61 protein-coding genes (1 of these 61 cut by a window edge) are annotated in these 56,976 nt (G+C 52.5%); 29 read left to right on the top strand and 32 right to left on the bottom strand.

The annotated features are described in order from the left end of the window. Positions 1-99 precede the first annotated feature (99 nt). Entirely contained in the window at positions 100-1,329 is a 1,230-nt protein-coding gene (gene pepT / locus B5E84_RS00785) for a peptidase T (protein ID WP_087217781.1), read from the top strand. A gap of 219 nt (positions 1,330-1,548) precedes the next feature. Here pepT and B5E84_RS00780 read toward each other — a convergent pair whose 3' ends face one another. Together B5E84_RS00780 and B5E84_RS00775 are read right to left on the bottom strand one after the other, a co-directional pair. After that, entirely contained in the window at positions 1,549-2,265 is a 717-nt protein-coding gene (locus B5E84_RS00780; protein WP_087217779.1) for a type I phosphoribosyltransferase, read from the bottom strand. A gap of 107 nt (positions 2,266-2,372) precedes the next feature. After that, positions 2,373-3,035, bottom strand: coding sequence for a Crp/Fnr family transcriptional regulator (locus tag B5E84_RS00775; RefSeq protein ID WP_087217777.1), 663 nt, complete (start codon positions 3,033-3,035; stop codon positions 2,373-2,375). A gap of 254 nt (positions 3,036-3,289) precedes the next feature. Here B5E84_RS00775 and B5E84_RS00770 point away from each other — a divergent pair, with 254 nt between their 5' ends. The 14 genes from B5E84_RS00770 (at position 3,290) to glpK (ending at position 20,612) form a co-directional block, all read left to right on the top strand. Beyond that, on the top strand, positions 3,290-4,765 hold the full coding sequence (locus B5E84_RS00770) for an SLC13 family permease (RefSeq protein WP_242963199.1): 1,476 nt from the start codon (positions 3,290-3,292) through the stop codon (positions 4,763-4,765). A 33-nt stretch (positions 4,766-4,798) separates the two neighbouring features. Beyond that, positions 4,799-5,725, top strand: coding sequence for an NAD(P)/FAD-dependent oxidoreductase (locus B5E84_RS00765; RefSeq protein WP_087217775.1), 927 nt, complete (start codon positions 4,799-4,801; stop codon positions 5,723-5,725). 52 nt (positions 5,726-5,777) lie between these two features. Continuing rightward, entirely contained in the window at positions 5,778-6,089 is a 312-nt protein-coding gene (locus tag B5E84_RS00760; RefSeq protein WP_087217773.1) for a thioredoxin family protein, read from the top strand. A 30-nt stretch (positions 6,090-6,119) separates the two neighbouring features. Then, complete coding sequence (locus B5E84_RS00755) at positions 6,120-7,991, top strand: aryl-sulfate sulfotransferase (protein WP_330374140.1); 1,872 nt, start codon at positions 6,120-6,122, stop codon at positions 7,989-7,991. Between the two features lie 147 nt (positions 7,992-8,138). After that, positions 8,139-10,022 (top strand): aryl-sulfate sulfotransferase, encoded by a 1,884-nt coding sequence (locus B5E84_RS00750; protein ID WP_087217769.1) that lies wholly within the window; start codon positions 8,139-8,141, stop codon positions 10,020-10,022. 60 nt (positions 10,023-10,082) lie between these two features. Next, positions 10,083-11,117: an anaerobic sulfite reductase subunit AsrA gene (gene asrA / locus B5E84_RS00745; RefSeq protein ID WP_087217767.1), complete on the top strand. Its 1,035-nt coding sequence runs from the start codon at positions 10,083-10,085 to the stop codon at positions 11,115-11,117. 18 nt (positions 11,118-11,135) lie between these two features. Then, positions 11,136-11,927 (top strand): anaerobic sulfite reductase subunit AsrB, encoded by a 792-nt coding sequence (gene asrB / locus B5E84_RS00740; RefSeq protein ID WP_087217765.1) that lies wholly within the window; start codon positions 11,136-11,138, stop codon positions 11,925-11,927. 17 nt (positions 11,928-11,944) lie between these two features. Further along, positions 11,945-13,012 carry a sulfite reductase subunit C gene (asrC, locus tag B5E84_RS00735; protein ID WP_087217763.1) on the top strand — a complete coding sequence of 356 codons (1,068 nt, stop codon included), beginning with the start codon at positions 11,945-11,947 and terminating at the stop codon, positions 13,010-13,012. 138 nt (positions 13,013-13,150) lie between these two features. Next, positions 13,151-14,317: a glutamyl-tRNA reductase gene (hemA, locus tag B5E84_RS00730; RefSeq protein ID WP_087217761.1), complete on the top strand. Its 1,167-nt coding sequence runs from the start codon at positions 13,151-13,153 to the stop codon at positions 14,315-14,317. A gap of 3 nt (positions 14,318-14,320) precedes the next feature. Beyond that, positions 14,321-14,968 carry a precorrin-2 dehydrogenase/sirohydrochlorin ferrochelatase family protein gene (locus B5E84_RS00725; RefSeq protein ID WP_087217759.1) on the top strand — a complete coding sequence of 216 codons (648 nt, stop codon included), beginning with the start codon at positions 14,321-14,323 and terminating at the stop codon, positions 14,966-14,968. Further along, positions 14,968-15,885, top strand: a complete 918-nt coding sequence (gene hemC / locus B5E84_RS00720; protein ID WP_087218212.1) for a hydroxymethylbilane synthase — start codon at positions 14,968-14,970, stop codon at positions 15,883-15,885. The genes B5E84_RS00725 and hemC overlap by 1 nt, the downstream gene beginning before the upstream one ends. 520 nt (positions 15,886-16,405) lie before the next feature. Further along, positions 16,406-17,926, top strand: coding sequence for a uroporphyrinogen-III C-methyltransferase (cobA, locus tag B5E84_RS00715; RefSeq protein WP_087217757.1), 1,521 nt, complete (start codon positions 16,406-16,408; stop codon positions 17,924-17,926). A gap of 172 nt (positions 17,927-18,098) precedes the next feature. Then, positions 18,099-19,082, top strand: coding sequence for a porphobilinogen synthase (hemB, locus tag B5E84_RS00710; protein WP_204248517.1), 984 nt, complete (start codon positions 18,099-18,101; stop codon positions 19,080-19,082). A 36-nt stretch (positions 19,083-19,118) separates the two neighbouring features. Continuing rightward, entirely contained in the window at positions 19,119-20,612 is a 1,494-nt protein-coding gene (gene glpK / locus B5E84_RS00705) for a glycerol kinase GlpK (protein ID WP_087217755.1), read from the top strand. Positions 20,613-20,816: 204 nt separating this feature from the next. Here glpK and B5E84_RS00700 read toward each other — a convergent pair whose 3' ends face one another. Both B5E84_RS00700 and B5E84_RS00695 read right to left on the bottom strand, forming a co-directional pair. Then, complete coding sequence (locus B5E84_RS00700; protein ID WP_087217753.1) at positions 20,817-21,614, bottom strand: class I SAM-dependent methyltransferase; 798 nt, start codon at positions 21,612-21,614, stop codon at positions 20,817-20,819. A gap of 71 nt (positions 21,615-21,685) precedes the next feature. Then, the gene (locus B5E84_RS00695) at positions 21,686-22,327 is read right to left on the bottom strand and encodes a TetR/AcrR family transcriptional regulator (protein ID WP_162612781.1); all 642 of its coding nucleotides are present in this window, start codon (positions 22,325-22,327) and stop codon (positions 21,686-21,688) included. Between the two features lie 656 nt (positions 22,328-22,983). Between B5E84_RS00695 and B5E84_RS00690 the strand changes: the two genes are divergently transcribed. The 11 genes from B5E84_RS00690 (at position 22,984) to rsfS (ending at position 31,230) form a co-directional block, all read left to right on the top strand. After that, complete coding sequence (locus B5E84_RS00690) at positions 22,984-24,852, top strand: TIGR03960 family B12-binding radical SAM protein (protein WP_087217749.1); 1,869 nt, start codon at positions 22,984-22,986, stop codon at positions 24,850-24,852. Then, positions 24,836-25,537, top strand: coding sequence for a TIGR03936 family radical SAM-associated protein (locus B5E84_RS00685; RefSeq protein WP_087217748.1), 702 nt, complete (start codon positions 24,836-24,838; stop codon positions 25,535-25,537). Before B5E84_RS00690 ends, B5E84_RS00685 begins: the two co-directional genes overlap by 17 nt. Further along, positions 25,530-26,723, top strand: a complete 1,194-nt coding sequence (locus B5E84_RS00680; RefSeq protein ID WP_087217746.1) for a ribonuclease E/G — start codon at positions 25,530-25,532, stop codon at positions 26,721-26,723. The genes B5E84_RS00685 and B5E84_RS00680 overlap by 8 nt, the downstream gene beginning before the upstream one ends. 280 nt (positions 26,724-27,003) lie before the next feature. Continuing rightward, positions 27,004-27,312, top strand: a complete 309-nt coding sequence (rplU, locus tag B5E84_RS00675) for a 50S ribosomal protein L21 (protein ID WP_087217745.1) — start codon at positions 27,004-27,006, stop codon at positions 27,310-27,312. 8 nt (positions 27,313-27,320) lie between these two features. Further along, positions 27,321-27,650 (top strand): ribosomal-processing cysteine protease Prp, encoded by a 330-nt coding sequence (locus B5E84_RS00670; protein WP_087217743.1) that lies wholly within the window; start codon positions 27,321-27,323, stop codon positions 27,648-27,650. A gap of 3 nt (positions 27,651-27,653) precedes the next feature. Beyond that, a complete protein-coding gene (rpmA, locus tag B5E84_RS00665) occupies positions 27,654-27,944 on the top strand; it encodes a 50S ribosomal protein L27 (protein ID WP_087217741.1) in 291 nt (96 codons plus the stop codon). 80 nt (positions 27,945-28,024) lie between these two features. Then, on the top strand, positions 28,025-29,311 hold the full coding sequence (gene obgE / locus B5E84_RS00660; protein ID WP_087217739.1) for a GTPase ObgE: 1,287 nt from the start codon (positions 28,025-28,027) through the stop codon (positions 29,309-29,311). 15 nt (positions 29,312-29,326) lie between these two features. Continuing rightward, positions 29,327-29,620: a ribosome assembly RNA-binding protein YhbY gene (gene yhbY / locus B5E84_RS00655; protein WP_087217737.1), complete on the top strand. Its 294-nt coding sequence runs from the start codon at positions 29,327-29,329 to the stop codon at positions 29,618-29,620. Between the two features lie 27 nt (positions 29,621-29,647). Beyond that, entirely contained in the window at positions 29,648-30,265 is a 618-nt protein-coding gene (gene nadD, locus B5E84_RS00650; protein WP_087217735.1) for a nicotinate-nucleotide adenylyltransferase, read from the top strand. A 6-nt stretch (positions 30,266-30,271) separates the two neighbouring features. Next, positions 30,272-30,856, top strand: a complete 585-nt coding sequence (gene yqeK / locus B5E84_RS00645; protein ID WP_087217733.1) for a bis(5'-nucleosyl)-tetraphosphatase (symmetrical) YqeK — start codon at positions 30,272-30,274, stop codon at positions 30,854-30,856. A gap of 20 nt (positions 30,857-30,876) precedes the next feature. After that, positions 30,877-31,230, top strand: coding sequence for a ribosome silencing factor (gene rsfS, locus B5E84_RS00640; protein ID WP_087217731.1), 354 nt, complete (start codon positions 30,877-30,879; stop codon positions 31,228-31,230). 435 nt (positions 31,231-31,665) lie between these two features. On the opposite strand, the gene lexA is transcribed toward rsfS, so the two are convergent. Next, positions 31,666-32,283: a transcriptional repressor LexA gene (gene lexA / locus B5E84_RS00635; protein WP_087217729.1), complete on the bottom strand. Its 618-nt coding sequence runs from the start codon at positions 32,281-32,283 to the stop codon at positions 31,666-31,668. Positions 32,284-32,469: 186 nt separating this feature from the next. Between lexA and B5E84_RS00630 the strand changes: the two genes are divergently transcribed. Continuing rightward, positions 32,470-32,763 carry a LysM peptidoglycan-binding domain-containing protein gene (locus tag B5E84_RS00630; protein WP_242963197.1) on the top strand — a complete coding sequence of 98 codons (294 nt, stop codon included), beginning with the start codon at positions 32,470-32,472 and terminating at the stop codon, positions 32,761-32,763. Between the two features lie 97 nt (positions 32,764-32,860). Next, the gene (locus B5E84_RS00625) at positions 32,861-34,801 is read left to right on the top strand and encodes a GTP-binding protein (RefSeq protein WP_087217727.1); all 1,941 of its coding nucleotides are present in this window, start codon (positions 32,861-32,863) and stop codon (positions 34,799-34,801) included. Between the two features lie 100 nt (positions 34,802-34,901). Here B5E84_RS00625 and B5E84_RS00620 read toward each other — a convergent pair whose 3' ends face one another. The 4 genes from B5E84_RS00620 to B5E84_RS00605 all read right to left on the bottom strand — a co-directional run bounded on the left by B5E84_RS00620 (position 34,902) and on the right by B5E84_RS00605 (position 38,800). Further along, positions 34,902-35,993 carry a tyrosine-type recombinase/integrase gene (locus B5E84_RS00620; RefSeq protein WP_087217724.1) on the bottom strand — a complete coding sequence of 364 codons (1,092 nt, stop codon included), beginning with the start codon at positions 35,991-35,993 and terminating at the stop codon, positions 34,902-34,904. 4 nt (positions 35,994-35,997) lie between these two features. Then, positions 35,998-36,723: a tRNA lysidine(34) synthetase gene (locus B5E84_RS00615; RefSeq protein ID WP_087217722.1), complete on the bottom strand. Its 726-nt coding sequence runs from the start codon at positions 36,721-36,723 to the stop codon at positions 35,998-36,000. Positions 36,724-37,024: 301 nt separating this feature from the next. Continuing rightward, a complete protein-coding gene (locus B5E84_RS00610; RefSeq protein ID WP_087217720.1) occupies positions 37,025-38,014 on the bottom strand; it encodes a replication protein in 990 nt (329 codons plus the stop codon). 537 nt (positions 38,015-38,551) lie between these two features. Then, positions 38,552-38,800, bottom strand: a complete 249-nt coding sequence (locus B5E84_RS00605; protein WP_087217718.1) for a hypothetical protein — start codon at positions 38,798-38,800, stop codon at positions 38,552-38,554. Between the two features lie 961 nt (positions 38,801-39,761). Between B5E84_RS00605 and B5E84_RS00600 the strand changes: the two genes are divergently transcribed. After that, entirely contained in the window at positions 39,762-39,983 is a 222-nt protein-coding gene (locus B5E84_RS00600) for a hypothetical protein (RefSeq protein ID WP_087217716.1), read from the top strand. Here B5E84_RS00600 and B5E84_RS00595 read toward each other — a convergent pair. The 23 genes from B5E84_RS00595 to B5E84_RS00500 all read right to left on the bottom strand — a co-directional run. Continuing rightward, on the bottom strand, positions 39,961-40,194 hold the full coding sequence (locus B5E84_RS00595; RefSeq protein WP_087217714.1) for a hypothetical protein: 234 nt from the start codon (positions 40,192-40,194) through the stop codon (positions 39,961-39,963). The genes B5E84_RS00600 and B5E84_RS00595 overlap by 23 nt on opposite strands. Positions 40,195-40,321: 127 nt before the next feature. Further along, positions 40,322-41,110, bottom strand: a complete 789-nt coding sequence (locus tag B5E84_RS00590) for an ATP-binding protein (RefSeq protein ID WP_242963196.1) — start codon at positions 41,108-41,110, stop codon at positions 40,322-40,324. Continuing rightward, entirely contained in the window at positions 41,098-41,262 is a 165-nt protein-coding gene (locus tag B5E84_RS20525) for a hypothetical protein (protein ID WP_162612780.1), read from the bottom strand. The genes B5E84_RS00590 and B5E84_RS20525 overlap by 13 nt, the downstream gene beginning before the upstream one ends. Before the next feature lie 62 nt (positions 41,263-41,324). Continuing rightward, positions 41,325-41,492 (bottom strand): hypothetical protein, encoded by a 168-nt coding sequence (locus tag B5E84_RS20520; protein WP_162612779.1) that lies wholly within the window; start codon positions 41,490-41,492, stop codon positions 41,325-41,327. 12 nt (positions 41,493-41,504) lie between these two features. Continuing rightward, positions 41,505-41,630: a hypothetical protein gene (locus B5E84_RS21195; protein ID WP_275533071.1), complete on the bottom strand. Its 126-nt coding sequence runs from the start codon at positions 41,628-41,630 to the stop codon at positions 41,505-41,507. A gap of 88 nt (positions 41,631-41,718) precedes the next feature. Then, complete coding sequence (locus B5E84_RS20770; RefSeq protein WP_204248516.1) at positions 41,719-41,877, bottom strand: hypothetical protein; 159 nt, start codon at positions 41,875-41,877, stop codon at positions 41,719-41,721. Further along, positions 41,878-42,027, bottom strand: coding sequence for a hypothetical protein (locus B5E84_RS20765; protein ID WP_204248515.1), 150 nt, complete (start codon positions 42,025-42,027; stop codon positions 41,878-41,880). Then, positions 42,000-42,746: a hypothetical protein gene (locus B5E84_RS00580; RefSeq protein ID WP_087217710.1), complete on the bottom strand. Its 747-nt coding sequence runs from the start codon at positions 42,744-42,746 to the stop codon at positions 42,000-42,002. Before B5E84_RS00580 ends, B5E84_RS20765 begins: the two co-directional genes overlap by 28 nt. 11 nt (positions 42,747-42,757) lie before the next feature. After that, a complete protein-coding gene (locus tag B5E84_RS00575) occupies positions 42,758-42,979 on the bottom strand; it encodes a hypothetical protein (RefSeq protein ID WP_087217708.1) in 222 nt (73 codons plus the stop codon). Between the two features lies 1 nt (position 42,980). Then, entirely contained in the window at positions 42,981-43,199 is a 219-nt protein-coding gene (locus B5E84_RS00570) for a hypothetical protein (RefSeq protein WP_087217706.1), read from the bottom strand. Further along, positions 43,200-44,450 (bottom strand): M14 family metallopeptidase, encoded by a 1,251-nt coding sequence (locus B5E84_RS20265; protein WP_143469150.1) that lies wholly within the window; start codon positions 44,448-44,450, stop codon positions 43,200-43,202. A 553-nt stretch (positions 44,451-45,003) separates the two neighbouring features. After that, complete coding sequence (locus B5E84_RS00560; protein WP_087217702.1) at positions 45,004-46,506, bottom strand: LCP family protein; 1,503 nt, start codon at positions 46,504-46,506, stop codon at positions 45,004-45,006. Between the two features lie 17 nt (positions 46,507-46,523). Continuing rightward, positions 46,524-48,641 carry a C40 family peptidase gene (locus tag B5E84_RS00555; protein WP_087217700.1) on the bottom strand — a complete coding sequence of 706 codons (2,118 nt, stop codon included), beginning with the start codon at positions 48,639-48,641 and terminating at the stop codon, positions 46,524-46,526. 469 nt (positions 48,642-49,110) lie between these two features. Beyond that, positions 49,111-49,746, bottom strand: a complete 636-nt coding sequence (locus B5E84_RS00545) for a cytidylate kinase-like family protein (RefSeq protein WP_087217696.1) — start codon at positions 49,744-49,746, stop codon at positions 49,111-49,113. 89 nt (positions 49,747-49,835) lie between these two features. Further along, positions 49,836-50,747: an RluA family pseudouridine synthase gene (locus tag B5E84_RS00540; protein ID WP_087217694.1), complete on the bottom strand. Its 912-nt coding sequence runs from the start codon at positions 50,745-50,747 to the stop codon at positions 49,836-49,838. After that, on the bottom strand, positions 50,744-51,265 hold the full coding sequence (lspA, locus tag B5E84_RS00535; protein WP_087217692.1) for a signal peptidase II: 522 nt from the start codon (positions 51,263-51,265) through the stop codon (positions 50,744-50,746). Before lspA ends, B5E84_RS00540 begins: the two co-directional genes overlap by 4 nt. A 16-nt stretch (positions 51,266-51,281) precedes the next feature. Continuing rightward, on the bottom strand, positions 51,282-52,367 hold the full coding sequence (gene aroB, locus B5E84_RS00530) for a 3-dehydroquinate synthase (protein WP_087217690.1): 1,086 nt from the start codon (positions 52,365-52,367) through the stop codon (positions 51,282-51,284). Between the two features lie 265 nt (positions 52,368-52,632). Next, entirely contained in the window at positions 52,633-53,385 is a 753-nt protein-coding gene (locus B5E84_RS00525; protein WP_087217688.1) for a YlmH family RNA-binding protein, read from the bottom strand. 23 nt (positions 53,386-53,408) lie between these two features. After that, positions 53,409-53,933, bottom strand: coding sequence for a cell division protein SepF (locus B5E84_RS00520; protein ID WP_087217686.1), 525 nt, complete (start codon positions 53,931-53,933; stop codon positions 53,409-53,411). 12 nt (positions 53,934-53,945) lie between these two features. After that, positions 53,946-54,626, bottom strand: a complete 681-nt coding sequence (locus B5E84_RS00515; protein ID WP_087217685.1) for a YggS family pyridoxal phosphate-dependent enzyme — start codon at positions 54,624-54,626, stop codon at positions 53,946-53,948. 38 nt (positions 54,627-54,664) lie between these two features. Then, on the bottom strand, positions 54,665-56,116 hold the full coding sequence (locus B5E84_RS00510) for a biotin/lipoyl attachment domain-containing protein (RefSeq protein WP_087217683.1): 1,452 nt from the start codon (positions 56,114-56,116) through the stop codon (positions 54,665-54,667). A 240-nt stretch (positions 56,117-56,356) separates the two neighbouring features. Next, a complete protein-coding gene (locus B5E84_RS00505) occupies positions 56,357-56,776 on the bottom strand; it encodes a twitching motility protein PilT (protein ID WP_087217681.1) in 420 nt (139 codons plus the stop codon). Positions 56,777-56,865: 89 nt separating this feature from the next. Next, a protein-coding gene (locus tag B5E84_RS00500; protein ID WP_442911382.1) for a D-alanyl-D-alanine carboxypeptidase family protein crosses the window boundary here: on the bottom strand, positions 56,866-56,976 show its 3' end. The gene runs 855 nt beyond the window's last position; only the last 111 of its 966 coding nucleotides appear in the window; its start codon lies off the right edge, out of view; it ends in the stop codon at positions 56,866-56,868.

Raw genomic sequence — 56,976 nt, 5'->3', positions numbered from 1 at the left:
CCAGTCGAAACGCGCCCCCGCGGGAGCCTTTGCGTCCCGGAAAACGAAACTCCGGGGTAGAAATAAAAGCCGGTGAACCGGCGAAAGGAGACAGATACCATGAACGCTACGGAAAAATTCCTGAAATATGTAACCATTGACACCCGCTCTGAGGAAGGACAGGAGCCCGTCCCCAGCACGAACGTGCAGTTTGACCTGGCAAACCTCCTGGTGGAGGAGATGAAGGCCATGGGCATATCCGATGCCCGGGTAGACGGTCACTGCTACGTTTACGGCACCATCCCCGCCACCACGGACAAGGCGGTGCCCACCCTGGGCTTTGTGGCCCATATGGACACGGCCCCTGTAGTCTCCGGAAAAGGGGTGAATCCCCGCATCGTGAGCTGCTACGACGGAGGCGACATCCTGTTAAACGAGGCGGCCGGCGTGGTTATGAGCCCGGTGGAGTTCCCCAGGCTGAAAAACTATCTGGGAGAAGATCTGATCGTCACCGACGGCACCACCCTGCTGGGAGCGGATGACAAGGCCGGCATTGCGGAGATCATGGCCATGGCGGAGCACCTGCTCACCCACCCGGAGATCCCCCACGGCACCATCCGTCTGGGCTTTACCCCTGACGAGGAGGTGGGCCGGGGCACCGACTTTTTCGACGTGGCCGGATTCGGGGCCGATGTGGCCTACACCGTGGACGGCGGCGCCCTGGGCGAGCTGGAGTACGAAAACTTCAACGCCGCCTCCGCCAAGGTCTATGTAAAAGGCTCCAGCATCCATCCCGGCTCTGCCAAGGGGAAATTAAAGAACGCCATCCTGCTGGCCTATGAGTTCCACTCCATGCTGCCCCCGGCGGAGCGGCCGGAGTACACGGAAGGGTACGAGGGCTTTTACCACTTAAATCACATGAGCGGAGAGGTGGAAGACGCCTTCTTGGACTACCTCGTGCGGGATCACGACAGGGAGAAATTTGAGGAGAAGAAGGCCTATCTGACCCGTGTAGCCGACTACTTAAACGCCAAATACGGCGCCGGCACCGTCCGCCTGGAATTGACAGACAGATATTATAATATGAAGGAGAAAATCCTTCCCCATATGTATCTCGTCGACCTGGCGAAAGAGGCCATGGAGGAGCTCTCCATCACGCCCCAGGTGATCCCCATCCGCGGCGGCACCGACGGCTGTCATCTCTCCTATATGGGACTTCCCTGCCCCAACCTCTGCACCGGGGGAGAAAACAGCCATGGGAAGTACGAATTTATCAGCGTCCGCTCCCTGGAGCAGACGGCGAACCTGCTGGTGCGCATCGTGGAGAAATTCGCGGCCATGGGAGAGTAGCGCGGTCCCAGACACCAGAAAACAGTCCCGGACATCAGAAAGTAAAAACGGACAGAGAAAAAGCCCTGCGGAATGGGATGAAACCAATTCCGCAGGGCTCGTTTTTTGCGTCATCGGAAACGGCGTTCCCTATGATGACACAAAAGCCTCCATCAGGATAGGCGCTGTAGCGCGCCCTATTTTTCTTTTCAGGAAACTTCGCTTTCCGGCTCAGCCCATTTAGTCAAGAGGCGTGTAGCCGTAGCTGTTGATGATGGCGTCCATCTTTACGTGGTTCTTGCAGTCCGGGCAGTCCTTCGGGTCGGAGAGACGGAAGTCCGGAATGTCCTCTACGCTGAACACCGCGTTTACCGGATGGCCCTCGATCTCGTTTACCACGCCGAAGATTACGGAGATGCCCTCCACGATTCCGCCGTAGGACTCGATGCAGCGAAGGCTCTTTTCAATGGTGTGGCCGGACATAGCCGTGGCCAGAACGACTAAAACGTGCTTGTCCTTTAACATGGGCTTGATGTTCTCCCGAACCACCATCTGGCCGGCAGAGTCAAACTCCGGGGTGATGATGTAGCTGGTCTTGTGGGCGTTGGTGGTGCTGAATCCCATGCTGGAGAGCTCCTGAGCCACGTAAGCGCCGATCACCTCGCAGCCATCCATGCAGATTACGGTATCAATGGTCCGTTTGGTAGCGAATGCCTTGGAGTACTGCAGCATTTCCTCGCTTACGCCGAAGGACTTGGAAAGCTCCACGCGGTTTACGTACTTTTTCACCATGGCCTTTGCCACAGCCACCGCGCTGGACTGGCGCATCTTGAGGGAGGACATATCAATGTAATAGTTTACGTGGAACCGGTCAGACGAGAAATGTCCCTTTGTCACCTTTAATGCCAGCTTGTCATTGTCCTTGGCATATATTTTGATTGCGTTTTCCATGCTCATAATTCATTTCCTCCTCTTTGTTTATCCGGCAAAAATCTGCCTACTTTTTTATAGTATAGTAGAAAATCAGCTAAAATACTATAACAAAGGTTAAGTTTTTTAATTTTTCAATAATTTAGTTCCTTGTCCCCCTTCAGAAACTCCCGCAGGGCCTCCGGCTGTTTTAAAATGATTCCCCGGTTGTCCTTGGCCATGTATCCCAGCTGTTTCATTTTTGCCATAATCCTGGATACGGTGACGGAGTGGGTGCCCAGATACTTGGCCAGCTCCGCGTAGGTGAAGAACCGGGGCACGATGAGAACCCCGTCTGACGGCTGGGCCACGTCCAGCAGCAGGCGGCACAGCCCCGCCACCGCCGATTCCTCCATCCTCCGGTGAAAGTGCACCAGGACTTCATAATAATTGTCCGCCAGCGTCTGCATGAGAAAGGACCCGAAACCGGGGGAGTTTCTCATCAGGTTCTGAAAGACGTCGTAGCTGAAACGGTGCAGGGTGCAGGGCGTCCTGGTGACGATGGAAAATTCCAGAGGGTGGTTCTGGGAACGGTCCATGAGCAGCTGGTTGAAACCGATCAGCCGCCGGGGATAGAAGTACAGATAGACCGTTTCCTCCCCTTTATTGGTGATGCTGGTGAGCGCGCAGATTCCCTCGTCCAGCAGATAAAAAAAACCGGGAGAGGAGGAGCTGTGCTTAATGTTCAGATAAAATCCCTTGTCCACGTGGATCTTTGCCCCGTAGGCGGACAGGGTCTCAAGAAATGGTTCGTTCATGCAGATACCTCTTGACTTTTGTATTCCTCCAAAGGGCTGTGTGCCCTTTGGACTTCCTATATTATTTATACCACAGACTTGTGAAAAAAACCACAAAAAAAGTACAAAGAAATAACTTATGTTATATTTTTCTTACCAGATTTATGGTATTATTGACGTATATGAGCTGGTCGGAATTTTTCTGGTTAGTACATATTATTACCTCATTTGTTATTAAATTAACAAAAATATGCCTAATAAGGGGGAGAAGTAACGTGTCTAAATCAACAACAGACAAAAAAAGCAGAATGACAGTGATTCATTCCATCATCGGCGTAGCGATTATGCTCTTTTTCCGCTATTTGCCGCTCAATCTTCCGGAAGTGACTCCGGTTGGTATGCAAGTGGTAGGTATCTTTATCGGTACCCTGTATCTCTGGACGTTTGTGGATCCCGCGTGGGGGAGCCTGATGTCCGTAGCCATGCTTGGCTTTTCTGACTATATGCCCATGTCCGGCGTCATCAAGGAAGCCTTCGGTTCTGCAGTTACGCAGCAGGTATTCTTCCTGATGATCATGTCCGGTTCTCTCGTTTATTACAAGATTACCCTTTACATAGGAAGATTCTTCCTCACCAGAAAATTCACCAACGGCAAGCCCTGGCTCCTGGTATTCGTAGTATGCCTGGGCGCTTACCTGATTGCCGGTTTCATCAACTGCTTTACGGCTATTTTCCTGTTCTGGCCGATCCTCTACGATATTTTTGATGAGCTTGGATATAAGAAAGGGGACGCTTTCCCAAGGGTATTCCTGACTCTGGTAGTGGTATCCGCCCTGATCGGATTCCCCATGGCTCCCTATATGCAGAACGGCCTGGCCCTTCTGTCCAACTTCGCTACCATCACCGCGAACCTGCCGGATGGTCCCGTAGTTGTAAACAATGCCTCTTACATGGCAGTAGCCATTATCCTTGGTATGATCCTGCTGACCGCGAATGTGATGTACGCGAAGTTTGTGATCCGTCCGGATGTGGCGAAGTTAAAGAACTACGATGTGGAAATCTTAAATAAGAACCCGTTGCCGCCCATGGATGCGCGTCAGAAGGTGATCGCCACTGGATTCTTCCTGCTGGTGCTCTGCCTGATGTTCCCCAGCCTGGTTCCGTCCCTTCCGGGAATGGCCTTCCTGGCTGACAACAGCTACGGTCTCTGTATCTTCGCAGTAGCGACCCTGGCCGCCATCCAGATCGACGGAAAGCCGGCTCTGGAGCTGCCGAAGGTTGTGGCTTCCAACGTAAACTGGGGCGCTTACTTCATCATCCTGGCCGCCATCCTGTTAGGAAACGTGCTGACCAGCGACGCGACGGGCGTGACCGCGTTCCTGAACACCGTACTTTCTCCGCTCTTTGCGGGCATGAGCGCTACGGTATTTATCGTATTCCTGCTGCTGGTAGCCGGTATCCTGACCAATGTCAGCAACAGCCTGGTAATCGGTATGATCCTGCAGCCTGTAGTGGTGGCTTACTGCACCCAGAGCGGGGCAGATCCCAGACCCATCGTAACCCTGTTAATCCTGTTCGTACTTCTGTCCGCAGCGATTACGCCGGCAGCGTCTCCGTTTGCAGCTATCCTGCACAGCAACAAGGAGTGGGTTCCCACCAAGTACGTATACCAGTACACGGCACCCATGGTCATCATCGAGTTTGTGCTCACTCTGGTCATCGGTATCCCGCTGGCAAATATGCTTATGTAATAAGAGGTAGTATTAGGAAGGAGTATAGATTCTATGGCACAGTATGACGTAATTATCGTAGGCGCCGGCCCTGCCGGCATGACCGCGGCGATCTATGCGGCCAGAGCGGACATGAAGGTTCTGCTTTTGGACAAGCTGGCTCCCGGCGGACAGATTATCAATACCAATGAGATTCAGAACTATCCCGGCGTCGGCACCATCAATGGCGCGGAGCTGGCATTCCAGATGTTTGAGCACACGCAGCAGTTCGAGTCCATCACCTTCGACTACGGCACCGTAAAAGAGATCCGGGAGGACGGAGCGGAGAAGACCGTTGTCTGCGTGGAGGACGGCAAAGAGTTCACTGCCAAAGCCCTGATCCTGGCTACGGGAACGGAGCACCGCTGCTTAAATGTTCCCGGCGAGGACAAGTTCCGCGGCAACGGCATCAGCTGGTGTGCCATCTGCGACGGCGCTCAGTACCGCGACCGTGACGTGGTAGTCATCGGCGGCGGAAACTCCGCGGTGGAGGAGTCCATCTACTTGTCCGAGATGGTAAAGAGCCTGACCATCGTGACCATGTTCGACCTGACGGCAGATCCCATCGCCTGCGACAAGCTGCGGGCTATGGACAAGGTGACCATCTACCCCTACCAGGATGTGCTGGAGTTCGAGGGAGAGGACAAGCTTACTGGCGTGCACTTTAAGTCCACCAAGACCGGCGAGGAGAACCACGTGGCCTGTGACGGCGTGTTCGAGTACATCGGACTGATCCCCACCACAGACTATTTAAAGGATACGGGCCTTCTCAACAAGTTCGGATATATCGAGGTAGACGAGAAGATGCACACGAAGAAGGAGGGCGTATTCGCCGCAGGAGACTGCGTGACGAAGAACCTTCGCCAGGTGATCACCGCCTGTGCCGACGGAGCCATCGCCGCTCAGGAGGCAGCCCACTACGTACAGAATTTAGAGGGCTGACCTTCTCGGTCTCCCTCATAAATTGCAACATCATAGAAAGGAAGTATGACTCATGTTAAAAGAAGTGAACAGCGCAGAATTCAAGGAATTGGCCGATAAGGGCCTGGTTCTGGCAGATTTCTTCTCCACCACCTGCGGGCCGTGCAAAATGCTCAGCTTTGTATTAAAGGATGTGGAGAAGGAGTTTGGCGATGACCTGACCATCTTAAAGGTGGATTTTGACCAGAATAAGGATCTGACCGCCGAGTACGGCGTGACCGGTTATCCGACCCTCGTTCTGTTAAAGGACGGCGCAGAGGTTGGAAGACTGCAGGGCCTGCAGCAGAAACCGGTGATCGTTAAACTGGTTCAGGACAATAAATAAGCCAAAAAATTTCACAGGAGGGTGATGACAATGGCAGTCAAGTATTCATTTGACGATCATCTGATCGACAAACAGGCAGCCGCCGAGGAGGCGATGCTCAAACAGTTTGAGGAAGGCAATTACACCATCCAGAATCCGCTGGTTGTTTACAACGCGTATCTGGTAAACCCGCTTTCCGCAGTGGTGTGCTTTAACACGGAGGAGGAGGTAGCCGTTACCGTAACCGTTCTCGGAAAAACTCCTCAGGGCAACATGGGACATACGTTCCCGCCGGCAAAGAAGCACGTACTTCCCATCGTGGGACTTTATTCCGATTACTCCAACAAGGTGGAGATCCGCGCTTACCGCGGAGAGTCCAATGTGATCACCATCGACGTTCCGGATGTATTTGACGGCAAGCAGGTGATCTACTCCATGGACACCACTCCGGAGTATTTACAGGACAATGTCATCCTGGTTTCCCCGGCCGGAGAGGATCTGGCTGTGGCCTTCGACTATGCGGGAGATGCCAGATGGCATATGAATGTTCCCTGCGTATTCGACGTAAAGAGATTAAAGAACGGCAACCTGATCATGGGCAGCAGCCGCGTGATCCAGATGCCCTACTATATGTCCGGTCTTTACGAGATCAGCCCCTGCGGAAAGATCTACAAAGAGTTCCGCGTTCCCGGCGGCTACCATCACGATGAGTTCGAGATGGAGGACGGCAACATCCTGTGCCTGACCGAGGACCTGCGCAGCGAGACCGTAGAGGATATGTGCGTACTCCTGGACAGAAACACCGGTGAGATTTTAAAAACCTGGGATTACAAGAACTTCCTGGATCCCAACACCGTAAGCCATTCCGGCAGCTGGTCCGCACACGACTGGTTCCACAACAACGCCGTATGGTACGACAAGAACACCAACTCCTTAACCTTCTCTGGACGTCACATTGACTCCATGGTGAACATTGATTACGAGACCGGAGCCCTCAACTGGATCATCGGCGATCCCGCCGGCTGGCCCCAGGAGATGGTGGACAAGTACTTCTTCAAGCCCATCGGCAACAACTTCGAGTGGCAGTACGAGCAGCACGCAAACGTAATCACCCCCAACGGCGACGTGATGTGCTTTGACAACCATCACTATGGCCACAAAGAGGTGGAGAGAGATCAGTTCTTCGCAGCAAAGGACAGCTACTCCAGAGGCGTGCGCTATAAGATCAATACCAAGGATATGACCATCGAGCAGGTATGGCAGTACGGCAAGGACAGAGGCGCGGAGTTCTTCTCCCCGTACATCTGTAACGTAGAGTACTACAACGAGGGCCACTACATGGTTCACTCCGGTGGTATCGCTTACGATCAGGACGGCAATCCGTCAGAGGCTCTCGGCGCGTTCGCCAAGGATCAGGGCGGCCGCTTAGAGTCCATCACCGTGGAGATCTGCGACAACAAGAAGATGTTAGACCTTCACGTACCGGGCAACTACTACAGAGGCGAGAAACTGAAACTCTACAGCGACGGCATCAACCTGGAGTTAGGCAAAGGCCAGATCCTGGGCCACATGGGCGTAACCAAAGAGTTTGACACGGAGATTCCGTTAGAGAATTCCGGCGAGATGCTCCCGGAGAGCTGCAACGCCAGAATCGAGGACGAGATCGACCGTTTCACCTTCTTCTCCCGCTTTGAGAAGGGCCAGTTAGTAATGCTGATGCTGGAGCAGGGCGACGAGGTGCACAGATACTTCATCTCCACCACCGCCGTGTCCCACCTGGCAATGTGCTGCGGAACCTTCCTGGATTCCGACGAGAGAAACACCAGAACCAGCATTAACAAAGCCGGCTTAAAGGGTACTTACGATGTTCGCGTGATCGTGGACGACAAGAAGTATGAGACCGGAGTGCAGATCACCTGCTAATTTCCGGAGGATATACGGAACAATGCGTGCGGCAGCGCGTTTATGCCGAAGACATTCGCGTCATGGGGGATGCGGTTCCCCATGGCGCGGGAAATACCCGGAAATCCACTTGTGCCTGGATTTCCGGGCAATGTTTAGGAGGAAACAATGGGAGTTCTGTTTAAAGAAGTAGAACATATCATCGACCGGCAGTACCGGGCAGAGCAGGAGTTTCTGGCGGAGTACGCGAAGGAAAAACACACCATCGCCAATCCCTATGTGAAACTGAATCCCTATCTCATCGCCCCCCTGACGGCTCTGGTGATGTTTGAGAATGAGAAACCGGCCTTCGCGAAGGTTACGGTAAAGGGCAAGGAGGCTGCCGGAGACATGATGTACCGTCCCGCCAGCGATTCCATTCACATGGTCCTTCCCATCTACGGCCTCTATGCCGACTACGAGAATACGGTGGTAATCGAGCTGAGTACGGGAGAGAGCATCACCCTGACCATCAAGACAGAGCCGGCAGACGATAAATTAAAGGCCCCCACCTACATGAAGACCACCTCGGAGTATTTCCAGGATTTCGTGATGATGGTGAGCCCTACCTCTCCGGCCTACACGGCTGCTTATGACTATGCGGGAGACGCCCGCTGGTACAACACCCTGAATCTGGCATTTGACATCAAGAGAGCCAGAAACGGGCATCTGCTCATGGGTACGGACCGTCTGGTAGCTCCGCCTTATCACACCAGCGGAATCTATGAGATGGGCATGATCGGAAAGGTTTACAAGGAGTTCCGCATCCCCGGCGGCTACCACCACGACGAGTGGGAGATGGAGAATGGAGATATTTTAATCTTGACTCAGTATCTTCCCCGTGGTACTGTAGAGGATGCTTGTGTGCTTGTGGACAGAAAGACGGGCCAGATCTTAAAGGAGTGGGATCACCAGGATGTGCTTCCCGTATACCCCGTAGGCGGCTCCGGCAGCCAGGACGGCCACGACTGGTTCCACAACAACGCTGTCTGGTACGACAAGAAGACCAATTCTCTGACCTTCTCCGGCCGTCACCAGGACATCATGATCAACCGGGATTTCGAGACCGGAAAGCTCAACTGGATCATCGGCGATCCCACCGGCTGGCCGGAGGATATGCAGAAGTATTTCTTCAAGCCCGTAGGGGATGGGGATTTCGACTGGCAGTATGAGCAGCACGCCTGCATGATTCTGCCAAACGGCGATGTGATGTGCTTTGACAACGGCCACTGGCGTTCCAAAGTAAAGGAGAATTACGTTCCGGCGAACGACAACTTCTCCCGGGGCGTGATCTACCGCATCAACACTGAGGATATGACCATCGAGCAGGTATGGCAGTACGGAAAAGAGAGAGGAGCGGAGTTCTTCTCCCCCTACATCTGCAACTGCGAGTACTACGAGAACGGCCATTATCTGGTACACTCCGGCGGCATTTCCACCGACGACAAGGGCAACCATCTGGATGTCCCGGCGGCGGGCATGACCAAGGAGATCGACGAGGGCACCGTATTCTTAAATTCCATCACCGTTGAGGTGAAGGATGATGTGGTGCTTTACGAGATGCACCTTCCGGCAAACTACTACCGGGCAGAAAAGCTCCACCTGTACGACGAGGCGGACGAGGTTGTCTTTGGAAAGGGCGAGCGCCTCGGATCCCTGGGCGTGACGGAGGAGTTCTTAACGGAGGCCCCGGCAGAGGAGGCCGGCATGATTCCGGACGAGTACAAGGCGAAGTTTGCCAAGGAGGCAGACCGTCTGGTATTTAAGGCCAGCTTTGAGAAGGGCACTCTGGTAATGTTAAACCTGGAGGGAGAGAACGGCGCGCCTGACCGCCACTACTTCGTGCCCACCACGAAACGGCCGTTCCTTGCGATGTGCGTCGGCACGTTCCTGGAGCATGACGCCAGAGCGGTGGAGTTCCCCGTAAGCGCTGAGGGCATTGAAGGAACCTACAAGGTTACCGTTACCGTTGACGACAAGAAGTACGACACAGGGGTAGAGATTACCTTCTGAGAAACGTGCCGCGTCAGCAAACAAACATAGGGAGTTAGAAGAAAAAGGAGGATTCACTCAATGGGTTACAAAGTAAGCTTTGAAGAAGCGAACAAAATCTTTGCAAAGCTCCAGGATGAATACGAGATCTGGGCACCAAAGAGATTCGTAGGGAGAGGAAGATATTCCGATACCGACATGATCAAGTACGACAAGGTGAACACCGTGGAGGAGATCGAGTACATGGAGAAGTCCGATTTCCCGGCGAAAGAGGTTCTTACGCCGATCACGGAGTCTCTGTTCTACTTCACTGAGGACGAGTTCATCGAGAGCAAGGCCACCAGCAAAAAGCTGCTGATTTTCATGCGTCCCTGTGACATTCACGCACAGCACCATCAGGAGAAGATCTACCTTTCCAACGGTGACTTTACGGATATGTACTACAAGCGCATGAACGAGAAAGTAAAAATCGTGATGATGGAGTGCACCACCGGCTGGGATACCTGTTTCTGCGTAAGCATGGGCACCAACAAGTCTGAGGACTACTCCATGGCTGTACGGTTCGGCGAGGGCGAGCTGACCCTGGATGTGAAGGACGCAGATTTTGCTCCCTACTTTGAGGGCAAAGAGGCTGCTGACTTTACGCCGGATTACGTAAAGGAGAACGAGTTAAAGGTAACCGTTCCGGAGATCCCCAACAAGGACGTTCTCTTAAAGTTAAAATCTCATCCCATGTGGAAAGAGTATGACAAGCGCTGCATCTCCTGCGGAGCCTGCACCATCGCCTGCAGCACCTGTACCTGTTTCACCACCACCGACATCATCTACAATGAGAACGGCAGCGTTGGTGAGAGAAAGAGAACCTCTGCATCCTGCCAGATCAAAGGCTTTACCGATATGGCCGGCGGCATGAGTTTCCGCAACACGGCTGGAGACAGAATGCGTTATAAAGTGCTCCACAAGTTCCACGACTACAAGGCCCGTTTCAAGGACTATGATATGTGCGTGGGCTGCGGCAGATGTATTGACAGATGTCCGGAGTACATTTCCATCGCGGCTACCGTGGAGAAGATGGCTAAGGCAATCGACGAGATCGTAGCAGAAGAGAATAAATAGGGAGAGGTGGACTGAGAGATGAATAATATTGTAAAACCTGTCGCTTGCAAGATCCTTGAGGTGAAAAAAGAGAGTTCCCATGAATGGACATTTAAAGTAGAAACTGATATTAAGCCATCCCACGGACAGTTCTTACAGCTTTCCATCCCGAAGGTTGGAGAGGCTCCGATCTCCGTCAGCGGTTATGGCGACGGCTGGATGGATTTCACCATCCGTTCCGTAGGTAAGGTTACGGACGTCATCTTCCAGAAGAAACCGGGCGACACTCTGTTCTTAAGAGGCGCTTACGGACACGGCTGGCCGGTAGAGAAGTTCCAGGGCAAGCACATGGTGGTAATCACCGGCGGTACTGGACTGGCTCCGGTAAAGAGTATGTTAAATATGTTCTATGAGAATCCGGACTACGCAAAGAGCGTAACCCTGATCAGCGGTTTCAAGAACGAGGACGGCATCATTTTCAAGAATGATCTTGAGAGATGGAAAGAGAAGTTTACCACGTACTACACCCTGGACAGAGACCAGAAGGAAGGCTGGAACACGGGATTCGTTACGGAGTTCGTTTCCAAGGTTCCGTTTAATGAGTTTGGCGAGGACTACGAGGTTGTAATCGTTGGACCGCCGCCAATGATGAAGTTCACCGGCATCGAGGCTGTAAAGTGCGGCGCCAAGGAGGAGAAGATTTGGGTATCCTTCGAGCGTAAGATGTCCTGTGCCGTTGGTAAGTGCGGACACTGCCGTATCGACGAGGTCTATGTATGCCTGGATGGCCCGGTATTCAACTACACGCAGGCCAAATATCTGGTTGACTAAGGAAAGGGGATGGAAGTATGAATCACGATATCGACATTAAGAAAGTACGGATTAACTGTTTCAGACAGTCTAAAGTGGCAGGCGAGTTCATGCTGCAGCTTCGTGTGCCGGGCGGCCTGATTGACGCCAAATACCTGAGCGTGATCCAGGAGATCTGCCAGAGATGGGGTAACGGAACCTTCCATATGGGAACCAGACAGACCCTGAACGCTCCTGGCATCAAATACGAGTACATCGACGAGGTAAACAAGTTCATTAAGGACTACATCAAAGGCGTAGACGTGGAGATGTGTGACGTTGACATGGAAGTGAACGACGCCGGCTATCCCACCATCGGAGCCAGAAACATCATGTCCTGTATCGGTAACGCCCACTGCATCAAGGGCAACGTAAACACCTACAAGCTGGCCAGAAAGATCGAGCGCCTGGTGTTCCCGTCCCACTACCACATCAAGGTGGCTGTGGCCGGATGCCCCAACGACTGTGTAAAGGGCAACTTCAACGACTTCGGCGTTATGGGCGTTCACAAGCAGGTTTACGACATCGACCGCTGTATCGGATGCGGCTCCTGTGTAGAGGCCTGTGAGCATCACGCTACCGGCGTTCTGAGCCTGAATGCCAACGGAAAGATCGACAAGGATACCTGCTGCTGCGTAGGCTGCGGTGAGTGTTCTCTGATCTGCCCCACCGGCGCATGGAGCAGAGGCAAGCAGTTATACCGCGTGACTCTGGGCGGCCGTACTGGAAAGCAGAATCCCCGTGCTGGTAAGCTGTTCTTAAACTGGGTAACGGAGGATGTAGTTCTCGGTATGTTCGGCAACTGGCAGAAGTTCTCCGCATGGGCTCTGGACTACAAGCCGGAGTACTTACACGGCGGACATCTGATCGACCGCGTGGGCTACAAGGCGTTCGTGAAACACATCTTTGAGGGCGTGGAGTTCAACCCGGAGGCAAAGATGGCGGACGACATCTACTGGGCAGAGAACGAGCAGAGAGGAAATATGCACGTAATGCCGCTGTCCCAGCACAAGTTCGCAGGCCCCAGCGACGAGAGAGGTTATTCCTTCGCACCGAAGGCGAAATAAACGATTTCATCAGGAAATGCGCAAGAAGAAGGGAATTTCTCCCTTCTTTTTGTGCGTATCCCGGCTGACGGACGGGGCTGCGGGAAGACCTGCGGATCCGGCCGTCAGCCGGGGATATTTAGGAAGGGATTTGGAAGTATGTACTGTATCAGCGTCAGCCACAAGAAGGCGCCGGTGAATATCCGGGAACAGTTTGCCATGGGGGATGAGGAGAAGAAGGAATTTATCCGCAGGCTAAAGGAAAATCAGGAGATTTCCGGCTGTGTGGTGCTCTGCACCTGCAACCGGAGCGAGATCTATATTACAGGAACGAAGGAGGCCATCTGGGAGCTGCAGCGGGAGGTGGCGGAATTTAAGGAGCTGCCCTTAAAGGAGCTGTTAAAATATCTGAACCTGTACAGCGGGGACCGGGCTATCCGTCACCTGTTTCAGGTGTGCTGCGGCTTTGATTCCATGGTGCTGGGGGAGGATGAGATCCTGGGGCAGGTGCGGGACGCCTACCAGCTTTCCCTGGAAAACCACGGGGCGGATTATGAGTTAAACGTGCTGTTTCAGCGGGCGCTGGCGGCTGCCAAGCGGATCAAGACGGACACCCGGATCTCCAGCACCCCTCTCTCCATCGCTACATTGGTGGCAAACGAGGTGTTCCACTTCAAGAAGGAGGGGGCGGATCAGGAAAAGCGGGTGATGGTCATTGGAATGAGCGGCAAGATGGGCAGCACCATCACGAAGAACATTCTGAGCAAACCGGGGATCCAGGTGACAGGGACCTACCGCGCCCACAAGCCTCAGTTCCTGATGGAGTCAAGCAGCGACCAGGTGCGCCTGGTAAGCTATAAAGACCGCTACCAGTATATGGACGAGATGGACATTGTGATCAGCGCCACCTCCGGCCCCCACTACACGGTGACGGCCAGCGAGCTGGCTCCGACCCTGCGGACGGGAAAGAAACGGCTGTTCATCGACGTGGCGGTGCCCATTGATATGGATCCGGCCATCCGCGGACTGGAGGGGCTGACGCTCTACGACATCGACTATTTTGAGACGCTGTCTAAAAACAATACGGAAATCAAATTAAAGGAGCTGGATCGTGCCAGATCCATCATGGAGGAGGATCTGGACGGGGCTATCCGGGAGGTGCTGTTTCACCCCTACATCCGCCGCATGGACGAGATCCGGCAGGCGTTTGCGGGAAAACGGCTGGACACGGTGCTGTTTCAGATCCGGGATCATGTGAGCAGCGAGGAACTGAAGGTGATTTTAAAGACGCTGGACGGCTTGGAGGTCTGGCTGAGGGAGGAGTAGACAGTGGCGTATTTTCCATTTTTTGTGGACATAGAAGGGCAGGACTGCCTGATCGTCGGCGGCGGAAACGTGGCGTACCGGAAGGTGCTGGTGCTGGCAGATTACGGAGTCCGGATCCGGGTGGTAGCTCCGGAGCTGGAGGAGGAGTTGACAGAGCTGGAGAAACGGTTCCGGGAGGAAGGACGGGGGGATTTTCTAACCTTGATCTGCCGGAAATTTGAGGACCGGGATCTGGAGGGGGCAGACTTTGTGGTGGCAGCTACGGAGGACGAGGTCCTGAATCACCGCATTTCCGCCCTCTGCCGGGAGAGTAAGACGCCGGTGAACGTGGTGGACGTGCAGGCGGAGTGCAGTTTCATTTTTCCGGCCCTAGTGCGGGACGGGGATATTACGGTGGGAATTTCCACCGGAGGCAGCAGCCCCACCATCGCCCAGTACCTGAAACGGCGGTTCCGGGAGGCCATCCCTGAAGGCTTTGGGGAGCTGACGGCGGAGCTGGGGAGCTACCGGGAGCTGGTGAAGGAGCAGGTGGATGATATTTCCGTGAGAACGGAGCTGTTCCGGGCCATGGTGGACGAGGGGATTGCCCGTGGCTGCCGTCTGAGCCGGGAGGAAGCGCAGGAAATGATACGCAGGAGGCTGGAGAGATGATGGAAGGTGGAGTGATCCGCATTGGAACGAGAAAAAGTGATCTGGCGGTGATCCAGACGAAACTGGTGGCGGACGCCATTGAAAAGGCCTGTCCGGACATTCGGACGGAGCTGGTGCTGCGCCAGACCATGGGGGATAAAATTCTGGGAAAACCGCTGCTGGAGTTCGGCGGAAAAGGCGTTTTTGTATCGGAATTTGAGGAAGGGCTGGCCAAGGGGGAAATCGACCTGGCTGTCCACAGCGCCAAGGATATGCCCATGGATCTGGCGGAGGGGCTGGCCATTGTGGCTGTGCCGGAACGGGAGGATCCCCGGGACGTGCTGGTGACGGTGGCAGGCCGGGAGCTTTCCGGGAAGAAGGAGATTGCCATCGGTACTTCCAGCCCCAGGCGGCAGGTGCAGATCGAGGCCATAGGGCCTAAGCTGTGGCCTGGAGCCGCCGTTCGCTGCGAGATGCTCAGGGGAAATGTAAATACTCGTCTGCGCAAGCTGGAGGAAGGGGGCTATGACGGCATTTTGCTGGCGGCCGCCGGCTTAAAGCGGCTGGGATTTCTGGACGGGAGCCTGCCCCAGTTCCAGTTCCACTTTTTTGACTGCGAGACCTTTATCCCGGCGGGAGGCCAGGGCATCCTGGCGGTGGAAGGCCGGGAAGGAGATGAGAGGGCGGAAACGGCCTGCCGGGCCATGGAGGATCCGGAGGCCCGTCTCTGCCTGCTCACGGAGCGGAAGGTGCTGCGGCTTTTGAACGCCGGCTGCCACGAGCCCATTGGCGTGTTTTCCCGGATTCTGGAGGACGGGCAGATGGAGCTCTTTGGCATCTGCGGCCGCAAGGGCGTGGTGCGAAAGACCCATCTGACGGGACCGGCGGCCCAGGCAGAGGAACTGGCGGTACAGGCGGCCGGAGAGCTGGATGGGTGAGAGAAAGATTGAATCATCGAAATATAGATTGAAACGTTGAAATATAAGATTGAATTGTTGAAATGCAAAAATGTTGAAATATATTGGAAATAAAAGATAATTTTGAAAATATAGATAATTAAGAATAATGCAGAAATATAGAAAGCTTAGGAAATATAGAAAATCTAAGTAATTCTGGAATCTCGGAATTACTGGGGATTTCTGATATTTTAAATAGTCTTGATATTCTTGATTATTTTGGCAAATGAAATTTCAATGTAATTTCGGTGTGCTCGATTTTCTTTACATTTTCTGCATTTTAATAATTTCTTACCTTTTTGATAATTAGGGTAATTCCGGAAATTTACGGGTTTGCAGTTCTATGGATTTGCAGGCTCACGGTTTACAGTTTCGCGGTTTACAGTTTTGTGGTTCGCAGTTTCGCAGTTTGCAGTCTTGCTGTTTTGCGGGCGAACGGGCGCGGTAGCCGGCGGGAGCTGTGAATTGGTTTATTTGGTTAAAAGAGCGAAGGAGGCTATGGATGAAAACGACGGAGAATGTGGGCGCTGTTTATCTGGTGGGAGCGGGACCGGGGGATCCTGGTCTGATCACCGCCAAGGGAATGGCCAGGCTGAACCGCTGTGATACGGTGGTGTATGACTCCCTGTCGTCGGACCAGCTGCTGGAGCTGGCGCCGGAGAAGGCGGAGCGGATCTATGTGGGAAAACGGGCCGGGCAGCATTCCATGAAACAGGAGGAGATCAATCGTCTGCTGGTGGAGCTGGGAACAGCCGGGAGGACGGTGGTGCGCCTCAAAGGCGGAGACCCCTTCGTATTTGGACGGGGCGGGGAGGAAGTGCTGGCTCTTGAGGCGGCGGGAATCCCCTACGAGGTGGTGCCTGGTGTGACCAGCGCGGTGGCAGTCCCGGCTCATGCGGGCATTCCGGTGACCCACCGGGCCATGAGCCGCAGTTTCCACGTGATGACGGGACACACTTTGTCGGAGGACGGCACGCTGCCGCCGGATTTTCCGGCCTTTGCCAGGCTTTCCGGGACGCTGGTGTTCCTCATGGGCCTGGGAAACCTCCATCCCATCGTATCCGGCCTGCTGGAGGCGGGAAAACCGGCTGAGACGCCGGCGGCGGTGATTGAAAATGGGACGCTGCCGGAGGAGCGGTTTGTAAAAGGAACCCTGGGAGACATTGAGGACCGGGTGGCGGAGGCAGGAATCGGCACGCCGGCCATTATTGTGGTGGGGGAGACCGTTTCTCTGGATTTCCGGGCTACGGTCAGACGGCCCCTGGACGGAGTGCGGGTAAGCGTGACGGGAACGCCGGCGTTTACGGAAAAATTGCTGGCCTCCCTGACGGCTCTGGGAGCCGAGGCGGAACGGGTCTGCGGCTTAGGGGTAAAATCCCATCTGGACAGCCCCGGGATGACGGCGGCGTACCAGTCCCTGGAGCGGTATACGTGGCTGGTGTTTACCAGTGCCAACGCGGTGCGGCTGTTTTTCGAGGGGCTTTTGGCCGCTGGACGGGATCACCGCAGCCTGGGCCGGATGAAACTGGCGGCTGTGGGAAAAGGGACGGCCAGGGAGTTAAAAACCTTTGGATTCCTGGCGGATTACGTGCCGGAGCGCTATCAGGTGGAGGATTTGGCTGCCGGGCTGGCAAAGCTCGCGGGGCCGGAGGACTGGCTTTTGATTCCCCGTTCTTCCGGCGGTTCTCCCATTTTAAATGAAACGCTGGACCGGGCGAAAATCCGGTATGACGACGTGGTGCTCTACGATGTGGAGGGAACCTGGAGGGAAAAAGAGAGACTGGAGGAGACGTTAAAAGCCTCCCATTATCTCACCTTTGCCAGCGCGTCAGGGGTGGAGGCCTTTTTTGACGGACTGACGGAGGGGGAGCGGAAGGCTCTGGACCAGGTGCGGGTGGTCTGCATCGGGGACGTGACCGCGAAGGCTCTGAACGCCAGAGGGCGAAGGGCGGACGTGGTGGCGGAGACCTTCAGTATTCCCGGGATGACAGCGGCGATTTTGAAGGACGTGGCGGGAAATTAGGGTGCGCCTGCCGGTGGGCTGTGTTATAATGAGGATACGAGGGTCAAAGGTGTTTTGACCTTTCATGGTTTTCGCGGAGACGGTTTTCCAGGCCGTTTCCGGGGCTGAAACAGGGACAGAGGTGGCAGAATGAGAGAAACCGCCAATTTATGAGGGAAAGAGGGAAAAGACAATGGAGATGATTCACAGACCGAGACGGCTCCGCAGGAGTCCGGTATTGCGGAAAATGGTGAGGGAGACCAGGATGGACAAGTCCTCCCTGATTTATCCCATCTTTGTGATGGAGGGAACGAATATTAAGCAGGAGATTCCCACCATGCCCGGCCAGTACCGCTACAGCGTGGACCGGCTGTCGGAGGTGTTACAGGAGACGGCGGCTGCCGGGGTTTCCAGCGTGATGTTTTTCGGGATTCCGGACCACAAGGACAGCTGCGGCAGCGGCGCCTGGGCGGAGGACGGAATTGTGCAGAAGGCGTTCCGGAAGGCGAAGGCGGAGGTGCCGGAGCTTTACCTGATCGGGGATGTGTGTATGTGCGAGTACACCTCCCACGGCCACTGCGGAATCCTGGACGGGGACTATGTGGACAATGACAAAACCCTGGAGTATCTGGCAAAGATTGCCCTGTCCCAGGTGCAGGCGGGGGCGGACATGGTGGCGCCCTCCGATATGATGGACGGACGGGTGGGAGCCATCCGGCAGCTTTTGGATGAAAACGGCTACTGCAACGTGCCCATCATGTCCTACGCGGCAAAATACGCCTCCGGGTTTTATGGCCCGTTTCGGGACGCGGCCGGCTCCGCCCCGGCCTTCGGGGACCGGAAGTCCTACCAGATGGACTATCACAACCGGAGAGAGGCCATGAAGGAGGTCTTTTCCGACCTGGACGAGGGGGCGGACATTATCATGATCAAGCCGGCCCTGTCCTATCTGGACGTGATCCGGGAGACGGCGGATGCCATCGACGTGCCGGTGGCGGCCTACAGTGTCAGCGGGGAGTACGCCCTCATCAAGGCCGGCGCCAAACTGGGCTATATTGAGGAGGAGAAACTGATCTGCGAGACAGCCACCAGCATTTACCGGGCGGGCTGCAACATTCTGCTCACCTATTTTGCCAGGGAGCTGGCAGGCTACATGGACAAGGGCCTGATCGGCTGATCCGGCGGGGAGTAAGAGAAGGAAGGGGAGAGGTTTATGGCAAAATATGTGATGGCCCTGGATTCCGGGACCACCAGCAACCGCTGCATTCTGTTCAATGAACGGGGGGAAATGTGCAGCGTTGCCCAGAAGGAATTTACCCAGTATTTTCCCAAAACGGGATGGGTGGAACACGACGCGGGGGAAATCTGGTCCACTCAGCTGGGGGTAGCGGTGGAGGCGATGTCAAAGGTGGGGGCGTCGGCAAAGGACATTGCCGCCATTGGCATCACCAACCAGCGGGAGACCACCATCGTGTGGGACAAGGCTACGGGGGAGCCGGTCTGTCACGGGATCGTGTGGCAGTGCCGCCGGACGTCGGAGTACTGCGACCAGCTGAAGGCGAAGGGACTGACGGAAACCTTCCGGGAAAAGACGGGGCTGGTAATTGACGCCTATTTTTCCGGGACAAAGCTGAAATGGATCCTGGACCACGTGGAAGGGGCCAGGGAGCGGGCGGAGCGGGGCGAGCTTTTGTTTGGCACTGTGGAGACCTGGCTGATCTGGAAACTGACCAAGGGAAGGGTTCATGTGACGGATTACTCCAACGCCTCCCGCACCATGCTGTTTAACATCAATACCCTGGAGTGGGACGAGGACATTTTAAAGGAGCTGGATATTCCCAGGTGTATGCTGCCGGAGCCGAAACCGTCCAGTTTCGTGTACGGCTGCTGCGATCCCCAGTTTTTCGGCGGGGAAATCCCCATCGCCGGGGCAGCAGGGGATCAGCAGGCGGCTCTGTTTGGTCAGACCTGTTTTCAGCCGGGAGAGGCGAAAAATACATACGGCACCGGCTGTTTTCTGCTGATGAACACCGGGGAAAAACCGGTATTTTCCAGAAATGGCCTGGTGACTACCATCGCCTGGGGCCTGGACGGGAAGGTCTACTATGCTCTGGAGGGCTCTATTTTCGTGGCCGGGGCGGCGATTCAGTGGCTGCGGGATGAGCTGCGGGTGATTGATTCCTCCCCGGATTCGGAATACATGGCGAAAAAAGTGGCGGACACCAACGGCTGCTATGTGGTGCCGGCGTTCACCGGTCTGGGGGCGCCTCACTGGGATCAGTACGCCAGAGGAACCATTGTGGGCCTGACCAGGGGTGTGAACAAGTACCACATCATCCGGGCGACCCTGGATTCCATCTGCTACCAAACCAATGACGTACTCCAGGCCATGGAGGCGGACTCCGGCATCCGGTTGGCGTCCCTCAAGGTGGACGGCGGGGCCAGCGCCAACAACTATCTGATGCAGACCCAGGCGGACATCATTGGCGCCCCGGTAAACCGTCCCTGCTGCGTGGAGACAACGGCCATGGGAGCGGCCTATCTGGCCGGTCTGGCGGTGGGCTACTGGGCGGACAAGGAGGATGTGCGGAAGAACTGGGCCATTGACCGGACGTTTATACCGGAAATTTCAAGGGAGAAACGGGCGGAGATGGTGGCCGGATGGAACCGGGCGGTGAAATGCTCTTTTGGATGGGCGAAGGAGTGAAAAAAGGATCAGTTTATGATGGGCACAGTCAGGCTTGGCTGTGCCGTTTTGCTGTGGTGCGGGAAACGGTGGCACCGGAGGGTTCGGGTGTCAAAAGGACAGATGGAACGGACCGTCTGCAAACATCCGTTTGACACCCGTATTTTATGACAGTAAAGGGTTGGCTATGACCGAGACGCGTTCAGGGGAGGCGAAATGTTCCGTCTATTTTCTGCCGTAGAGCAGGCCGACCCCGCGGAGCATCCAGGGCGTCTGGACATACCAGGGGACAAAGCCCTGCCGCTCCACAAAGGGAATGTAGTGAACCTCCTGAAAACCTTCCAGGCGCAGCTCACGGACAAATGCCTCCATGTCTCCGTAGAGGGTTTCCTGGGAAAACAGGTCCTGGAAGGCGAAACATCCCCCTGGCTTTACCATCCGCAGAGCCTCCCGCACTACGTTTTTCTTGACCTTTTCCGAACGCACCTCGTGGAATACGAAGTTGCTCACCACGGCGTCGAAACTGCCGTCAGGGAAGTCTAAATGGGCCGCGTCGCCCTTTTGGAACGTGATCCGGCCGGAGACTCCTTCTGCCGCGGCGTTTCTCTCGCACTGTTCTTTGGCGTAGCTCCATTCCGCGCCCCAGTAGTCCACGCCTGTCAGCGCTGCCTGGGGATAGGCTTTCGCACAGCGGATGGTGAGGGCGCCGGAGCCGCAGCCGATGTCCAGCAGCGTCCCCTTTCCATCCCAGGGCAGGTGAGCCAAAAGGTATTGATGGATGGTGCCCATGAGACCGCCGCGGCGAAAATCAAATAAGGCGCGGCAGCGGAACATATAGAGCCACAGCCCCAGGAGAAACCCGGACAGGACGCCGCACAGGACAGCGGGAACCGGCGTCCTCAGAAAGCGGGCCAGGACGGCAGTGAGAAGGAGCAGCAGTCCTTCGGCGGCGGCCATCCATTTCATCATGGCAGCGGGGACCCAGTTTCCGTAGTCGGGGGTTAAGGTGTTTTTGTGTTTCATTTTTTGATCCTCCTTCGATAACAGTTGTTATGTTTTGTTATGTAAAAAGTCCGGAGCGCTTGCCCCGGACTTCAATTTTTATCCATCGGTTGTTCTGTTTTCATGGTAGCAGCTAGCTGCCGGAAACCGCCGTCGGCGTAGATGCCGGTTTGGCGGGTGAGAGTTAGGGCCTGTTCCATGGTGTAGTCTCCTTTTAAAATTTCCAAAAATCCCTTCATACGCATTTCCACCAAAATCCGGATCAGCTCCGGGTCCGCATCCTCCCGGCCGTAGCGTTTGAAAAAGAGGAGGAAGGTCTGGCGCATCTGGGCGTACAGCTCTCCCGGAAACGTCTCGTACCTGGTGTGAGCGGAATGCTCCAGGAGCAGCAGGGCCTCCTCCCGATGGCAGTATAAAAACTCCATAAGCCGAAGGTCGCAGGCTGGGCCCAGGTCAGGACTGGCATACTCCGTTTCTGTCAGCTCCCGCCCTAAAGCTGCCAGGCCGCTGGCTGTGGGGGCCACGATCTGTGAAAACAGATCCTCCTTGTTCTGAAAGAAAAAATAGACGGCGCCGGTGGTAACTCCCGCCGAGGCGCAGATGCGCCGTAGGGAGGCCCCCTGGAAACCGTGGGAAAGAAATTCTTTTTTGGCGTTTTTTAACAGGGTTTCCTTTGTCAACTGCGCCTTGGAGAGGCCTTGTCTCAGCGGTTTTGGGAGGATGGGTGATTCCATGGGCGGCTCCTTTCGGGGGATAGCTGGGCGGGGGGGTTGTGGGCCTGTAAGGCACTGCATCAATGGTTAAGGTAAACTAACTGAATTGTACAACAGATGGAGGGAAAATGCAAGGGGGACGGGAATCTTTATTATGCCTTTATCGCGAGTTCCCTGGGATCATTCTCTGCGCTGCGGCTGGAGTCTTTGATATGGGGAAGGGTTCGTGGAATGGGGGCGGTGCTGTTTGATTAGGGAATGTGATAGATTGCCGGTTTATGGTCTGTTCCTTCCTTTTGGGCGTATTTCGGCCCGTCTTCCCGTCTGCTTTTGGAATATTTGTAATTTCCGTGTATCTCCCTGCGAAAATCCCCATTATTGATTGATTAATACTCAGAAATCGTTTATAATGTTGCGGAGTGTTGAATCGTGCAGCGGTGATCGCGGTCTCCGGATTGAGGCTTGTACGGCCATTTGTGCCGGTGGGCGTTTTTTGCGCGCTGGGATGTTGCGCCGTAGGAGACGGCATTCCCTGTGACGGGAAAGCCTTCGGCGGAGGCGCATTTCTGGCGTAGGAAAATGGCTGTTTACGCAGCTGTGTTTTGGCGCCAATGTGCGCGAAGGCGCATATGGATACCGCGGTCACTGCGCGAAAAGATAGGAGAATATCAGGAAAAATGAGAAAATTAGCACTAAGCGACGAGGTTTTGCTCAGCATCGACAAACCGGCCCGCTACATCGGAGGCGAAGTCAACTCCGTGGTGAAGGATCCGTCTAAGGTGGACATCCGCTTTGCCATGTGTTTCCCGGACGTATACGAAATCAGTATGTCCCACCTGGGGCTGCAGATTCTCTACGATATGTTCAACCGCAGGGAAGATGTCTACTGTGAGCGCGTATTTTCCCCGTGGGTGGATTTGGACAAGCTTATGCGGGAGAAACACATCCCCCTGTTTGCTCTGGAGAGCCAGGACCCGGTAAAAGATTTTGACTTTCTGGGAATCACCCTGCAGTATGAGATGTGCTACACCAACATTCTGCAGGTGCTTGATCTGTCCGGAATTCCCCTCCACGCCTGCGATCGGACGGAGGAAGACCCCATTGTGATCGGCGGCGGCCCCTGCGCCTACAATCCGGAGCCGCTGGCGGAGTTTTTCGACTTCTTCTATATTGGAGAAGGCGAGACCCAGTACGACCGGATTTTTGACCTTTACAAGGAACATAAGAGACAGGGCGGCAGCCGTCTGGAATTTTTAGAGAAGGTGGCGGAGCTGCCGGGAATGTACGTGCCCATGTTCTACCAGGTGGACTACAAGGAGGACGGTACCATTGCCGCCTTTACCCCCACCAACCGCCACGCCAGCCCGGTGATCACCAAGGAGCTGGTAATGGATATGGACAGCGCTACCTACATTCAGAAACCGGTGGTCCCCTTTATTAAGGTCACCCAGGACCGTGTGGTGTTGGAGATTATGAGGGGCTGCATTCGCGGCTGCCGGTTCTGCCAGGCAGGAAATGTGTACCGCCCGCTACGGGAGCACAGCCTGGAGTATCTGAAGGATTACGCGGTGCAGATGTTAAAGAGTACCGGACATGAGGAAATTTCCTTAAGCTCCTTAAGTTCCAGCGACTATTCCCAGCTGGAAGGCCTGGTGAATTTCCTCATCGACGAGTTTAAGGACAAGGGTGTCAATATTTCTCTGCCGTCTCTGCGCATTGACGCCTTTTCCCTGGATGTGATGAGAAAGGTACAGGACGTGAAAAAGAGCAGTCTGACCTTCGCACCGGAGGCCGGTTCCCAGCGTCTGCGGGACGTGATCAATAAGGGGCTTACGGAGGAATCCATCTTAAAGGGAGCGGCAGACGCTTTCCACGGCGGATGGAACCGCGTGAAGCTTTATTTCATGCTGGGACTGCCCACGGAGACGGTGGAGGATATGGAGGGAATTGCCCTTCTCTCCGAAAAAGTGGCAGAGACCTATTACGATGAGATTCCCAAATCGGAGCGCCAGGGCAAGGTGCAGGTAGTGGCCAGCTCCTCCTTCTTTGTGCCCAAGCCCTTCACCCCCTTCCAGTGGGCCAGAATGTGCACCAAGGAGGAGTTCTTAGAAAAGGCGTACATCGTAAAGAATAAATTCAAGGAAATGCGCAATTACAAGAGCTTAAAATACAACTGGCACGAGGCGGATCTGACCGTGCTGGAGGGCGTTCTCGCCAGAGGCGACCGCCGGGTGTCCGCCGTAGTGGAGACGGCCTATAAAAACGGGGCGCTCTACGATTCCTGGTCTGAATTCTTTAAAAACGAGATCTGGATGGAGGCTTTTGATGCCTGCGGTCTCTCCATTGACTTTTACACCACAAGGGAGCGCTCCCTGGAGGAAATCTTCCCCTGGGATTTCATTGACTCCGGTGTGAGCAAGGCATTTTTAAAGAGAGAGTGGGAGAATGCCAACCGGGAGCAGGTGACTCCCAACTGCCGCCAGCGCTGTTCCGCCTGCGGCGCCATGAAATTTAAAGGAGGTGTCTGCTTTGAAAATAAGAATTAAATTCGCAAAACACGGCACCATGAAATTTATCGGCCATCTGGATGTGATGCGCTATTTCCAGAAAGCCATGCGCCGGGCCGACGTGAATATCCGCTACAGCGAAGGATTCAGCCCTCATCAGATCATGTCCTTCGCCGCCCCCCTGGGCGTGGGCCTGACCAGCAACGGAGAGTATATGGACATCGAGGTGCACTCCACCGGCTCCTCCGCGGAGATGGTGAGGCGGTTAAATGAGGTGATGGTGGAAGGGTTTGAGGTGTTAAGCTACCGCAGACTTCCCGACGGGGCCGGAAATGCCATGTCCCTGGTGGACTGTGCCGACTACACCGTCCGTTTCCGGAACGGTTATGAGCCGGAGGATCTGGAGGGCTTTTTTGCCGGCCTGGAGGCCTTTTATGGCCGGGAATCTATTCCTATTGTGAAGAAAACGAAAAAGGGCGAGCGGCAGCTGGATTTAAAGCCGCTGATCTATCAGCTGCAGGTCCTGCGGGAGGACGAGCGGCCGGCAGTGGCCATGCGGGTATCCACCGGCAGCACGGACAATATAAAGCCGGAGCTGGTGCTGGAGACCTACTGCCGGGAGATCGGCATGGAAATCACTCCCCTCACCTTTGAGGTGCAGCGGGAGGAGATTTACGCGCCGGATTTCGTGCCTTTGGAGGCTTTGGGAGAAGACATTGAATAAGCTGATTTTGACAGAGTGGAGGGGCGACATCCTCACGGCCCTGTGGACGGATGGGAAAATTTCCCGTCTGTCCCTGGACGGCCGGGAGTCCCCCTCCCTCTTAAATGGGATCTATATTGGAAAAGTTAAAAATGTGGTGAAAAATATCGGCGCCGCTTTTGTGGAATTCGGCGATGGACGGATCGGGTATTACAGCCTTCAGGAGAACCGGGAGCACCTGCTCACCGGTTCGGAAACGCCGTCCGCGGCTCCCTTGAAAGCGGGGGATGAGCTGGTGGTCCAGGTGGCCAAGGACGCGGTGAAAACAAAGGCTCCCGTCCTCACTGGCGCCATCAGTCTGCCGGGCCGTTATGCCGTTCTCACAAGGGGAAAAAGCGGCATCGGTTTCTCGGCCAAGATTTCGGACGGGGACTGGAAGGGACAGGTGAGAAAGGCGCTGGAGGACAGAATTCCAGCAGGCTGCGGCGTGATCGTCCGCACAAACGCCTATGAAGGGGGGATTTTTGCCCTTCTCGCGGAGCTGGAAACCTTGAACCGGCAGCTAGACGCCATTCTCTCCGAGTCCAGATACCGGGTCTGTGGCTCCCGGCTGGACCGGCAGATTCCCCCCTATGTGGCGGCGGTGCGGGATTTAAGCTCCGCCGGTCTGGAGGAGATTGTGACGGACCTGCCTGCTGTCTACGGAGAGTTAAAGGACTACCTGGCATCCAGCCAGAAAGAGGACGAGGGGAAACTTCGCCTGTACGAGGATCGCCTGCTACCTCTGGCAAAGCTTTATTCTCTGGATGCCTGTATGGAAAAGGCCCTTTCCCGCCAGGTGTGGTTAAAATCCGGCGGCTATCTGGTCATCGAGCCTACGGAGGCCCTTACGGTGATTGACGTAAACACCGGGAAATATTCCGGCCGAAAAAACGCGTCGGAGACCATCCGTGCGATCAACCTGGAGGCGGCGGAGGAAATCGGCCGCCAGATGGCCCTGCGCAACTTATCCGGCATCATCCTGGTGGACTTCATCGACATGGAGACAGCCCAGGACCGGGAGTTTCTCATGGAGCGGCTGCGCCAGATCTGCCGGCAGGACCCTGTAAAGACTACCGTGGTGGATATGACGGCCCTGAACCTGGTGGAGATTACCAGGAAAAAGCTGAAAAAGCCGCTGCATGAGATGGTGCGGGGACAGCGCTAGGGCGGTCAAATGTCCAGAAAGGTCCGGGGCTTTTTCGTGAAAATAAGCTTTGGAATGAAACGGGGCACAGGGGAAATCATCCAAAAAGTCGTTGCCTGGAAGCTATTCTAAAAGGCATTCAAAAATCATTCCAAAATCAGCAAAAATCCTGTAAATTCTGGTTGACAATCCGGACAGCCGATGCTATTATATTAAAGTATGCCGCACAATGAGGCTGAAAAGTTCCACAGACAAGCTGTGGGCGCCGAAGTTGGCGAGTAATGATAATAGGAGGTGCCATATGTACGCGATCATTGCAACTGGCGGAAAGCAGTACAAAGTATCTGAGGGCGATATCATTAACGTAGAGAAACTTGGTGTTGCCGCTGGCGAGACCGTTACCTTTGACCAGGTTCTTGCTGTGAACAACGGCGAGCTGCAGGTTGGATGTCCGACCGTTGACGGAGCTACCGTTACCGCATCCGTAGTAAAGGAAGGCAAGGGCAAAAAGGTCATCGTTTACAAGTATAAGAGAAAAACTGGCTATCACAAGAAAAACGGCCACAGACAGCTCTTTACTCAGGTTAAGATCGAGAAGATCAATGCCTAATCGAAACTATGATTCGAGTGACAGTATTTAAAGATTCCGAGCAGAATGCCCGCGGGGTGAGCTTAGACGGCCATGCCGGGTATGGAGAGGAAGGCGAAGACATTGTCTGCGCTGCCGTCTCTGCCCTGGTACTGAATATGGCCAATTCCGTGGAAACCTTTACGGAGGACGGCTTTACCGGAGAGGCAGCTGTGGAGGGCGGAGGGTTTTCCTTCCGTTTTACCGGTGAAATCAGTCCGGAATCGAAACTTCTTATGGATTCCCTGATATTAGGGTTACAGAATATCCGGGATGAATATGGAGAGCAATATATCAATATCCGGCTTAAGGAGGTGTAAGTCATGTTTAAAATGAACCTTCAGTTATTCGCTCACAAAAAGGGTGTTGGTTCTACGAAGAACGGCAGAGATTCCGAGTCCAAGAGACTTGGCGCCAAGAGAGCGGACGGACAGTTCGTGCTGGCTGGAAACATTCTCTACAGACAGCGTGGAACGAAGATCCATCCCGGTCTGAACGTTGGCCGCGGTGGTGACGATACCCTGTTTGCTATGGCAGACGGCATCGTTCGTTTCGAGAGAAAGGGCAGAGACAAAAAGCAGGTTTCTGTATATCCGAGAACAATCAGCGAATAATCCTTGAGGCTTCATACAGACAACGTATGAAGCCTTTTTTGAAGTTACAGGTATTGACTGCAAAAGGAATTGGTGAAACTATGTTTGCTGACAGAGCAAAAATATTTATAAAATCCGGCAAGGGCGGAGACGGACACGTCAGTTTCCGCAGAGAGCTTTACGTGCCGGCAGGCGGCCCTGACGGCGGAAACGGCGGCAAGGGCGGAGACATCATTTTTGAGGTGGATGACGGCTTAAACACTCTGACTGATTTCCGCCAGGTGCGCAAATACGTGGCCCAGAGCGGGGAAGCAGGAGGCAAGCGCCGCTGTTCCGGCAAGAGCGCGGAAGATCTGGTGATTAAGGTGCCGGAGGGAACGGTGATCAAGGAGTTTGAGAGCGGGAAAGTCATTGCCGATATGTCGGGGGAGAACCGGCGGGAAGTCATTTTAAAAGGCGGCAAAGGCGGCCTTGGGAATATGAACTACGCTACCTCCACGATGCAGGCCCCCAAGTACGCGCAGCCCGGACAGCCTGGCCAGGAGCTTTGGGTTCAGCTGGAGTTAAAGGTGATCGCCGACGTGGGCCTGGTAGGGTTCCCCAATGTGGGAAAATCCACTCTCATTTCCCGAGTGAGCAACGCGAAACCGAAGGTGGCGAACTACCACTTTACCACCCTGGATCCCCATTTGGGAGTGGTGGATCTGGACGAAGGCAAGGGCTTTGTGATGGCGGATATTCCCGGGCTGATCGAGGGCGCTTCCCAGGGAGTAGGCCTGGGGTATGACTTCCTGCGCCACATCGAGCGCACAAAGGTGCTGATCCACGTGGTGGATGCGGCATCTACGGAAGGCCGGGATCCGGTGGAGGATATTCGCTCCATCTGCCATGAGCTGGAGGCCTACAATCCGGAGCTGTTAAAGCGTCCACAGCTGATCGCTGCCAACAAGATTGACAGTATTTTCGTGGAAGACGGCGGAGAGGATCCGGTGGAGCGTCTGAAACGGGAGTTTGAGCCGGAAATTCCGGTCTATCCCATTTCCGGAGTGACCGGTCAGGGCATCCGGGAGCTGTTATACGCGGTTTACGATAAGCTGCAGACCGTAGATCAGGCTCCCGTGATTTTTGAGAAGGAATTTGATACCAACGCCCTGCGCAACGCGGAGAATCTTCCCTATACCGTGGAGGTTGTGGACGGCGTTTACGTGGTGGAAGGCCCCAGAATCGAGAAGATGCTGGGCTACACCAACCTGGAATCGGAAAAGGGCTTTGTATTTTTCCAGAACTTCCTGCGGGAAAATGGAATTTTGGAAAAACTGGAGGAGCTGGGAATCCAGGAAGGCGATACGGTACGTATGTATGGCCTGGAGTTTGATTATTACAAGTAATATAGGAGGAAACTCATGACGAGTAAACAGAGGGCCTATTTAAAGGGTCTTGCCATGAACCTGGATCCTATTTTCCAGATCGGAAAGGGCAGCGTGACCCCGGAGCTCACCACCGCCGTGTCAGAGGCGCTGGAGGCTAGGGAATTAATCAAGCTGACTGTTCTGAAAAACTGCCTGGACGACAGCAATTCCATCGCTCAGGTGCTGGCGGAGCGGACCCGCTCTGAAGTGGTGCAGGTGATCGGCAAAAAAATTGTTTTATATAAACAGGCAAAGGATGAGAAAAAGAGAAAGATCGTTCTCCCCTAACATCCAATGGCCTGGAATGAGGCAGGTATGAGACAAATCGGAATTATGGGTGGCACATTTGATCCGATTCACAACGGTCATATCGCTGTGGGTCGGCAGGCGTATCTGGAATACGGTTTGGACGAGGTTTGGTTCATGCCCTCCGGACATCCGCCCCACAAGACGGATCATACCGTCACCTGCGCGGAGGACCGCTGTGAGATGACCCAGCTGGCGATTCAGGGGTATCCCTATTTCCGTTTTTCTGATTTTGAGGTCAGGCGGGAGGGAAACACCTATACGGCACAGACTCTGGGCCTTTTAAAGGAACGCTATCCGGAATACCGGTTTTTCTTTATCATCGGGGCCGATTCCCTGTATGAGATTGAAAACTGGTATCTGCCGCAGCAGATTATGGAGAGGGCGGTTCTTCTGGTGGCTGGACGGGAGTATCCAAAAGCGAAACGGCCGTTGGAGGAGCAGATCGCCTATCTGAAAGAAAAATACGGTGGAGAAATTTTCCGGCTGCATTTGGAGGAAATTAATGTGGCCTCCATGCGCCTCAGAAAGATGGCTGCCTGTGGACAGGAATTAAAGCCCTTTGTTCCCACGGCTGTCTGGGAATATATCCGTTCCCACCATTTGTACGAGGAAAGAGAGGATTAAGGTCTTATGAATGAGCAGATTCCTTATTTCAGACAGCGCCTGCAGGAAAAACTTCCTCCCATGCGCTATGAGCATTCCCTGGGGGTATCCTATACGGCAATGGCATTAGCCATGCGCTACGAGTACGATCTGGACAAGGCGGAGCTGGCCGGACTTCTTCACGACTGCGCGAAACACTACAATGACGCGGAGATCATAAAGAAGTGCCGGAAACACGAGATCGAGCTGAAGGACGCGGAACTGAAAGCACCCGCTGTTCTTCATGCGAAGTATGGAGCCTGGCTGGCAGAGCGCCGATATGGCATCACAGACCCGGATGTACTCTCGGCGATCCGGTGGCATACCACTGGCCGGGCGGGAATGACGACCCTGGATAAGATCATCTATATTGCGGATTACATCGAGCCCAGGAGAGACAAGGCGCCTGATCTTCCCCGTATGAGAAAAATGGCCTTTGAGGACCTGGATCTGACCATGTACGCGATTCTGGAGGGGACCCTCCTCTACTTAAAAAAGAAGGGCGGTACCGTGGATCCTATGACCAACGAGGCCTATGAATACTTTAAAAAACTGACCAGTCCCGGCCGTTAAGGCTGAGAAAGGAGAGCAATATGAACGATTCCAAAGAGATGGTAAAGCTGGCTGTCTCCGCCCTGGAAGATAAAAAGGGCGAGGATATTAAGATCATTGATATTCGGGATGTTTCCGTGCTGGCGGACTATTTCATCATCGCAGACGGGAGCAACGCCAGCCAGGTTCAGGCTATGGCAGACAATGTGGAGGAAGTGCTGGGGAAGGCCGGCTACATCTGCAAACAGGTTGAAGGCTACCAGAATGCCGGTTGGATCCTTCTGGATTTCGGTGATGTGATTGTACACGCATTTTCCAGAGATGACCGCCTGTTCTATGATCTGGAGAGAATCTGGAGAGACGGAAAGACGATTGTGGATGTCTCGGAGCTTTGATGCACTTTGATGTGTTTATAAAAGGATAGACGTTTGTTTAACTGTCCCGCGAGGGGGGAGAAATCACCCTTTTGCGGGATGTTTTTTATGTGGTAGGAAACGGACTGTTTACGCGGCCCCGGTCCGGCACCGGTGTGTGTGCCGCGGCGCGCGGTATTCAGAGCTTTTCGATTTGAATCATGAGAATAAGATAAGTAGAGGGACAGCTCCAGGGAAATCGTTATCCCCGGAGCGTTTTTTCGTGTATCAACGCAGCTTTGTCCCTTCTGTTTTTATAAGATTACAAGAGTTTCAGTACCTTTGATCCGTTCTTTCCAGAAACTTTTTTCAGACAATCTATAGGCGCGCCGTGTCACTCTCTGAGTTTGGGAGATACGGCAGCCCGTCCGGTGATCAAATGGCAGGGCCAATCTCAAGCGAAACCGGAAAGCCCTCTTACTCCATAATACGGAAAATTCCAATCACGCGTCCTAAAATCTGCACTTCATCTGAAATAATGGGATCCATGGTATCGTTTTCCGGCTGCAGGCGGTAGTGTCCGTCTTCTTTATAGAAGGTCTTAACCGTGGCGGAATCATCCAGCAGCGCGACTACTTTGTCGCCGTTTTCAGCTGTGTTCTGCATTCGGACGATCACCTTGTCACCATTGAGAATTCCTGCGTTGATCATGCTTTCCCCCTTGACCTCCAGCATGAACACATCTCCATTAGGAAGAATGTCCGCGGGGATCGGGAAATAGTCGGAAATATTTTCTTCCGCCAAAATGGGCTGGCCGGCAGCGACCGTGCCGATGACGGGAATATTGACCAGCTCCCTTCTGGCGGGATTGAATTCCTCGTCGATGATCTCGATGGTTCTGGGCTTTGTGGGATCTCTGCGAATGTAACCCTTTTCTTCCAGCGTCTCTAAATGGGAGTGGACAGAGGAGGTGGATTTTAAATGTACAGCCTCACAGATCTCCCGCACAGAAGGGGGATAGCCCTTCTTTAATACGCATTCTTTGATATATTCTAAAATTTCGGTTTGTTTTTCTGTAATTCGTTCCTGCTGCATACTGAAACCTCCTCGAACTGATATTCTGACTCTATAGTAACATATGTTCGGCAAAAAAGCAAACCTTTGTTCGAAAAAAATTTAAAACCGTATTGACAAACGTATGTTCTGCGATTATAATGAGGGCACAAAGAACATATGTTCCTAATCGCGACAAAGGATGAATTATCAGGAGGTATCGGGTTTATGAAACACAGGAGAAGGATAAAGGGGATTCTGGTTATCTGTCTAATTATCTGTATGACGGTTTTTGGGAGCTGTTTGATGGACGCACTGGCAAAAGATACGCCTCATTCCGCACAGCGGTATTATAAAAGTATGCAGATCAAAGCAGGGGACAGTCTGTGGAGTCTGGCAAAGGAATACAGCGGCGGACAAATGCCGCTGGAGGATTACGTAAAAGAGCTGCGATCTATGAATGGGCTGACATCTGATACCATACATCGGGGTCAGTATCTGACCATCCTTTATTTTGAGTAATTTGGATTTAATAGTGCTTGTATGAACATCCCGTTTCATGGTATAACTCTTTTATGTGTGCTGTCTCGATTGCAGGCAGCAGAGGGAGATCAGTGCGATGAAACTTACATTTGGAATTTTGGCCCATGTGGATGCAGGGAAAACGACGTTTTCCGAACAGGTACTGTACCATGCCGGTCTGATCCGGCATCTAGGGGGAGTAGACAGCAAAGACAGCTTTATGGACTGCAATGAAATCGAACGGCAGCGTGGAATTACCGTATTTTCCGAGCAGGCGATGTTTCAGAAGGGAGAGGACACCTATTTTCTGATTGATACGCCGGGACATATTGATTTTTCTTCCGAGATGGAACGGGCTTTGGAGGCCATGGATTACGGGATTTTGATTGTGAGCGGGACGGATGGGATCCAGGGGCATACGGAGACGATTTGGAAACTCCTGGAACAGTATCAGCTGCCAGTATTTCTGTTTATCAATAAATTGGATCGGGATACCGCCGACTATTCCAGGGTTCTCCAGGAACTGCAGAGCCGCTTTTCCGCTAGGATATGTGATCTGTCTTTTTGGTCCGGAGGAGGAGAAGAATGGGAAATCCCGGAAGAACTGGTTATTTTAGCGGCTGAGGAGCGGGAGGAGCTTCTGGAGCAATATCTGAACGGCAGCCTGTCACGTGAGGATCTGGCTATGGGATTGCGGCCTATGATTCAGAAACGAAGACTGTTTCCCTGTATGGGAGGCTCCGCGGCGACTGGAGAGGGAATGAAAGCATTTTTAGATCTGTTTTTCTCGTTGGCCAGAACGTCTTACGAGGAGCAGGCACCTTTGGGGGGCAGAGTGTATAAGGTTCGCCATGACAGCCAGGGAGAGCGAATTACCTTTTTAAAGCTGACAGGCGGCTCTCTGAATGTTAAGGAGTTTATTCAGGAGGAAAAGGTTCACCAGATCCGTATGTACAGCGGACAACGGTATACAACGGTACAAAAGGCATCTGCAGGAGATTTAATTGGGGTGACAGGAATTTCCAGCTTAAAGCCAGGAGATGGGATCGGAGAGGATTCTGGAATTTCTGAGCGGATGATTTCCCCAGCCCTCAGGGCAAAAGTGTTGTTTGATCCTTCTGTTCCTTTGCGTAAGGTGCTGGAAGTATTTTCCATTCTGGAGGCGGAAGATCCGTCCCTTTCCGTAGAATGGGAAGAATCGTTAAAACAGCTGTCCATCCGGAGCCTGGGAAAAATTCAGCTGGAAATATTGGCGGACACGGTGCGGGAGCGGTTTGGAATGGAAATATCGTTCGGAGCTCCGGAAGTGCTCTACAAGGAGACGATCGCTCAGTCCGTAGACGGATTCGGACATTTTGAGCCGCTGCGGCATTATGCGGAGGTAGCGATTCGCCTAGAACCAGGTACGCCCGGTTCTGGCATTCGGTTTCGGAGCGAATGCCATGTGGACCGGCTGGCGGTTAATTATCAGAGTCAGGTTCGCACTCATGTACTGGAAAAACGCCATAAAGGGGTACTGACGGGGGCAGAGCTGACCGATGTGGAGGTTGTGCTGGTGGATGGGCGTTCCCATATCAAACATACGGAAGGCGGAGATTTCCGGGAGGCGCTTTACCGGGCGGTCAGGCAGGGGCTCATGAAGGCAGAGAGTGTCCTGCTGGAACCGTATTATGAATTTATAATTTCTGTCCCGGAGGAGTATGTGGGGCGGGTAATGGCTGATATGGGAAAATATCATGGAGAATTTCAGCCACCTGTATTATTTAACGGGCAGGCACAGATTCAGGGAAACGGCCCGGTGTCAGAGCTTATGAATTATGGAGAAGAACTGGCAGGTTTCAGCAAGGGACGGGGGACTGTTAGTTTTCGGTTTTCCCAATACCGGCCGTGCCATAATCCAGATGAAGTAATAGCTCGGCTCCAGTATCATCCGGACGCTGATTTGGAGAATCCATCCTATTCTGTTTTTTGCAGCAAAGGAGCTGCTGTGGTGGTTAAATGGGACGAGGCGGAGCGTTATATGCACTGTCTCAGATAAATTTTTCTCACATTCAAAACCAGCCAAAGTTCCTGCATCCGAAACGGCGCTGATGAATCGCTGTCAGGAATGTCGGATTTTGGCTGGGTCCAGCGGCTCCTTATGAAAGGTCTTCCGGTGTATGTGGTCTTCGGATTTCTGGTTTTTCTCTCAGCTGTACTGCGTTTCTGGCGCTGCGTCTGCGTTCATCTTCCAGGGCCGCGTAATGTTTTTTCGTTGTATTGACATCCGAATGGCCGAGTACATCAGCCACCAGATAAATATCTCCGGTTTCCCGGTAGAGATTGGTGCCGTAAGTGCTTCGCAGCTTGTGAGGCGTGATCTTTTTCAGGGGGGTGACGATTTTCGCATATTTTTTTACCAGGTTCTCTACGCTGCGAACGGACATTCTCTTTCTCTGAAGGGAGAGAAAGAGAGCATCTTCGTGACCTTTTTCCGGAAGAATCTGTTCCCGTTCGTCCAGATAGGCGGTCAGAGCGCTTTCCACCTCATCTCCAAAGTATACGGTTACTTCCTTTCCGCCTTTCCGGTGGATTCGGATTCCGCCGTTTTTAAAATCAATATCGTTAATATCCAGTCCCACGCACTCGGATACCCGGATTCCAGTCCCAAGAAGGAGAGTGAGGAGAGCCAGATCACGTACTTTTGTTTTTTCGTGAAACGCTTTCTGCTTGTCTGTCAGGGATTCTCCGTATTCCACTTCATCCAACAGTTCCGCTACCTCGTCAATATCCAGACGTATAATATCTTTTTCGTGGAGTTTTGGCATTCGCACCAGAGCGGCCGGGTTTGTTTTGATTTTTTCATTGCAAAAGAAGTAGTTGTAAAAGCTTTTCAGGGAGGAGATTTTTCTCATAATTCCCCGTTCCCGGTTGATCACGCCCTGATTTTTATCATTAAACCGGTATTTCAGGTATTCCATGTATTCCTCGAGATCCGTTACCGTAAGCTGCTCCAGATGTTCCAGAGTGATCTGTTTCATGGAGAGTCTGGACATTGCCGGATTTTCAGCCCTTAGGAATTCAAAGAAAATCTTTAAATCGTAAGCATAGGCGATTCTGGTACGGGAAGAAGTCCGAGGCTCAATGCCGCGGAAAAAGTCGGAGCAGAAGGGCGGGAGCTCCTTTATCAGTTCCCGCAGCTTATTGATATTCTCAATGTCTTTTTGTTCATGATATGGAATATTTGCCATGTTATCAGTCCTCCGTTTTTGGCCAGCCGGCGATGTTTCCTTCTAAAATGGCCCGGAACAGGCGGGCTTTTACACCTGGATTTTCCCGCTCCAGCTGCTTTGTGAGGTTTTTTACGTATTCCCGTTTGGTGTGTCCATCCATGGGACATGGATTTTTGCAGACGGGAAGATCATATTTTCGCTGAAAACCGATGACATCAGCCTCTGGCACCATGATTAAGGGACGGATTACGGTAAGGTCCATTCGGTCCAAATAGGTATATGGAGAGAAGGCGTGGAACCGTCCTTCATAGATCAGGGACATCAGCATGGTCTCGATCAAATCTTCCTTATGATGAGCGTAGGCAATCTTGTTGCAGCCCAGCTCCTTGGCCTTTTCGTTCAGAGCGCCTTTGCGCATTTTGGCACAGAGAGAACATGGGTTCGTTTCTTCCCGAACACGGAACAGAATAGGGCCAATATCCGTTGGGATAATCGTATAAGGAATGGAAAATTGTTCGCACAAGTTCTGAACTGGTTCCAGATTCATGTTTCCAAGGCCTAAATCGATGGTAATAGCAGATAACGTAAATTCTTTGGGATAAAACCGTTGGAGACCATGAAGGGCGTATAAAAGAGTTAAACTGTCTTTTCCACCGGAAATTCCCACGGCGATGTGATCGCCGTTTTCAATCATATGATATTTGTCCAATGCCTGGCGGGTCAGGCTCATTAAACGCTGTAAATCCATGAGATGATAAAATCCGCCTTTCTGAATGTGATTATTTTGAGTAGTAGTTGGAAAGATTTGCAAAATAGAGAATAAGTTGACATAATTAATTTATGTTAACTTTGAAAGGGATAGATTGGGGAAATGCGGGAAAGGGTCAATTCTGGTATCAACTATTCGTTAAAGTAACCAGGTTTCGCGAAAGCGGGAGCGGCCGCGAGAGCGGTAGTTGACCGCGGGCGACATCCATTCTCCCGCCGGAGCCCGCGCGTCTGTCCACTATTTGCGAAACAGTAGTTTAACGAATCAGTTGAACCTATCTTCATCCATCATATCTTGACTCAACACCGATACTGACAATCCTCCAAAACCCATTCTCATCTATCTTAATTCTCTGATTTTCCACACCTAACTTCGTATAGTGTTTTACATCCTTAATTCGTCTAAGGAGAGCAAGCCAGGTTTCTGGCTCCTCTCGCTGAACATTAGAATACTGCTGTCGGAGGGGGATATTGGAAACGATGTAAACCTTCGTATAACAAGCCACTTTATTGAGATACCGGCAAGGGAGCTCAAGCGGATAGATGTCAAGATAGTTTAGCATATCCCGGATCAGAAAGCCAGAGCGGAACTCCTCGAAGACGATAACATCCTGGCCCTGGTAACTGTCGAAGGGGTGATAGTAATCCGTTACCCGGTACACGTTTGAATAGCCGTACTGCTCCATAATCGAGCGGGTCTTACCGACTCCAGTATCACCCCATAAATAGGTGACATCTAAAAAGCGGCAGGAATTCCGGAATTTTTCCTGAACAATCGTCTGCCGGACTTTATCCAGCTTGTCAATGTTTAAGATACTTTCCGGCATCATCTCCAAGATTTGATAGTTGCTGTAGCCTTCCTTAATCATACAATAAAGATCGTCAAGATCATTGCGACGGCCTTGACGCTCTATTGGCATCTCACCAAATTCCTGGAAGGAATCCGGGACGCTGGTCTCTGATTTCTTGCTGTCTGCCCACTTCCCGGTTTTTGATACATACTCCATGTTCTGCTGGGCTGTGCCTTTAGCCATTTCAAAGTGGGCACCCTCAAACAACCGCTTGAGAGTAGAAAACCGGATGCCGCCTCGTCCATGCAGGTATACATGAGTGTGAAACGTCTGATTCTCTCCGATCTCATCCGACATACACCAGTATATCACAGATTTCATACCACTGACAATCTCAATTATCCGGGAGTGGGAGAATCCCTTTTCCAGAGGATTGTTGATGGTCAGCTGCCATTTTCGTGATTGCGTATCACGTTCCAAGATCAACACCTCCTTTCAGAATCTCGAACGGGCCTTCATCCACAACGGGCCCTATCTCTGCCGCCCAATGCTGCGCAAAGGTTGGCGTCTGCGACGCAGTCAAACCGTTTTATTCCGGTGCTGTGGGACTGGCCATTTAAGGGCCGCCGCACCTTTATAGGCAAAACGGTTTGAAATTGATTGTGCCGGCTTGAGACCGTGGCGTATGCGCTAGGTTATTGCATGGGGGAGGGGATAAGACTTGATGGTTGCGACATCTGCGACAGCGACAAGTGCGACACGTTATTGTCGCGGTCTGGTTTTTGTTGATTTGTGGACGCTTGCCGGGGTTTGCGACAGAAGTCCGCGGGTAATACTAACCGCGGACGCGCGCGTATAGGTATTCGCCGAGGAGTTTGGGCCCCCCGGCGATGCTCCCAAACTCCCGACCACAGCTATCACAGACGGACAGAGGGACCGGGCGGGAGCACAACAAGGAAAAAAGGGGAGTTGGCAGGCCAGGGGAGCCGCAAGGGGAAAGGGACTCCTGGCCGGATATTATTTCGGCATGACCTGGACTCCACAGACGGAGCCTCTGCTGTTATACTCAATGTCAAGGGCTGCCCCAGGCTGAATATCATACAGGCCGGGGATCGAGAGCCGATCGGATACAAAGATAGCGTCAACCGCATCGCCGACCACCTGGGGATCCTTGAAGATACAGTGGAACGTCCGGCCCTTTACCGGCTCATTTGTGCGCTTACTGACATAATCCACGTTCTGAACACCAAATACTTTCACCTTCATGAGAAATCCTTCCTTTCACTATAAAGTTGTCAACGTGCCATTCCCGGAGTTTCCATCGACGGGAAAAGCGGGGATGACCCGCAGAGCCTACATTTTCATCGGTCTGCCGATGAGACCGAAAGAGCACTGGTTGAGCAAAGATCTGTCCATCATTGCGACAGCTAGGACAGAGAAATATCAGGAATCTTTAAGAATTCCATTATTGATTCCAGCAACAGGGAGAGTTAAAATAAGAGCATAGCGTAACCCAATATAACCATCAACCCTCCCTATGGTGCCATAGGCCCAGAAAGGAATGCCATGGACTTGCTACTGGAATACTTGATCCTAGGTATCAAACTCGCATTCAATGCCGTTCTTACTGTGATCGGGGTTGTGGCGCAGTTTTTAGGAAACCTAGGAAGGTGATACAACATAGGACTTAGGCAATCTGCCGGCAACTGGGATTTCTCCCCCGCGCTCCACGCTTATTTGCGGACTTTAGGGAGGGTGTATAGGCTTTATGGTATGCCGTATCGTATGTTGCATGACAGAGCTTTAGAAAAATCTTATGGATTCGTAAAGACTCTGTAATTGATTCCTGGGCCAGAAAGAAGTAAACTATAGGTGCCACCAAATAATACCACTTCTAACCCAGAGCAAAAAAGATAGAAAAGGGAGGACCGTAATGTCAAATCTTGTTCAAGCCGTGATAGGACTTTTAACCATACCCTATGTGTCGATCGGATTGTTAGTTGCCATTTTACTTGGCATCCTAAAGAGCAAGCTCTAGGACAATCCCTAACCCCCTTACATTCTCGTTGCTGCCGGCTGGAATCAACCAGGAGCGGCTCTCACTGCTATGAGGGGATGTATCTTTTTTGTAACTATAGGATACCACATCTTGTGTAAGATGTAAATTAACATCTTACACAAGATTAAGTCTGTTTTTTAGTACATCTTACACAAGATGTTAGGAAAAATGAGCAATTTTAATCCAACAAAATATAAAAACGACTTCGCAAAAGGCGCATATGACAGAGTCAGTATAAACTTCCCCAAAGGTCAAAAACCCATCATTGAGGAGCATTGGCGGAAAAAGGGCTATAAATCTCTAAACGCCTATGTAAATGACCTGATCCAGAAGGACATGGCAGAACATCCTGCCACCGAGGAGGGGGTTACTGTATCCGACAAACAGTAAGCTTTAACTGGGAGCCGTGGTCATGGTAGGTTACCACTTTGGGATGTCCCAGCCGTAGGGGGAACGTATCCGGATCAGGGGAAAGCAGATCAGCCGAGAAGTAGCGGAAAAGCCTGGCGGCATAATAAAGGGAGTTATCCCAGACCGGGGAAATTAACTCATTCAGTGTGATTCGATAAACCATACCATCATACTTGATCTGAAAATCCATGATAACCTCCTAACGTTTGATAAACAACAGGGCCAGACGGAACAGCCTACGGAGCTTATAATAAGCTTTTCGCAACAGTTGGAACAGGTAAATGATACCTAGGATTAACAACAGATAAATCAGGTATTCAAGTATCATCGTCTTCACCTCCTTCTTGATCTTCAGACTTTTGGCGGTAGCTCCGGCGCAGAGCTGCCGGCACCCACGTGCCCGGCAGTCCCCGCGCCTTCTTTGTGTGTTCCGGGAACGGGATGTAACGGCATTCAATTTCCGGAAGTTCGGGAACATCAAACGAATCGAAGTACCTGGCATACTTTGGAATGTAGGTGATTTTGACCGTCCCCAGAAAGAACAACAGTAAACTGTCAAACTGCATATCATCCGCCAGGTTGGCGGTACTTTCACTTCCCTGGCCGGCGTGAACAATGGTGATTGTCTTTGTGATCCGGCGGGCGATGGTAAAGCAGTTGAAGAAGTTGTGGATCAGATACATATTGTCGGTAAGGTCCCGCAGTTTCTTATCCACGTCGAAAGTCTGGCTAAACAGATAGACCGTATGCTTATAGTGGCGCTGGAGCTTGAAATAGTCCCGTACCTCTGTTTTAAAGCTTTTAAAGTTGCGGTTATCCCAGATCATTCCAACCTCATCAATGAGGATTACCGATTCTTCCGGGAACCCACCAAAACCGATCCGATCAGCGTCAAAATAGTACGTGCCGGGAATGGGGGTGTTGCAGTAGACCGGGCGGCCAGCTTTGGCATATTTTAGGGCCAGCTTGCACATCAAGGTGGTCTTACCGGAGCCTTTCTTGCCGAATACCATGTAGAGCTTATAGGGATTGCGGTAGAGGATCACATGGTACACCAGGAAGACCACAAGGAACAGAAACAGGAGAGCAGCCGTTAAGAGAAACACGCGCAGATCAACCTCCTTAGCAGATAAACCAGGCCGCAGCCTAACAGGACACAGATCATAACCGCATAGAGCGGGTTATTTTCAAGATCGAGATACTGAGGGTCGAGAGGGTAGAGGAATACATCCGAGAATAACTGTAAAAACTCAATCATGAGAACACCTCCTAACATTGCATAAAAGAAATGGGGGCCGCAAGGACCCCCATCCACACACCTCACACGGAATGATAAATCCGGATGAAGAACGCCACAATGCCACCGATGAAGAAGATAGACATTGCAAGGAGCAGGATCGGCTGATCCAGGAGGAAGGCAAGGAGTAACCCTACTTCTTCCCACATCCAAGCAGCGACTTCCGAGAATGCAGTTAATAATTCTGTCATACTGACACCTCCTTATACAGAATGGTAAATCCGGATGAAAAAGGCCACAATGCCACCAATGAAGAAGATGGACATTGCAAGGAGCAGGATCGGCTGATCTAAGAGGAAGGAGAGAAGTAACCCTACTTCATCCCACATCCAGGCGGCAACCTCCGAAAATGCGTCCAGTAACGTTTCCATAGCAGTTGGTGCGGAAGGTTCCATACTTACACCTCACTTTCAAATGTCAAAACAACAGTTTCTTAAATATATCTACAACTTTCCGGAAAAGCAGCAGACCGATGATAGTAACCCCCACCCAGGAGGTGGAGCTCCAGAGCCAGGAGACGAAAGCGCTCAGCTCTGAAAAAATCCAGTTGACCACCGGAACGAGATCGTCAAACATCTAGCGACCTCCTCCCGTTACCAGATAGCGGCACAGATAGAAAAACCCATCAATGAGCCATAAGAAAATCACCAGGGAGAACACGTATAAAAGCGGCTCAAACTGAACCGGCACGTCCCCGATCAACGCAACGATTTTCTCCACAAACATATGAGTACACCTCCTAACAGAAAAATAATCACATACTCCGCATACTGGGAGGTATCCAGGGTTTCCGAAACGTGATCCACCTGGACGTGAACCCAGGAGGACGTATACCGGAGCCGGTCATAAGATGTATTATCCCAATAGTAGCTGCGCAGCTCCGCCAAAGAGCCATACTCGTGTAAGTCCGTCATACTCCCCGTGTTAAAGAGAGAGGAGAGGATCAGGAGCGTAAACTCGTCATCGGTTCCGGGATCCTCATCAAATACCCGGCCGGTGACATCCGATCCGGATACATTATAGAGGTAACCGGCGTCAGAGACCCAGAGGGAAGACGCGTATTGTTTCGGGAATGCCACCTGAACCTCCTGGCCGGAGATGGTGCAGTCATACCAGACCACATTGACATCCGGGGCGTCAACCTCATCGGAGAGGGCGACCTCCAGGGCCGGGGCCAGCATGGTGACCACCGGGGAATCTTCCTGTACTGCGTCCAGTGTATCCGACGCCGGCGGCAGCTCCGCGGGGGTTGCCAGACCAGGGCCACCTAGAACAGAAGCCAGATAGTCGAATAAGAGGTCTTGTACTTCCATATCCGATAAGTCCTCCAGACCATCGAGATCGTCTGCAAGCTGATCAAGAGACGATGGAGTGGCAACTGCTGCATACACCGGAGTGGAAAAAAGCAGAGCGCCGCATAAAGCAAATAGAAACCAAGCAACCATGTAAAACCTCCTTAACGCGGTTTCCTGGAGGGTGAGCGCCCGGAGGAGGGCCGCGTAATGGTGGAGACGCTTCCAGAGTTTCGGAACCGGATCACCAGGCAGCCGATAAATAAACCTACCACAATCGCAGCCACGAGGAACGAGCCGAAAGAGTAGGAGCCTAAATCCAGGCCGAACCAGGCCGCCACCACTTTCCCAATAATAAACAGAGTAAAATCAATGAATTCACGCATATCAAGACCCCTTATTGATAACCTGGAAGATGATCGCAATCGCCACCGGCACCACCACAAAGGCCACTAAAAACGGCGGGAGATAGGAGATGCACCCAAACAGCCACGTGACAGAGCGGAAGATGGCTAAGAGGATGAATACCAGGATTTCCACCAGGTTGATGACAAAGTTGACGAGTGTCGTTATAAACGCTACAATCCCTTCAAAAAATGAGAACATCTAAATCCCTCCTTTAAAACGATACCAGCCAATGAGAAGGAGCGCGATGGAGAGAGTAAAGCCGAAGGAGATAGGGATATTCATCGAGCCTAAGTTACTATAGATTCCGACCAGCCAATAGGAGAGATCAGAGAGCGGGGCCGTAAACTGAGTGAAGGGATCCTGAAACTCAAACTGATCAATGTAGCTTTGGGCCTGGTCAAAGAGCTGATCCTCGGACTCCTCCAGCTCCGTGAGAGAGCCGCTTAGACGATCATTTTCTGATTCCATGGAGGAATTGTCGTAACCGTCCGTGATGGTTTCCGTATCCTCGTGACCAGCGTCGATGATATTCTCGATACCTTCCTGGGCGGCAGTGGTGATGTTCTGGATTGCTTGGACGATCTGCTGGGTATGCGTTTCCCAGGCGGAGAACATCGAAGTGAACACGCCGGCGAACTGATTCCAGAGGGCCTCAAGCTGGTAGATGATTGTCTGGATAAGCTCCTTAATTGAATCATCTATTGAAGATACAGAGTTACTAATATTCGTTGTAACATTAGCAATCACGTTGCTTGCACCGCCAGAGGCTCCAACATCCGGAGAAGATACAGAAGGGCTATCTGCATTAGCCTTAAATCTAAACGAAATAGGAGAGGAAGGCACCGCAATATCAAACTGCGTAAGATATTCCGGCCACGTGATATAACATTCAAGAATATTACTCTCCGCATAACCGAACGTAACATTGCCAGTACCTTTAAAAATATTGCCTGTTAATGAAGTAGTAACATTCCCATAGTTACTAGACCCGTCAACATTCTTATCAGATGACCAAAAAGAAACATAGCCACCGGTAGGAGACAATGGCACATTAGCTTCAACAAATTGATAATCGAAACCATATGTACCCGGATCAGGAAGATCATCATCAGAGAAGGAATACATCACACCATGATAATACTCCGAAGTATCCGAAAGTTTTGGAAAAGTATATATAGCATAAGATCCCGACATACCACTATACACGCCGCGAACATTGCGAACCCATGCACCCGAAGAACGATTATACACAGAGCCATATATATCAACATCCGTATTAGAAACAGAAAACGGAACCACTGAAGAAAGAACAGAAAACGTCGAAGACGTTGCAACCGACAGCTCCGCCGGTGTGGCCAAATTAGGCCCCACAGCATACGATGTTGACGAAATCGAGATCACCAGCATAAGACAGAGAAACAAGCCACACAACCGCCGGAGTTTCTTCAAAGCGATCACCTCCAATAAAAAATGAGCAGTCCAACATCTGAAAAGAAGTTGAATTGCTCATAAATAGCTAAATATATCATTTACAGTTGATGAAACCGAACCTCAAGGAATTTAAAGGAAACTGATCGAAACCGGTTCAACTATTCGTTAAACTATTCTTTCGCGAATAGTTATCCCAACCTTCCATCCAATCACACCCAACCCCCAAATACGTCAAGCCGCCTCCTAATCCCCATTTTTTAATTTCAATCTTTCACCAACACCATTTATTTTACCAGCAAATACAATTTATTTCTACCATAAATCCGCAGCCGTCAAAATTAAAATATAACTGAAAATATAATGTAACGTACCACAAGGAAATACATGAGGATACGTGAAACTTTAAAAATCAGTTTCCTGTAATTCAACCCATATTCATATGGATAAAAACAGATAAAAAAGGAAAAGGTTCTCGGCCTTCAATCCCGGCGGATCTTCCTTTTCCTTTCTTACTTATCTACCTATACACGGTTGTTTCATTCAAAAGAATGAATCTGATTCATCCCATCCATTATACTCCAGGCCCAACAGGTTCTGCATCCGGCTGTGCCGCGGATGGCGCTGGAACTGGCGGAGTTTCTGAGCCGTTTTGGATTTCCGTGGACGAATCCGTTACAGGTTCTTTTTCCGCTGGCCTGGATGGCTCTGACGTCTGATGATCTGATGGATCAGTTTGATTATTGGGATGGCCGGCAGAGGTTAAATCACTTCCAGGGCCTCGGGTTTCATCGGTTTCTTCAGAGTCATCATCGTCGTCTCCAGATTCCTCGTTGGGCGGGATGGTTTCCTCTGTACTCTCCGGCTCTGTGGTCTCCTCCGTAGAATCCTCCTCAGGCGCTGTCTCAGCCGGGGCTGTGGTTTCAGCCGGTTGCTGTTTCTGAGGAGCGCGGCCACCGCCGGGATTGGCCTCCGGGGCGTTCTCTCCCACTTCCGTCAGCCCGCTGTCCTCCGCCACCTTCTGGCTGATTTTCTGAACGGAAGCCGGTGCCTGATAAGATTCATCCCCAAACAAGAGCTGATGCAGCTGCTCCACGTTGCTCTCCAGGGTGGTGGGAATCACACAATCCATTTTTCCGATTCGCTTGGTCTCTCTGGAGAATGGGAATCCGGTGGTCTCTACAATCTGATATTTGCTGATATTTTTTGCCAGCGGAATCAGATCGTCAATACCAATATCTGTCGAGATCTGAGGAAGAACCGTTACCAGGATGTTATTCAGCTCTGCAAATCCTGCGCTACGGGCTTTCTCCATGGCCAGGCTGATCACTTTTCTCTGTCTGGCAGTCCGGTTGAAATCCGTATCCATCAAACGCAGTCTGGCGTAGGCAACGGCCTGTACGCCGTCCAGGTGGTTCATTCCCGCGCTCTTTAAATGCTGAGAAGGAATTCCGGTAGATTCTACAGTCTCCGTGATGAAGGAGTTGATATAAGCAAATTCTGCGTCGCTCAGCTCCAGATCAATGCCTCCCAGGATATTGATGGCATCTGCCACTGCTTTCCAGTTAAAGGTGGCGTAATTGTCAAAGGTCAGATCCAGGTTTTCCTCCAGAGCGCTTACGGCCTGTTCATGACCGCCTTTGAAATACGCTTCGTTGATTTTGTGATATGTGCCCGCGGAATCAATTTTTAAATAAGTATCCCGGTATACGGACACCAGGGTAATCTCACCTGTGGATTTATCCACGTTGCAGATCATTTCCACATCAGAGAGAGCTCCCTTTTCCAGGTTTCCGTCACGGGAATCCACGCCAAATACAGCAATCGTCCAATAGCCATCGTCGTGCATATGCCGATATATAAAGTATCCGGTGAGGACTGCCACGGCCAGGACCAGCACGGCGGCCATACGCATTATTTTCTGTTTCCGGCGTTTTTTCTTCAGGGCTCTGGCACGGCGGATTTTTCGCTCCTCAAATTCCTGTTGGTGACGGTTGATGAAATCCGATTCCCGTTTTTTGGCAGGCCGTTTTCGGTTCCGCATCCGTTCCAGTTCATCTTCGTACTCGTAGCTCATAAGGGTACCTCCACACGTTACTCGATTAATTTTCTATAATATTTCCAGTTCGCGTCCAACTCGCTGATGGCCACACTGTTGGACGGGCCGCTGCTTTCATGAATACACAAAAGCTTTCCATCCGCGCCCCAGTCCAGGAACATGACCACATGGGCGTTATCTCCAGTCCGGACAATAATATCTCCTGGCTGCAGCTGATTCCTCGAAATACCGGTTCCGCAGCGGATCAGACCGCTGGTCCCCTCTGCCGGCAGCCGTTCTCCGGTAGCGGACCAATAAACCCAGCTGACCCACCCGGAGCAGTCCAGCCCCTTCTTGATCCGCCCCTTGTAATCTGGTTCCACCAAAGCTCCGAACTGATTGCCCAGATACCCCGGTGCCGCCGGTTTCCCGCCCCAGTAATAGGGGACACGGCCCACGGATTCCAGGGCAAAGCGAATCACGTTCCTGCGCTCTCCGGAAATGTCCTCCGGCAGCCGATCCATATAAGCCTCGATCTCCTCGGCGGACATAGGCGATTGCAGGGCAATATTGGAAATGGTCAGGCCGTAGTTTTCATACCAGTCCTGATTCCTTAAGTCCTCCACATACGCCTTCCGTTCATCGGTCCAGCCGTTCCAGCCCTCTGACAGGGTATTTCCCCTCAGATCCGCCTGATAGAGGCTGCCAGCAGCCTCTGAAAGTCCTTTGATGTGAACGGTTACCGTCAGATCAATGTGGCCGGGGCAGTCGGAGGAAACCATCTCTCCCGCCGCAGAAACTTCAGCGTTTTGAGCGACTTCCTCCGCCAGCAGACGCACATAGTCTCCCGGTTCGGAGACCTCTGCCGGGCTTGCCAGAAGGGAGGCTGTTTCCGAGGTCAGCACCTCCTCTGTACCAGAACTCCCTTCTGTACCGGCTTTTCCGGTTTCCGGTTCTGAAAGACGGTCATAGACAGCCGTTTCTTCCGCGGCAGCCGTCTCTCCCTGCGGAGTCGCGGTTTCCCAACCGGAGCTTTCTGCCGATCCCGAAGAGGTTTCCGGGGAACTGGCCTCCGCTGTTTCTGAATGACCGGACGGCGTGTCAGCCTTCACCATGGCGGAAACTCCTGGGCCGATCGCTGCTCCATTTCCGCCAGACAATGGCGCGCCATCTATGCCGGTCTCCTGGGGCGGCGTTTCCGCAACCTCCGCAGCCGCAGATGCCGCCGCTGGGGAGCTGTCCGCTATCTGTATAGGATCTGCTGCAGATTCCTGTGATACTGGCTCCGGAGAAACAGAGCCGGTGTCATCGCTCTTTGGCCAGTCTTCCTGAGAAAGCTGGGCGATGCTCTCGGAAATCTCACCCGCCATAGACACACCGGGACCGCCGGAGCGGGCCTGGGAGATATTTTCCTGTGATTCCGTTTCTGTGATGCCTTCCTCCGCCTGGATTTCGGCGATGTCTTCCGCCATCTCCTCCTCCTCGGTCTGATTCAGGCACCCTTCACAGAAATAGACGTCGCTCATGGAAATTTCATAGCTGTGAGAGGCATTCCACAGCTCGGTAGCATAGTCCAAAAACAAGCCGCTGTCCTGATAATCGTGAAAATATGTATAGACATTGGCCATGGAGATAATGTCCTTTACGTTGGAATCTCCCTCCGCGCGGTTTCCGTCCCCGTCATATACCGTGACCCGAATCCGTTTCCAGGAACCCACTTTCCAGGTGGAAGGATTGTCCTGGATGTGGCTGTCGTCTTTGGGGTTGTATTTGCCCATCACGGCGTCGGCAGACCGCCCCAGCCGGGAGGCCATTTGGGCTGGTGTCATTCCTGACAGGTTGTAGATGGTATCCAGCCAGTTTTGATCCATAATCTCCAATTCTCGGTATATGGCCCCCATCTGACTGTTTAGCACATCCGAAGTGTCCGCTCCGTCGGGAAATTCGTAGGCCAGATTCAGGACGTTGGGAAGGATTTCCCGCTCTGGCTCCTCTGTTTCTCCACTGTGGTCCGCGGGTGCCAGATCAGGGGAGACGTCTTCCTCTGCAGGCGGCAGTACAACCGGTTCTGCGCCGGTCCAGGCGGGAAAACGGGTTCCCACGCTGACGGTCAGTATGCTTCCCGCCACCATCCAGGCAAGGCCCGCGGCATGAAATTTTATCGCTTTGTTCATGTATGGTTACATCCTTTTTTCAGGCGTTTCCGTCATTTATGTTCCGTGTGTTTTTGCTGTGTTTTTCACTATCCAACTAAAAACTATATCATAGAATGCCGGGGAATAACAGAGCAAAACCCTTAATTTTTGTTAAATTTTTCTGCGTTGGCAAGCCCTTTTTTCGACGTGCAGTCCGCCGGTGTCAGTCTGCCGGTGTCACGGCACCGGCGATGAATGAGGAGGTGTGTTCCATGCAAAAAGACAGCAAAAAGACAACAAAAATTCGATGCCAGCGCATAGTGGACAGAAATACAGGTGTGTTGACGGCCATTTATAAATCCCTCATTTTTCGCAGAAAAACGCCCCGGCCCACAAACCGGCAGCTACCGTTCTGCGTCCGGGGCGATTCAGCCCTCTTAAGGCTCACAGCCTTCCTCTATTTGGCAAAAGTTTATAATGGATTTGGGGAATTTATTTCAAAGGAGCATTAAGCTTTTTTCTGGCTCATCTTCGCGTTGGCAAAGTCCAGAATCATATCTACGGTTCCATCAATGCCCAGCACGCTGCTGTTGATGCACAGGTCATAGCTGCGCACGTCGCCCCACTTTTTACTGGAATAATAATTGTAATAGCTGGAGCGCTCCTTATCCGTCTTCATCATGATTTCTTTTGCCTTCGCCTCCGTCACATTGTTCCGCTCCGCCAGGCGTTTGATCTTTGCATCGTCATCTCCCGTGATAAATACGCTTACCATGTTGGGATAGCCCTCCAGGGCGTAATCCGCGCACCGGCCGACGATCACACAGGATTCCTTATCAGCCAGGGCTTTGATGGTGTCAAACTGGGCTAAGAACACCTTGTGATTGATGGGCATATCCATGTACCCGGAGGAGGTGTATCCGAAGGAATAGGAATCCATAACCAGGGAATACAGAAAGCTCTTTGTGGGCTTTTCGTCGTGGGTCTCAAAAAGTTCCTCACACAGCCCGCTCTCCTTCGCTGCCATGGCCAGAAGTTCCTTGTCGTAGCACTTTACTCCCAGCCGCTCCGCGATTTTCTGGCCGATCTCCTTACCTCCACTGCCTGATTGCCTTCCTATGGTAATGATCAAATTGTTACTCATGCTCACCCGCTCCTTCCATATGGCTCAGTCGCCTGAAATAATCTTTTTACTACCACTATTATATATCAAAAGGAGGGAAAAGTACATAATTATTTTAATTTTCTCAAAAGTTCTGCAAAATATTCTGGCAACGGAGCGGAAAACTCCATGTACGCTCCCGTTCGGGGATGGATGATGCCTAAAACGCCGGCGTGCAGGGTCTGCCCTTGCAGGCCGGGGACGGGGCATTTTGCGGGGCCGTAAACCGCGTCTCCCAGGAGCGGATGGTGAATGCTTGCCATGTGCACCCGGATCTGATGGGTGCGCCCTGTCTCCAGCTGGCATTCCACGTACGTGTACCGTTCAAACCGTTTCAGAACCCGGTAGTGGGTGACGGCTTCCTTCCCGTTTTTCTGGTTGATACACATTTTTTTCCGGTCTGTGGGATGGCGGCCGATGGGGGCGTCCACGGTTCCTTCCTCCTCTTTTATTACGCCGTGAACGATGGCATAATATTTCCTGGTGATGGAGTGAACCTTCAGCTGTTCGGCGATGCTGCGGTGGGCGGTGTCGTTTTTGCAGGCGATGAGCACTCCTGTGGTGTCCATGTCGATGCGGTGGACGATACCCGGACGCAGTACCCCGTTGATGCCGGAGAGATCGTCCCGGCAGTGGGCCATAAGGCCGTTTACCAGGGTCCCGCTGTAGTGCCCTGCCGCCGGATGGACCACCATGCCCTTCGGCTTATTGATGAGAATGATGTCGGAATCCTCATAGAGAATGTCAAGATCCATAGGTTCCGCGGCGATTTGCAGCTCCTCCGGCTCCGGCACGTCGATTGCCACCTGGTCTCCGGGGACCAGACGGTAGCTGCTCTTTTCCGTTTTCCCGTTTACGGTCACACCGCCGCCCTTTAATACTTTTTGAATATAAGAACGGGAAAGGCCCTCCAGCTGTCCGCTTAAAAAGGCGTCCAGCCGGCAGTCCTTTCCCTCCTCTGTTACGGTGAGAGTCTGTGTCAAAGAGATTCTCCTTTCTTCCTTTTCAGGGAAAATGGCTCCAGTTCGCTCTCCTTGTAGTAAAACAGGAGCAGAAACACCAGGGCGGCGGCCGCTACGGTCACGTAGCAGTCTGCGACGTTAAATACAGGGAAATTGATGAGGCGGAAATAGAAAAAGTCCACCACATAGCCCTGAACCGTCCGGTCGATCATGTTTCCCACAGCTCCCGCCACCACTCCGATGGCGGAGAAATATAAGGGGAGGAACCTTTTTCCCGCGGGCATCCGCCAGAGGGCGAAAAGAGCCGCGGCGATCACCACAGCCGCGATCAGAAAAAAGAATCCCTGGCGTCCCTGGAGCATCCCGAAGGCAGCCCCACGGTTCTCCAGGTAAGTGAGCTCAAACACGCCTTCCAGAAGTACCATGGGATTCTGTCCTTTCAGATGCCCCACTGCCAGCGCTTTCGTCCACTGATCCAGCCCGATGAGGACGGCACAGCTGAGGAAAAAGCCGGCAAATTGTTTCCATTTGCAATTCATAATCCTGCTCCTTTGTCTATCTCAGGATATAGGACAGGCCCTGGCGCATCTCCTCCTCTGAGACCGTCCGATCCACATAGGCGTCTCCGATCCGCTCCAGGAGCACGAATTTTACTGTCCCCGCATCCATCTTTTTGTCATTTTTCGTCGCTTGGAGAATCTGCTCCGGCGTGAGTCCGGAGACCGTCACCGGAAGGCCGAAACGGGACAGCACCCTGCTGAGGCGCTCCACCTCCTCCAGGGGGATATTTCCCCTGAGATGGGAAATATAAGCCGCCGCCAGGCAGCCAAGACCGACACAGTGGCCGTGGAGCATGGCAAACTGCTTCTCCTTCTCAATGGCATGGCCCAGCGTATGGCCGAAGTTTAAAAGAGCGCGCACGCCCTGCTCCTTCGGGTCTTCCTCCACTACCCGCTGTTTGATCAGGTCGCTGGAGAGGATCATCTCCTCACAGGTCTGAAGGCGGCGCTCCATGATCTCTCCGGAACAGTCCTCCAGCCACCGGTAGTAGTCTCCGTTCTGAATCAGCCCGTGTTTGATCACCTCTCCCATACCGGAGGAAAACTGCTCCTCGGACAGAGTCTGGAGCACAGCCATGTTGCTGTAAACCATTTTAGGCATATGGAAGGCGCCTACCATGTTTTTGTAGGCCAGGAAGTCCACGCCTGTCTTTCCGCCGATGCTGCTGTCCACCTGAGAAAGGAGGGTGGTAGGGATCTGAAGGAAGGATACGCCCCTCAGATAGGTGGCCGCGGCAAATCCGCAGAGATCTCCCACGACGCCGCCGCCCAAGGCCACCAGCACATCCTTTCGGTCAAACTTTTCCAGGATCAGTGTCTCATAGAGTTTCTGAACCGTGTCCAGGTTCTTGTACTCCTCGCCGGCGGGGAATACGAAATTCACCACCCGGCTGCAGCAGGAGGCGAGAATGTTCCCCACCTCGTTTAAATACAGCTCCGCCACGTTGGAATCGGTGACGATGCAGACCTTTCTTCCGCTCACGAAATGGGCGGCCTCCCGCCCCAGGTTCCCGAAAGAAGTCTCCAGTACAATATCGTATATGGACCGTCCGTCCAGATGAATGGTCATTCTCTCTGACATTTCGTCTCCTCCTTATGTAAAATGCGCCCTGTGGCGGCGTATTTTTAAACCATCGTTTTCCGATGGCGATGAAGGGATCAGAAGGTGTTTTATCCCTGGCATCCCATGATAAAAAATCCTCCGGCAAAGACCTGCTCCGCCCAGAGGAAAATGGCTGTGAATACAGCCGCGTCACGGCGCGGTACGCGTACGCCCGGAGCCTTTTGGCATGGGAAACTCCTTTTTCCCGGAGCCCCCGATTCCCATTATGATTCTTATGTAATTCTTACACAAAGCGCTCTGCCGCTACAAACAGGCGCCCTTTTTTCGTCTCGTTCTCCACGCCGCAGTACCGGAATTTTCCAAGCCCGCGGACGGAGACAATATCCCCCGGTTTCAGCAAAAGGCCGCTTTTTGCCGCCAGTTTCCCGTTTACAAACACCTTTTCCCCTTCGATGTAGGGGACGATGCGGGACCGGGAGGAACGGTAGACGAAGGCCAGGATATTGTCCAGGCGCTCCGACGCGACGCTCCCTTCCATGCGCTCAAACCGCGGCTGAATCGCCAGATCCACAAGGGGGCACACCTTTGCCGTCACGGAAGTGCGGCGGATGGTGGAGAGCTGATCGGCGATGTAGGGGGCCATCTCCTCCAGAGCAAAAATATATCCCTTGCCATCTTCTATGAGAATGTCTCCCACCTTAGAGCGCTCGATGCCTAAATTCATCACCGCTCCCAGGTAGTCCCGGTGGGTGAGATCTTCGGCAAACCGTGCGTTTAGGGGAGCCACCTCCACACAGGAAATGGGAGGGATTTCCTCTTGCGTATAGGAAGGAAGAAAGCAAACAATCTTTCTCTCCGCCAGGGAATAGCCTCCCGTCAGCCGATAGCTGGCTCCGGCAAGCTCCTGGCTCATGGAGTGAAAAATTGTCTGCTCGTTTAAGTTCAGAAAATCCGTATGTGTGGGAATGTCTCTCCGCTGGCACACGGAGGCCAGTTCCCGGATCCGTTTCCGCAGTAACTGTTCTTCTTTATCCATGGTATGCTGCTCTCTCGCCTGCATTACCCGTTGAAACGGACATTGAGGCCGGACACATCTAATGTGCCGGCGTTAAGTAGGTCCTGGAAGTCACCTGACAGCTCCACGGACTCCGGAGTAGCGATAAAGATATAGCTTGAAATCTTCTGCAGGTTTCCGTTCATGGAATACGTAGCGCCAGAGGTGAAATCAATAATTCTCTGGGCAACCTCCGTGTGGAGCCCTTCCATGTTCAGTACAACGGCTTTCCCATCCAGAAGGTATTCACAGATGTCCTTGGAATCCTCCATGGACATGGGTTTCACCAGGGAAACTTCCATGCCGCGGCGCATGGGCACCACCTTATTGTTATTCGCTCCACGGTTTAAGAACTTGGGACGGATTACGGAAGATTCTTCCTCATCCTCCTCCTCGTCATAACTGTTATTTCTGGAAAAGAACCCTTTCTTCGCCGGTTTCTCATCCTCATAATCGTCATCTAAGAAGTAGTCCTCGTCCTCATCGTCGCTCAATCTCATGGTATTCATAAACTTTCCTAAAAGACTCATTCTTACTCTCTCCTATCTGGCACCAAATATCCCGGTGCCAACTCTAATCATGGTGCTGCCCTCCTCAATGGCGACCTGGTAGTCTCCCGTCATTCCCATGGAAAGGACATTCATAGTACCATTATCAATGTTTTTACTTTTTATGTCAATAAAAAGTTGATATAATTTTTTAAAAATATCGCGATTTTCTTCCGGATCCTCCACAAAAGGCGCAATGGTCATCAGCCCTTTTACCGTAATATGGGGAAATTCACGGATTTGAAGGAGGGCCTCCTCCACTTCCTCCAGGAAAAAGCCGTATTTGCTCTCCTCCCTGGCTACGTTTACCTCCAGCAGAATGTCCACGGACAGATCCCGTTTTGCTGCGTCCGCCTCGATCTGCTCCGCCAGACGCAGGGAATCCACGGAGTGGATGAGCACCGCTTTGCCGATCACCTGGCGGACCTTGTTGCGCTGCAGGTGGCCGATCATGTGAAAACGGGCGTCCTCCGGCATTCCCGGCTGCTTTTCCAGGATTTCCTGGACCTTATTTTCTCCGAAGTCCCTGGCGCCTGCCTCGTAGGCTTCCTTTAACATTTCCAGAGGTTTCGTCTTGCTGACAGCGACCAGGGTGACGTCCTCCACCGGCCGTCCCGCCCGGCGGCAGGCCTCCTCCATATGTTTTCTCACTTCCATCAGATTTTCCTTTACCATACGTACCTTCCTTTCTGTTTGCCTCATATGACCGGGGCTTACTGATAGATAATGGTTCCCTCGGACACGGTGGAGGCATCCAATACGATGTGGTCGTATACGGACAGCCCGTAGCTGGTGCCCTTGTTTATGAGGTAGTATTCGTCATTGGAGCTTAAAATCTCTACCTGGCGGAATACGGTGTAACCTTTGTTGATATTGTAGACTCCGTCTAAAGACGCCGTCTGCCCTACCTGGAAACGCTCTGTGGAGCCGGGCTTTACCAGATAGTCCCCTGCCGTGATCCCGCTCTTTCCGGAGACATCGATGTAATAATACCCGTCCTTTAAATCGTATAGCGTGGTGGGCACGAACAGGATGGAGATGGAACCATCCTGCTCAGAGTACGTCTCCTTCATAAAGCCGTCGGAAGAACTGTCGCCTCCTTTGGTGAGATAGTCCTCCGGGATCAGGAAAAACTGTTTCTGAGTCACCGAGGTTTTCGGGATCTTCAGGCCGGTGGTGGTGTCCGCGCTGACCTCAAAGGTGAGGAAACGCTCGGACTCAAACTGTACCATATATTTGGCAAAATCCAACTGTCCATAGGTGTTTCCGTCCGCGCCGGTGACGACGGTGAAGGCTCCCGTAAGCTCCAGATCGTAGCCGGGGAACGTGACGTGGAGCTGTTTCTTTCCTCCGTAGTCGGCCAGCTCCTTCTCTCCCATGGGGAAGACCAGGGACCATTTATCGGAGGTGATGTTTTTGTAAACGGGGGCGTTCTGCTCCACCAGGTCCCCGGATTTGGCCTGGGTGCGGCTGTAGCCGGACCGGTCGAAAGCGGCCGCCGTGAGGGCGGATGGGGTCAAATCGGAGTAGGAATGGGTTTCCCCGTCCGCCCCCGTATACTGATCCACCACGTAGGATACCACCCCGGCCTTGTCGGCCCGGATCTGGTGAAAATTGATGCCGGCCTGGCTCATGGCCTCAGCGGCCTCCTCCATGACGCTGAAACTGACGTACTCCATCATGGCGGCCTCCAGCGAGTATTTGGCGTCCTCCACCTGGGAGAAGTTTCCGTCGTCATAGGAAAGGCTGAAGGAGGTGAGCTGCTTTTTCAGAGCGTTTAAATCCTCGTCTGTCAGCTTGGCGGTTCCCGCCTCGCTCTCCTGCAGAAACTGTTCCACCCGCCCGGACTCATCTAAGGAGTACACGCTGGCGCCCACAGAGGCCCGTTTCCCTTCCCGGATATAGTAATTGATGTAGCCGGCGTTCTCCGTCCGGTACACGCTCTCCTCCCGCAGGATGATGCCGGTGTACTCCCGGTCTTCCACAATGCTCCCCTCTGACACCTCGTAAAACTGCACCTTATCTCTGGTGACGTAGGCGTAAACGTAAAACGCCATGTAGAGGAAGATCAGAAAGAAGATCATGGAGCCTACGGTCATATGCCGCTGGGAATGTTTTTTCCGTTTTTCCAGGTCGATGACCTCCGATTGTTTCTTTTTTGCCATGAATGAAACCTCCAAGGGCCGGTAATGTTATCGTGTGTCTGCTATGTCATAGGAAAATGGGTTGTGCCACAGAAAACCGCGTTCTCTGTGACACGACAGCCTTCAGCGGGAGGCGAGCTCCGGCGCGGATATGCGCCACAGCGCCGGAGCGCACGTTTCCATCGCGGAAGAAAAAGACCCCTGCCGAACGCTGCAGCAGGGGTCCTTTATGGGGATCCGGCAGTGCCGGACCATTTTATCTTATAACGCGATAATGACGTCCTTCTGGGCGTTCTCAGGCATATTCTCTTTGTCCATGGATACGCTCAGCACGAAGGTCACGTGATATTTCTCGCCGATATTTTCCAAAGTAGTGATCGTTTCGGAGATGTCCTCTCCCTCCAGGGCCGCCAGCTTTAAAAAGCTGTCTAAAAACATCATCTCCAGATCGTAATCCTGAGAAATGATTCCACAGATGAAACCCACGAACGCTTCGCTGGAAGTGATGGGATACTCCTTCACGTTGATGAGACGAATCTTATTGTTCAGCTCGTACATATGCTTGGAACTCTTGTCCAGGTATACGATGGAACCAGTGGATTCCTTTATGGCCGCATTGGCCTTATCCAACAGATATTTTGTCTTTCCTTTACCCTTTTCTCCTGCGATGATCTGAACCATAACAATATCCTCCTTGCGTTTATTGAATTTGCATAAAAATCAATTCATATTATCATAATTATAGAACAAATTCTCAAAAAAGGCAATCACTAATTGACAATTTTATTCACAAGATTTGTCATGTTGTCATAGAGGGCCGGACGGCTGTCCGCTTTGAGCACAACGGAGATATATTCCTCTCCGCTGTCCGCCTGGCTGGA

The organism is Lachnoclostridium sp. An14 (assembly GCF_002160755.1).
Classification (GTDB): domain Bacteria; phylum Bacillota; class Clostridia; order Lachnospirales; family Lachnospiraceae; genus Lachnoclostridium_A.
This window is presented reverse-complemented; position numbering and strand designations above follow the sequence as displayed.

Bases quoted from the DNA above. Each gene is read 5' to 3' on its own strand.
- asrA (WP_087217767.1), top strand. From the start codon at position 10,083: ATGGGTTACAAAGTAAGCTTTGAAGAAGCGAACAAAATCTTTGCAAAG.
- asrC (WP_087217763.1), top strand. From the start codon at position 11,945: ATGAATCACGATATCGACATTAAGAAAGTACGGATTAACTGTTTCAGA.
- rplU (WP_087217745.1), top strand. From the start codon at position 27,004: ATGTACGCGATCATTGCAACTGGCGGAAAGCAGTACAAAGTATCTGAG.
- B5E84_RS00575 (WP_087217708.1), bottom strand. From the start codon at position 42,979: ATGCGTGAATTCATTGATTTTACTCTGTTTATTATTGGGAAAGTGGTG.
- B5E84_RS00765 (WP_087217775.1), top strand. From the start codon at position 4,799: ATGGCACAGTATGACGTAATTATCGTAGGCGCCGGCCCTGCCGGCATG.
- hemC (WP_087218212.1), top strand. From the start codon at position 14,968: ATGGAAGGTGGAGTGATCCGCATTGGAACGAGAAAAAGTGATCTGGCG.
- B5E84_RS00560 (WP_087217702.1), bottom strand. From the start codon at position 46,506: ATGAGCTACGAGTACGAAGATGAACTGGAACGGATGCGGAACCGAAAA.
- B5E84_RS00755 (WP_330374140.1), top strand. From the start codon at position 6,120: ATGGCAGTCAAGTATTCATTTGACGATCATCTGATCGACAAACAGGCA.
- rsfS (WP_087217731.1), top strand. From the start codon at position 30,877: ATGAACGATTCCAAAGAGATGGTAAAGCTGGCTGTCTCCGCCCTGGAA.
- hemB (WP_204248517.1), top strand. From the start codon at position 18,099: ATGGAGATGATTCACAGACCGAGACGGCTCCGCAGGAGTCCGGTATTG.
- B5E84_RS00545 (WP_087217696.1), bottom strand. From the start codon at position 49,746: ATGAGTAACAATTTGATCATTACCATAGGAAGGCAATCAGGCAGTGGA.
- B5E84_RS00555 (WP_087217700.1), bottom strand. From the start codon at position 48,641: ATGAACAAAGCGATAAAATTTCATGCCGCGGGCCTTGCCTGGATGGTG.
- hemA (WP_087217761.1), top strand. From the start codon at position 13,151: ATGTACTGTATCAGCGTCAGCCACAAGAAGGCGCCGGTGAATATCCGG.
- B5E84_RS00580 (WP_087217710.1), bottom strand. From the start codon at position 42,746: ATGGTTGCTTGGTTTCTATTTGCTTTATGCGGCGCTCTGCTTTTTTCC.
- B5E84_RS00775 (WP_087217777.1), bottom strand. From the start codon at position 3,035: ATGAACGAACCATTTCTTGAGACCCTGTCCGCCTACGGGGCAAAGATC.
- B5E84_RS20525 (WP_162612780.1), bottom strand. From the start codon at position 41,262: ATGATTGAGTTTTTACAGTTATTCTCGGATGTATTCCTCTACCCTCTC.
- B5E84_RS00695 (WP_162612781.1), bottom strand. From the start codon at position 22,327: ATGGAATCACCCATCCTCCCAAAACCGCTGAGACAAGGCCTCTCCAAG.
- B5E84_RS00620 (WP_087217724.1), bottom strand. From the start codon at position 35,993: ATGGCAAATATTCCATATCATGAACAAAAAGACATTGAGAATATCAAT.
- lspA (WP_087217692.1), bottom strand. From the start codon at position 51,265: ATGAATTGCAAATGGAAACAATTTGCCGGCTTTTTCCTCAGCTGTGCC.
- glpK (WP_087217755.1), top strand. From the start codon at position 19,119: ATGGCAAAATATGTGATGGCCCTGGATTCCGGGACCACCAGCAACCGC.
- nadD (WP_087217735.1), top strand. From the start codon at position 29,648: ATGAGACAAATCGGAATTATGGGTGGCACATTTGATCCGATTCACAAC.
- pepT (WP_087217781.1), top strand. From the start codon at position 100: ATGAACGCTACGGAAAAATTCCTGAAATATGTAACCATTGACACCCGC.
- B5E84_RS20770 (WP_204248516.1), bottom strand. From the start codon at position 41,877: ATGTTTGACGATCTCGTTCCGGTGGTCAACTGGATTTTTTCAGAGCTG.
- cobA (WP_087217757.1), top strand. From the start codon at position 16,406: ATGAAAACGACGGAGAATGTGGGCGCTGTTTATCTGGTGGGAGCGGGA.
- B5E84_RS21195 (WP_275533071.1), bottom strand. From the start codon at position 41,630: ATGTGGGATGAAGTAGGGTTACTTCTCTCCTTCCTCTTAGATCAGCCG.
- B5E84_RS00690 (WP_087217749.1), top strand. From the start codon at position 22,984: ATGAGAAAATTAGCACTAAGCGACGAGGTTTTGCTCAGCATCGACAAA.
- yqeK (WP_087217733.1), top strand. From the start codon at position 30,272: ATGAATGAGCAGATTCCTTATTTCAGACAGCGCCTGCAGGAAAAACTT.
- B5E84_RS00570 (WP_087217706.1), bottom strand. From the start codon at position 43,199: ATGTTCTCATTTTTTGAAGGGATTGTAGCGTTTATAACGACACTCGTC.
- B5E84_RS00525 (WP_087217688.1), bottom strand. From the start codon at position 53,385: ATGGATAAAGAAGAACAGTTACTGCGGAAACGGATCCGGGAACTGGCC.
- B5E84_RS00750 (WP_087217769.1), top strand. From the start codon at position 8,139: ATGGGAGTTCTGTTTAAAGAAGTAGAACATATCATCGACCGGCAGTAC.
- B5E84_RS00600 (WP_087217716.1), top strand. From the start codon at position 39,762: ATGAGCAATTTTAATCCAACAAAATATAAAAACGACTTCGCAAAAGGC.
- B5E84_RS00615 (WP_087217722.1), bottom strand. From the start codon at position 36,723: ATGGATTTACAGCGTTTAATGAGCCTGACCCGCCAGGCATTGGACAAA.
- rpmA (WP_087217741.1), top strand. From the start codon at position 27,654: ATGTTTAAAATGAACCTTCAGTTATTCGCTCACAAAAAGGGTGTTGGT.
- B5E84_RS00520 (WP_087217686.1), bottom strand. From the start codon at position 53,933: ATGAGTCTTTTAGGAAAGTTTATGAATACCATGAGATTGAGCGACGAT.
- B5E84_RS00605 (WP_087217718.1), bottom strand. From the start codon at position 38,800: ATGAAGGTGAAAGTATTTGGTGTTCAGAACGTGGATTATGTCAGTAAG.
- aroB (WP_087217690.1), bottom strand. From the start codon at position 52,367: ATGTCAGAGAGAATGACCATTCATCTGGACGGACGGTCCATATACGAT.
- B5E84_RS00510 (WP_087217683.1), bottom strand. From the start codon at position 56,116: ATGGCAAAAAAGAAACAATCGGAGGTCATCGACCTGGAAAAACGGAAA.
- B5E84_RS00760 (WP_087217773.1), top strand. From the start codon at position 5,778: ATGTTAAAAGAAGTGAACAGCGCAGAATTCAAGGAATTGGCCGATAAG.
- B5E84_RS00700 (WP_087217753.1), bottom strand. From the start codon at position 21,614: ATGAAACACAAAAACACCTTAACCCCCGACTACGGAAACTGGGTCCCC.
- B5E84_RS00515 (WP_087217685.1), bottom strand. From the start codon at position 54,626: ATGGTAAAGGAAAATCTGATGGAAGTGAGAAAACATATGGAGGAGGCC.
- B5E84_RS00630 (WP_242963197.1), top strand. From the start codon at position 32,470: ATGAAACACAGGAGAAGGATAAAGGGGATTCTGGTTATCTGTCTAATT.
- B5E84_RS00505 (WP_087217681.1), bottom strand. From the start codon at position 56,776: ATGGTTCAGATCATCGCAGGAGAAAAGGGTAAAGGAAAGACAAAATAT.
- B5E84_RS00625 (WP_087217727.1), top strand. From the start codon at position 32,861: ATGAAACTTACATTTGGAATTTTGGCCCATGTGGATGCAGGGAAAACG.
- B5E84_RS20520 (WP_162612779.1), bottom strand. From the start codon at position 41,492: ATGACAGAATTATTAACTGCATTCTCGGAAGTCGCTGCTTGGATGTGG.
- B5E84_RS00595 (WP_087217714.1), bottom strand. From the start codon at position 40,194: ATGGATTTTCAGATCAAGTATGATGGTATGGTTTATCGAATCACACTG.
- yhbY (WP_087217737.1), top strand. From the start codon at position 29,327: ATGACGAGTAAACAGAGGGCCTATTTAAAGGGTCTTGCCATGAACCTG.
- B5E84_RS20765 (WP_204248515.1), bottom strand. From the start codon at position 42,027: ATGTTTGTGGAGAAAATCGTTGCGTTGATCGGGGACGTGCCGGTTCAG.
- B5E84_RS00670 (WP_087217743.1), top strand. From the start codon at position 27,321: ATGATTCGAGTGACAGTATTTAAAGATTCCGAGCAGAATGCCCGCGGG.
- obgE (WP_087217739.1), top strand. From the start codon at position 28,025: ATGTTTGCTGACAGAGCAAAAATATTTATAAAATCCGGCAAGGGCGGA.
- lexA (WP_087217729.1), bottom strand. From the start codon at position 32,283: ATGCAGCAGGAACGAATTACAGAAAAACAAACCGAAATTTTAGAATAT.
- asrB (WP_087217765.1), top strand. From the start codon at position 11,136: ATGAATAATATTGTAAAACCTGTCGCTTGCAAGATCCTTGAGGTGAAA.
- B5E84_RS00780 (WP_087217779.1), bottom strand. From the start codon at position 2,265: ATGAGCATGGAAAACGCAATCAAAATATATGCCAAGGACAATGACAAG.